This is a genomic window from Microbacterium sp. MYb72, from assembly GCF_002979415.1.
GTDB lineage: Bacteria > Actinomycetota > Actinomycetes > Actinomycetales > Microbacteriaceae > Microbacterium > Microbacterium natoriense.
On sequence record NZ_PCOT01000019.1, the window covers coordinates 1 to 57,671 of the forward strand.

The 57,671-nt window shown below is 69.9% G+C and carries 49 protein-coding genes and 1 pseudogene (1 of these 50 running past the window's edge); 29 read left to right on the forward strand and 21 right to left on the reverse strand.

Features of this window, described 5'->3' with window-relative positions:
* A pseudogene (locus CQ047_RS11630) lies at positions 1-3,762 on the forward strand (DUF11 domain-containing protein); the annotation flags it as partial.
* A 117-nt stretch (positions 3,763-3,879) separates the two neighbouring features.
* On the opposite strand, the gene CQ047_RS11635 reads toward CQ047_RS11630, so the two are convergent.
* Positions 3,880-4,983 carry an acyl-CoA desaturase gene (locus tag CQ047_RS11635; RefSeq protein WP_105675401.1) on the reverse strand — a complete coding sequence of 368 codons (1,104 nt, stop codon included), beginning with the start codon at positions 4,981-4,983 and terminating at the stop codon, positions 3,880-3,882.
* Positions 4,984-5,007: 24 nt separating this feature from the next.
* On the reverse strand, positions 5,008-5,526 hold the full coding sequence (locus tag CQ047_RS11640) for a hypothetical protein (protein WP_105675403.1): 519 nt from the start codon (positions 5,524-5,526) through the stop codon (positions 5,008-5,010).
* Positions 5,527-5,712: 186 nt separating this feature from the next.
* Here CQ047_RS11640 and CQ047_RS11645 point away from each other — a divergent pair, with 186 nt between their 5' ends.
* The gene (locus tag CQ047_RS11645; RefSeq protein ID WP_105675531.1) at positions 5,713-6,597 is read left to right on the forward strand and encodes an aldo/keto reductase; all 885 of its coding nucleotides are present in this window, start codon (positions 5,713-5,715) and stop codon (positions 6,595-6,597) included.
* Between the two features lie 47 nt (positions 6,598-6,644).
* Here CQ047_RS11645 and CQ047_RS11650 read toward each other — a convergent pair whose 3' ends face one another.
* Positions 6,645-7,148: a hypothetical protein gene (locus CQ047_RS11650; RefSeq protein ID WP_219844616.1), complete on the reverse strand. Its 504-nt coding sequence runs from the start codon at positions 7,146-7,148 to the stop codon at positions 6,645-6,647.
* 351 nt (positions 7,149-7,499) lie between these two features.
* On the opposite strand from CQ047_RS11650, the gene CQ047_RS11655 reads away from it, so the two are divergent.
* The 4 genes from CQ047_RS11655 (at position 7,500) to CQ047_RS11670 (ending at position 12,184) form a co-directional block, all read left to right on the forward strand.
* Positions 7,500-8,864 (forward strand): RNA polymerase sigma factor, encoded by a 1,365-nt coding sequence (locus tag CQ047_RS11655; protein ID WP_105675407.1) that lies wholly within the window; start codon positions 7,500-7,502, stop codon positions 8,862-8,864.
* Positions 8,865-9,057: 193 nt separating this feature from the next.
* Positions 9,058-11,067: a putative Ig domain-containing protein gene (locus CQ047_RS11660; protein WP_181155920.1), complete on the forward strand. Its 2,010-nt coding sequence runs from the start codon at positions 9,058-9,060 to the stop codon at positions 11,065-11,067.
* Between the two features lie 241 nt (positions 11,068-11,308).
* Entirely contained in the window at positions 11,309-11,653 is a 345-nt protein-coding gene (locus CQ047_RS11665) for a CHY zinc finger protein (protein WP_223587076.1), read from the forward strand.
* A 39-nt stretch (positions 11,654-11,692) separates the two neighbouring features.
* Complete coding sequence (locus CQ047_RS11670) at positions 11,693-12,184, forward strand: nuclear transport factor 2 family protein (protein WP_181155921.1); 492 nt, start codon at positions 11,693-11,695, stop codon at positions 12,182-12,184.
* Here the strand turns inward: CQ047_RS11670 and CQ047_RS11675 are convergent.
* The 3 genes from CQ047_RS11675 to CQ047_RS11685 all read right to left on the reverse strand — a co-directional run bounded on the left by CQ047_RS11675 (position 12,181) and on the right by CQ047_RS11685 (position 15,019).
* Positions 12,181-13,773, reverse strand: coding sequence for a sigma-70 family RNA polymerase sigma factor (locus CQ047_RS11675; RefSeq protein ID WP_105675414.1), 1,593 nt, complete (start codon positions 13,771-13,773; stop codon positions 12,181-12,183). The genes CQ047_RS11670 and CQ047_RS11675 overlap by 4 nt on opposite strands.
* Positions 13,774-14,033: 260 nt before the next feature.
* Positions 14,034-14,687: a cation transporter gene (locus tag CQ047_RS11680; RefSeq protein ID WP_105675533.1), complete on the reverse strand. Its 654-nt coding sequence runs from the start codon at positions 14,685-14,687 to the stop codon at positions 14,034-14,036.
* Positions 14,687-15,019, reverse strand: coding sequence for an ArsR/SmtB family transcription factor (locus tag CQ047_RS11685; protein ID WP_374954061.1), 333 nt, complete (start codon positions 15,017-15,019; stop codon positions 14,687-14,689). The genes CQ047_RS11680 and CQ047_RS11685 overlap by 1 nt, the downstream gene beginning before the upstream one ends.
* A gap of 105 nt (positions 15,020-15,124) precedes the next feature.
* Between CQ047_RS11685 and CQ047_RS11690 the strand changes: the two genes are divergently transcribed.
* The 9 genes from CQ047_RS11690 (at position 15,125) to CQ047_RS11730 (ending at position 25,598) form a co-directional block, all read left to right on the forward strand.
* Positions 15,125-15,613 (forward strand): GNAT family N-acetyltransferase, encoded by a 489-nt coding sequence (locus CQ047_RS11690; RefSeq protein WP_105675419.1) that lies wholly within the window; start codon positions 15,125-15,127, stop codon positions 15,611-15,613.
* A gap of 9 nt (positions 15,614-15,622) precedes the next feature.
* Positions 15,623-16,117, forward strand: coding sequence for a methylated-DNA--[protein]-cysteine S-methyltransferase (locus tag CQ047_RS11695; protein ID WP_105675421.1), 495 nt, complete (start codon positions 15,623-15,625; stop codon positions 16,115-16,117).
* Positions 16,118-16,196: 79 nt separating this feature from the next.
* Positions 16,197-17,600, forward strand: coding sequence for a threonine synthase (gene thrC, locus CQ047_RS11700; protein ID WP_105675423.1), 1,404 nt, complete (start codon positions 16,197-16,199; stop codon positions 17,598-17,600).
* Between the two features lie 310 nt (positions 17,601-17,910).
* Positions 17,911-19,242: a cytosine permease gene (locus CQ047_RS11705; protein WP_105675425.1), complete on the forward strand. Its 1,332-nt coding sequence runs from the start codon at positions 17,911-17,913 to the stop codon at positions 19,240-19,242.
* 38 nt (positions 19,243-19,280) lie between these two features.
* Complete coding sequence (locus CQ047_RS11710; protein ID WP_105675427.1) at positions 19,281-20,828, forward strand: hydantoinase/oxoprolinase N-terminal domain-containing protein; 1,548 nt, start codon at positions 19,281-19,283, stop codon at positions 20,826-20,828.
* 1 nt (position 20,829) lies between these two features.
* Positions 20,830-21,951, forward strand: coding sequence for a DUF917 domain-containing protein (locus CQ047_RS11715; RefSeq protein WP_105675429.1), 1,122 nt, complete (start codon positions 20,830-20,832; stop codon positions 21,949-21,951).
* Entirely contained in the window at positions 21,948-23,051 is a 1,104-nt protein-coding gene (locus tag CQ047_RS11720; protein WP_105675431.1) for a DUF917 domain-containing protein, read from the forward strand. The genes CQ047_RS11715 and CQ047_RS11720 overlap by 4 nt, the downstream gene beginning before the upstream one ends.
* A gap of 10 nt (positions 23,052-23,061) precedes the next feature.
* Complete coding sequence (locus CQ047_RS11725; RefSeq protein ID WP_105675433.1) at positions 23,062-24,090, forward strand: DUF917 family protein; 1,029 nt, start codon at positions 23,062-23,064, stop codon at positions 24,088-24,090.
* A complete protein-coding gene (locus CQ047_RS11730) occupies positions 24,087-25,598 on the forward strand; it encodes a CdaR family transcriptional regulator (RefSeq protein ID WP_105675435.1) in 1,512 nt (503 codons plus the stop codon). Before CQ047_RS11725 ends, CQ047_RS11730 begins: the two co-directional genes overlap by 4 nt.
* A 57-nt stretch (positions 25,599-25,655) precedes the next feature.
* Here CQ047_RS11730 and CQ047_RS11735 read toward each other — a convergent pair whose 3' ends face one another.
* From CQ047_RS11735 to CQ047_RS11745, 3 genes are all read right to left on the reverse strand, one after another.
* Complete coding sequence (locus CQ047_RS11735; RefSeq protein ID WP_105675437.1) at positions 25,656-26,066, reverse strand: VOC family protein; 411 nt, start codon at positions 26,064-26,066, stop codon at positions 25,656-25,658.
* Positions 26,067-26,157: 91 nt separating this feature from the next.
* Positions 26,158-26,556: a DUF1801 domain-containing protein gene (locus CQ047_RS11740; RefSeq protein WP_105675439.1), complete on the reverse strand. Its 399-nt coding sequence runs from the start codon at positions 26,554-26,556 to the stop codon at positions 26,158-26,160.
* Positions 26,553-26,873 (reverse strand): hypothetical protein, encoded by a 321-nt coding sequence (locus CQ047_RS11745; protein ID WP_223587067.1) that lies wholly within the window; start codon positions 26,871-26,873, stop codon positions 26,553-26,555. The genes CQ047_RS11740 and CQ047_RS11745 overlap by 4 nt, the downstream gene beginning before the upstream one ends.
* Before the next feature lie 148 nt (positions 26,874-27,021).
* On the opposite strand from CQ047_RS11745, the gene CQ047_RS11750 reads away from it, so the two are divergent.
* The gene (locus CQ047_RS11750) at positions 27,022-28,365 is read left to right on the forward strand and encodes a M20/M25/M40 family metallo-hydrolase (RefSeq protein ID WP_105675535.1); all 1,344 of its coding nucleotides are present in this window, start codon (positions 27,022-27,024) and stop codon (positions 28,363-28,365) included.
* Between the two features lie 82 nt (positions 28,366-28,447).
* On the forward strand, positions 28,448-29,902 hold the full coding sequence (locus CQ047_RS11755; RefSeq protein WP_105675443.1) for an MFS transporter: 1,455 nt from the start codon (positions 28,448-28,450) through the stop codon (positions 29,900-29,902).
* Positions 29,903-29,912: 10 nt separating this feature from the next.
* Here CQ047_RS11755 and CQ047_RS11760 read toward each other — a convergent pair whose 3' ends face one another.
* From CQ047_RS11760 to CQ047_RS11785, 6 genes are all read right to left on the reverse strand, one after another.
* Entirely contained in the window at positions 29,913-30,311 is a 399-nt protein-coding gene (locus CQ047_RS11760) for a VOC family protein (protein WP_105675446.1), read from the reverse strand.
* 117 nt (positions 30,312-30,428) lie between these two features.
* Positions 30,429-32,621: a DUF11 domain-containing protein gene (locus CQ047_RS11765; RefSeq protein ID WP_105675448.1), complete on the reverse strand. Its 2,193-nt coding sequence runs from the start codon at positions 32,619-32,621 to the stop codon at positions 30,429-30,431.
* 198 nt (positions 32,622-32,819) lie between these two features.
* Complete coding sequence (locus CQ047_RS11770) at positions 32,820-35,372, reverse strand: LuxR C-terminal-related transcriptional regulator (RefSeq protein WP_105675450.1); 2,553 nt, start codon at positions 35,370-35,372, stop codon at positions 32,820-32,822.
* A gap of 170 nt (positions 35,373-35,542) precedes the next feature.
* Positions 35,543-36,712: an RtcB family protein gene (locus CQ047_RS11775; protein ID WP_105675452.1), complete on the reverse strand. Its 1,170-nt coding sequence runs from the start codon at positions 36,710-36,712 to the stop codon at positions 35,543-35,545.
* A gap of 267 nt (positions 36,713-36,979) precedes the next feature.
* Positions 36,980-37,384 (reverse strand): VOC family protein, encoded by a 405-nt coding sequence (locus CQ047_RS11780; RefSeq protein WP_105675454.1) that lies wholly within the window; start codon positions 37,382-37,384, stop codon positions 36,980-36,982.
* A gap of 154 nt (positions 37,385-37,538) precedes the next feature.
* Positions 37,539-38,300 carry a siderophore-interacting protein gene (locus CQ047_RS11785; protein WP_105675456.1) on the reverse strand — a complete coding sequence of 254 codons (762 nt, stop codon included), beginning with the start codon at positions 38,298-38,300 and terminating at the stop codon, positions 37,539-37,541.
* Between the two features lie 101 nt (positions 38,301-38,401).
* Here CQ047_RS11785 and CQ047_RS11790 point away from each other — a divergent pair, with 101 nt between their 5' ends.
* From CQ047_RS11790 to CQ047_RS11805, 4 genes are all read left to right on the forward strand, one after another.
* Positions 38,402-39,403, forward strand: a complete 1,002-nt coding sequence (locus CQ047_RS11790) for an ABC transporter substrate-binding protein (RefSeq protein ID WP_105675458.1) — start codon at positions 38,402-38,404, stop codon at positions 39,401-39,403.
* An 81-nt stretch (positions 39,404-39,484) separates the two neighbouring features.
* Entirely contained in the window at positions 39,485-40,531 is a 1,047-nt protein-coding gene (locus CQ047_RS11795) for an ABC transporter permease (RefSeq protein WP_105675460.1), read from the forward strand.
* Entirely contained in the window at positions 40,521-41,552 is a 1,032-nt protein-coding gene (locus tag CQ047_RS11800) for an iron chelate uptake ABC transporter family permease subunit (protein WP_219844617.1), read from the forward strand. The genes CQ047_RS11795 and CQ047_RS11800 overlap by 11 nt, the downstream gene beginning before the upstream one ends.
* Positions 41,549-42,304 (forward strand): ABC transporter ATP-binding protein, encoded by a 756-nt coding sequence (locus tag CQ047_RS11805; RefSeq protein WP_105675462.1) that lies wholly within the window; start codon positions 41,549-41,551, stop codon positions 42,302-42,304. The genes CQ047_RS11800 and CQ047_RS11805 overlap by 4 nt, the downstream gene beginning before the upstream one ends.
* Before the next feature lie 128 nt (positions 42,305-42,432).
* Here the strand turns inward: CQ047_RS11805 and CQ047_RS11810 are convergent, their stop codons facing one another.
* The 3 genes from CQ047_RS11810 to CQ047_RS11820 form a co-directional block, all read right to left on the reverse strand.
* The gene (locus CQ047_RS11810; RefSeq protein ID WP_105675463.1) at positions 42,433-42,639 is read right to left on the reverse strand and encodes a hypothetical protein; all 207 of its coding nucleotides are present in this window, start codon (positions 42,637-42,639) and stop codon (positions 42,433-42,435) included.
* Positions 42,640-42,659: 20 nt separating this feature from the next.
* The gene (locus CQ047_RS11815; protein ID WP_105675464.1) at positions 42,660-43,616 is read right to left on the reverse strand and encodes a DNA-3-methyladenine glycosylase; all 957 of its coding nucleotides are present in this window, start codon (positions 43,614-43,616) and stop codon (positions 42,660-42,662) included.
* Between the two features lie 182 nt (positions 43,617-43,798).
* Positions 43,799-44,488 (reverse strand): winged helix-turn-helix domain-containing protein, encoded by a 690-nt coding sequence (locus CQ047_RS11820; protein ID WP_105675466.1) that lies wholly within the window; start codon positions 44,486-44,488, stop codon positions 43,799-43,801.
* Positions 44,489-44,814: 326 nt separating this feature from the next.
* On the opposite strand from CQ047_RS11820, the gene CQ047_RS11825 reads away from it, so the two are divergent.
* The 4 genes from CQ047_RS11825 to CQ047_RS11840 all read left to right on the forward strand — a co-directional run bounded on the left by CQ047_RS11825 (position 44,815) and on the right by CQ047_RS11840 (position 50,104).
* Positions 44,815-45,123 (forward strand): GNAT family N-acetyltransferase, encoded by a 309-nt coding sequence (locus CQ047_RS11825; RefSeq protein ID WP_105675468.1) that lies wholly within the window; start codon positions 44,815-44,817, stop codon positions 45,121-45,123.
* Positions 45,124-45,185: 62 nt separating this feature from the next.
* Entirely contained in the window at positions 45,186-45,650 is a 465-nt protein-coding gene (locus tag CQ047_RS11830) for a DIP1984 family protein (RefSeq protein WP_105675470.1), read from the forward strand.
* 260 nt (positions 45,651-45,910) lie between these two features.
* Positions 45,911-47,065 (forward strand): exonuclease SbcCD subunit D, encoded by a 1,155-nt coding sequence (locus CQ047_RS11835; RefSeq protein WP_105675473.1) that lies wholly within the window; start codon positions 45,911-45,913, stop codon positions 47,063-47,065.
* A gap of 15 nt (positions 47,066-47,080) precedes the next feature.
* Complete coding sequence (locus CQ047_RS11840) at positions 47,081-50,104, forward strand: AAA family ATPase (protein ID WP_105675475.1); 3,024 nt, start codon at positions 47,081-47,083, stop codon at positions 50,102-50,104.
* Positions 50,105-50,170: 66 nt separating this feature from the next.
* On the opposite strand, the gene CQ047_RS11845 is transcribed toward CQ047_RS11840, so the two are convergent.
* Positions 50,171-50,728 (reverse strand): nucleosidase, encoded by a 558-nt coding sequence (locus tag CQ047_RS11845; protein ID WP_105675477.1) that lies wholly within the window; start codon positions 50,726-50,728, stop codon positions 50,171-50,173.
* A 96-nt stretch (positions 50,729-50,824) separates the two neighbouring features.
* Between CQ047_RS11845 and nadE the strand changes: the two genes are divergently transcribed.
* The 3 genes from nadE (at position 50,825) to CQ047_RS11860 (ending at position 55,947) form a co-directional block, all read left to right on the forward strand.
* The gene (gene nadE, locus CQ047_RS11850; protein WP_105675479.1) at positions 50,825-51,643 is read left to right on the forward strand and encodes an ammonia-dependent NAD(+) synthetase; all 819 of its coding nucleotides are present in this window, start codon (positions 50,825-50,827) and stop codon (positions 51,641-51,643) included.
* 62 nt (positions 51,644-51,705) lie between these two features.
* The gene (locus CQ047_RS11855; RefSeq protein ID WP_105675481.1) at positions 51,706-55,176 is read left to right on the forward strand and encodes a bifunctional RecB family nuclease/DEAD/DEAH box helicase; all 3,471 of its coding nucleotides are present in this window, start codon (positions 51,706-51,708) and stop codon (positions 55,174-55,176) included.
* 3 nt (positions 55,177-55,179) lie between these two features.
* Positions 55,180-55,947: a hypothetical protein gene (locus CQ047_RS11860; RefSeq protein ID WP_105675483.1), complete on the forward strand. Its 768-nt coding sequence runs from the start codon at positions 55,180-55,182 to the stop codon at positions 55,945-55,947.
* A 221-nt stretch (positions 55,948-56,168) separates the two neighbouring features.
* On the opposite strand, the gene upp is transcribed toward CQ047_RS11860, so the two are convergent.
* On the reverse strand, positions 56,169-56,801 hold the full coding sequence (gene upp / locus CQ047_RS11865) for a uracil phosphoribosyltransferase (RefSeq protein WP_105675485.1): 633 nt from the start codon (positions 56,799-56,801) through the stop codon (positions 56,169-56,171).
* Between the two features lie 80 nt (positions 56,802-56,881).
* Between upp and tadA the strand changes: the two genes are divergently transcribed.
* Positions 56,882-57,337, forward strand: coding sequence for a tRNA adenosine(34) deaminase TadA (gene tadA, locus CQ047_RS11870; RefSeq protein WP_105675487.1), 456 nt, complete (start codon positions 56,882-56,884; stop codon positions 57,335-57,337).
* A gap of 90 nt (positions 57,338-57,427) precedes the next feature.
* Here the strand turns inward: tadA and CQ047_RS11875 are convergent, their stop codons facing one another.
* Positions 57,428-57,671, reverse strand: the 3' portion of a protein-coding gene (locus CQ047_RS11875) for an alpha/beta hydrolase (RefSeq protein WP_105675489.1). 653 nt of this gene lie beyond the right edge of the window; only the last 244 of its 897 coding nucleotides appear in the window; the start codon falls outside the window, past its right edge — the gene reads right to left on this strand; its stop codon occupies positions 57,428-57,430.

The following is a 57,671-nucleotide window of genomic DNA, read 5'->3' on the forward strand; positions in this document are numbered from 1 at the left end:
GTCGACTGCCCGGTGGATCGGACGCTCTCCCCGAACGAGTTCATGGACTGCACGGCCACGTACGTGGTGCAGCAGGCTGACGTGGATGCCGGCGTGCTCGACAACACGGCCACGTCGACCGGCACCCCGCCCTCGGGCGGCCCCGTGACGTCCGACCCCTCGGCGGCGCACCTCACCGCGGCGCAGACGCCCTCGGTGGCTCTGGTGAAGACCGCGGACCGGACGAACCTCGTCGTCGGTCAGACGATCACGTACACCTTCGCGATCACGAACACGGGCAACGTGACGTTGACCGATACCGCTGTGGTGGAGGGGTCGTTCTCCGGCGCCGGCGCCCTGTCGGCCGTCTCGTGCCCCGCCGATCGGACGCTCGCCCCCGGTGGGGAGCTGGAGTGCACGGCGACGTACGTGGTGCAGCAGGCGGATGTGGATGCCGGTGCGATCGACAACACGGCCACCGCCACGGGCACCCCGCCGTCGCGGACCCCGGTGGTCTCCGCTCCGTCCGAGGCGAAGGTCACGGGTGCGCAGGCTCCCGCGATCACGATCGCGAAGACCGCGAACCGGACGAACCTCGTCGCGGGCGACACGGTGACCTACTCGTTCCGTGTGACGAACACGGGCAACGTGACCCTGACGGACGCCTCCGTGGTGGAGGGGACCTTCACGGGGGCGGGCTCGCTCTCCGCCGTGACGTGCCCGGCCGACCGGACGCTCTCGCCGGATGAGTTCATGGACTGCACGGCCACGTACGTGGTGCAGCAGGCGGATGTGGATGCCGGCTCGGTCGACAACTCCGCGACCGCGACGGGCGCCCCGCCCACCGGCGACCCGGTGACCTCGGCGCCCTCCGCGGCGAACATCACCGGAACGCAGACTCCGGCGATCTCGATCAAGAAGTCCTCCGACACCGCCGTGCTCGTCGTGGGCGAGACCGTCACGTTCTCGTTCGTCGTCACGAACACCGGCAACGTCACGCTGACGGATGCCGCCGTGCAGGATGTCTCCTTCACGGGCGCCGGCACGATCTCGGCCGTGGACTGCCCGGCCGACCGGACGCTGACTCCCGGCGCGCAGATGGTGTGCACGGCGACCTACGTGGTGCAGCAGGCGGATGTCGATGCGGGTTCCATGGAGAACACCGCGACCGCGACGGGCACCCCGCCCTCCGGTACCCCGGTGACCTCCGACCCGTCGACGACGCGTACGCCGTCGGTCCCGGACCCGTCGGTGTCGATCGTCAAGACCGCCGACAAGCGCACGCTGGTGGCCGGCGAGACGGTGACGTACTCGTTCCGTGTGACGAACACGGGCAACGTGACGCTGACGAACGCCTCGGTCGTGGAGGGGACGTTCTCCGGCGCAGGGGCGCTCTCGGCCGTCGACTGCCCGGTGGATCGGACGCTCTCGCCGAACGAGTTCATGGACTGCACGGCCACCTACGTGGTGCAGCAGGCGGACGTGGATGCCGGACGCATCACGAACTCCGCGACGTCGACGGGCACTCCTCCGACGGGTGATCCTGTCGTGTCGGGTCCGTCTGAGGTGAGCATCACCGCGACGCAGTCCCCGGCGATCACGATCGTGAAGTCGGCGGACAAGACGCAGCTGGTCGCAGGCGAGACCGTGACGTATACGTTCCTCGTGACGAACACGGGCAACGTCACTCTGACCGACGCCTCCGTGGTGGAGGGCGAGTTCACGGGCGCGGGTGCGCTGTCGGCGCTGGACTGCCCGACGGATCGGACGCTGGCTCCCGGTGGGGAGCTGGAGTGCACGGCGACCTACGTGGTGCAGCAGGCCGATGTCGATGCCGGCGCGGTGGACAACTCCGCGACCGCGACGGGCAACCCGCCCACCGGCGACCCGGTGGTCTCGGAGCCCTCTGAGGTGAACATCGCGGCGACGCAGTCCCCGGCGATCACGATCGTGAAGTCGGCCGACAAGACGCAGCTCGTGCTCGGCGAGACCGTGACGTACACGTTCCTCGTGACGAACACGGGCAACGTGACCCTGACCGACGCCTCCGTCGTCGAGGGGACGTTCACCGGTGCGGGTGCGCTGTCGGCACTGGACTGCCCGGCGAACCGGACCCTGGCTCCCGGTGGGGAGCTGGAGTGCACGGCGACGTACGTGGTGCAGCAGGCGGATGTCGATGCCGGTGCGGTGGACAACTCCGCGACCGCCACGGGCACCCCGCCCACCGGCGACCCGGTGGTCTCGGAGCCCTCTGAGGTGAGCATCGCGGCGACGCAGTCCCCGGCGATCACGATCGTGAAGTCGGCGGACAAGACGCAGCTGGTCGCGGGGGAGACGGTGACGTACACGTTCCTCGTGACGAACACCGGCAACGTGACCCTGACCGACGCCTCCGTCGTCGAGGGGACGTTCACCGGTGCGGGTGCGCTGTCGGCGCTGGACTGCCCGACGGATCGGACCCTCGCCCCCGGTGGGGAGCTGGAATGCACGGCCACGTACGTGGTGCAGCAGGCGGACGTCGATGCGGGAGCGGTGGACAACTCCGCGACCGCCACGGGCAACCCCCCGACCGGTGGCCCGGTGGTCTCGGCGCCGTCCGCGGTGAACATCGCGGCGACGCAGTCTCCGGCGATCACGATCGTGAAGTCCTCCGACAAGGCGCAGCTCGTGCTCGGAGAGACGATCACGTATTCGTTCGTCGTCACCAACGCCGGCAACGTCACCCTGAGCGACGTGGAGATCGCGGAGGGCGAGTTCACGGGCGCCGGAGACATCTCCGCGGTCGAGTGCCCGGCCGACCGCACGCTCGCACCCGGTGCGCAGCTGATCTGCACGGCGACGTACGTCGTGCAGCAGGCCGATGTGGACGCGGGGCGCGTGGCGAACACCGCCACCGCGACGGGCACGCCTCCTGGCGGCGACCCGATCGAGTCGGACCCGTCGACCACGACGAGCGATGCGACCCCTGCTCCGGCGCTCGCGATCGTGAAGACCGCGGACAAGACCGACCTCGTCGTCGGCGAGACCGTGACCTACACGTTCACCGTGACCAACACCGGCAACGTGACGATGTCTGCGGTGGCCGTCGCCGAGGGCGACTTCAGCGGCGCCGGTGAGCTCTCGGCTCTCGACTGCCCTGACGCACGCACCCTCATCCCCGGTCAGCAGCTCGTCTGCACGGCGACCTACACGGTGCAGCAGGCCGATGTGGATGCCGGTGCGCTCGAGAACAGCGCGACGGCATCCGGCACCCCGCCCACTGGCGAGCCTGTCGTGACGGACCCGTCCCGTGTCGTCATCGAGGGGTCCCAGAACCCCGCGCTGTCGCTCGTGAAGGTCGCCGACAAGCAGGTCGCACGGGAAGGCGACACCGTCACCTACACGTTCACGGTGACCAACACCGGCAACGTGACGGTCGCCGACGTCGCCATCGCCGAGGGAGCCTTCACCGGCACCGGCGCGCTGTCGACGCCCGTGTGCGCCGACGGTGGACGCAGCCTGGCGCCCGGTGAGAAGGTCGTCTGCACGGCGACGTACGTCGTGCAGAAGGCCGACGAGAAGAAGGGCTCCCTGGAGAACACGGCGACGGCGACCGGAACGCCTCCGAGTGGACCGAAGATCGTCTCCGACCCCTCCACAGCGAAGACCGGAGTGCTCGCGGTCGCGCTGCCGCCCACGGGCGGTGAGCTCGCCGTCGGCGCGCTCACGTTCTCGGTGCTGCTGATGCTGGCGGGCGCCGGACTCGTCGCTCGCACCCGTTCGCGTCGGTCGCGCACCGCATGACACCAGGAGACGCCGCAGCACACTCCCCGTGCCGGCGTCTCCTGGCTCCCGCTCCGTGCGGGGCCGAGGAGTGGAGGTCGGCCCCGCACGGACTCCGGAGATCAGGGTGCGCTCTGATCATCCCCTCGCCAAGCCCACGGCGCTCCGCTGCTCCACGAGCGGACAGGTGAACACGTCGCGCTCGCCCAGCCCCACGCGGTTGATGTAGCGGACCACGATCGCGTACGACGCGAGCAGCCCGACGCGTGTGTACCGCACGTCGTGCGCATCGCAGTACGCGGCGACGACCGGTGCGGCCCTGCGCAGATGCGGCCGAGGCATCGACGGGAAGAGGTGGTGCTCGACCTGATAGTTGAGCCCGCCCATGGCGAGGTCCAGGAAGCGGCTGCCCTTGACGTTCCTGCTCATCAGCACCTGACGCCGGAGGAAGTCCAGGGTCATGTCGCGGGGCACCACCGGCATCCCCTTGTGGTTCGGGGCGAACGCGATGCCCATGTAGAACCCGAAGAGCCCCAGCTGCACGGCGAGGAAGACGAAGGCGATCCCCGGGGAGAGCACGATGAAGACCAGCACCAGGTAGCCGATCATCCGGATGCTGAGGAAGGCGATCTCCGCCCATCTCCTCTCGAGGCGCCCTTTCGTGAACACCCGCCGGACGCTCGACGCGTGCAGCGACAGCCCCTCGAAGAGGAGGATCGGGAAGAACAGCAGCCCCTGGTGCGCCCGCATCCACGCCACGGGCGGGCTGTGGTGCCGTGCCGCCGTCTCCGCCGTGACCGCGATGACGGGGAGCTCGATGTCGGGATCGGAGCCGAGCTTGTTCGGATTGGCGTGGTGGCGGGTGTGCTTGTGCTGCCACCAGCCGTAGCTCATCCCCACCAGCAGGTCTCCGAGGACGATGCTGACCCAGTCGTTCCAGCGGCCGGACACGAAGATCTGCCGATGCGCGGCGTCGTGTCCGAGGAACGCGATCTGCGTGAACACGATCGCCAGGACGGCGGCGGTGAACAGCTGCCACCAGGTGTCGCCGATCCAGACGAAGGCGATGAGCGTGACCGCCACGGCGAGAGGAGCGGCCACGAGCTTCGTCCAGTAGTAGCCGTATCGGCGGCGCAGCAGACCGAGTCCGCGGATCTGCTGCGCCAGTTCGGTGAAGGTGCTCGTCGCACGCGGGGCGCTGTCGCGCGGGCGCGTGCGGACGATCGGACGGATGCCGTCCATGATGACCTCTTCTCGGGCGCCGCCCTATGCGCGGACGGCACCGCCCTCTTCGACCCAGTCGTCGATGCGCGCGTCGTCGTCGAGGGCGACCTCCGCAGTGCGACGGGTGAATGCCACCGACTCGGCCAGGGCGGCGACGGATGCCGCGCGCTCCTGCTCGCGATCGGAGGCGTCCTGGAAACGGTGGGCCGCGATCTCATGCTCCGCCTGGAGGGCGGCGCTGATCTCGGCCAGTCGCTCGGCGATCACGGCAGCGAGGCCGTCGCGGAGCTCTTCCAGGTTGGTGTTCGCGATCTCCAGACGACGATCGGCGACATGCAGCTCGACGGTCGGGAATCCGTTCGCGGACAGGTGGGCGCGCGTCTCGCTGCCCTGGATCGCGGCGACCTCGTCGCGATCGGTCTTGCGCGTGAACACCGCTTCCACGGTGTAGTGGTCGGGAGCGTCATTCGTCATCAGCGTCGCGGGGAGCGAGCCGACGAGGACGGATTCCAGACCCAGCAGGTCGGGGCTGTGCCCCGCGATCTTCAATTGTGCGTTCATGTACCGACGTTACGCCCGGTTGCTGTGTGCGCTCACAGCAACCGGGCGTGGATCGGCTCGCGGAGAGGGGTACCGGCAGTACCGGGTTTCCCGGTGACTCCCGTGCGCACGTGAGCGGTGATGGAATGAGCGTCGAGTCGACGCGGAGTGCCGCGCGATGCGAACCGACCGGAAGGACTCGCGATCATGATCGACCTCACACTCAACAACGGTGTCGTGCTCCCCGCGCTCGGGCTCGGCGTGTTCCAGAGCCCGCCGGAGGAGACGGCGGCGGCCGTCGACACCGCCCTGCGCGCGGGATACCGCCACATCGACACGGCGGCCGCGTACCGCAACGAGCGGCAGGTCGGGGAAGGGCTGCGCCGCTCCGGTATCCCTCGGGATGAGGTGTTCCTCGAGACGAAGGTGTGGGTCAGCGACTACGGCTACGAGCAGACGCTGCACGCGTTCGAGAAGGCCGTCGGCAAGCTGCAGGTGGAGACGCTGGATCTGCTCCTGCTGCACCAGCCGGCGCCGACGCGATTCGAGGCCACCGTCGCGGCGTACCGGGCGTTGGAGACTCTGCTCGCGGAGGGGAGGGTCCGCGCGATCGGCGTCAGCAACTTCATGCCGAACCACCTCGACCGCCTGCTCGCAGAGACGGACGTGGTTCCTGCCGTCAACCAGGTCGAGGTGCACCCCTACTTCACCCAGCCCGAGGTCCAGGCTGCGAACGCGGCCCACGGCATCCTCACCCAGGCGTGGTCGCCCATCGGCGGCATCACGTTCTACCCGGGGTGGGGAGACGGCAAGCGCAGCGTGATCGAGGACCCCACGATCGGCGAGATCGCCGCCGCGCACGACAAGAGCCCGGCGCAGATCATGCTCCGCTGGGGCATCGAGCAGGGGCGTTCGGTCATCCCGAAGTCGGTCAACCCCGCCCGGATCGCCGAGAACCTCGACGTCTTCGACTTCGCGCTGACGGGGGAGGAGCTCGCCCGCATCGACGCGCTCGACACGGGCGTGCGCGGCGGCCCCGACCCCGATCAGCCCCGCGATGCGTTCTTCGACGTCGTGATCGACGAAGCCTGACCCCGTGACGCGGGCGCCGCTCAGGGAGCCCCGTCTCTCCGAGCGGCCTACCCGTGCGCGAGGACCTGCAGCCCGATCACGGCCAGGCCCAGTGCTGCCTCCGCGCCCAGCGCGACCAGCCGCTGATACCAGGTGAGCGGGATGCGGCGCACGGCTATCCAGCCGATCACGACGAGCGACGCGACGAGGGCGATCGTGCCCGCGCGCAGCGCAGCCTCTGCGCTCCAGACGCCGAGCCCGGCGAGGCCGAGGAAGACGAACGGCAGGGCGACCGAGCTGAGCGCTCCGAAGCTGGAGCCGAGGGCGTGGCCGAGCTCCTGGCGGGTGAAGAACCTGCCGTGCACGACGATGTGGGAGACGGCATCCGCGGTGAACACGGCGAGCAGCGTGCCGAGAACGGTGACGATCAGGGTGGTGGCGGCCTCGCCGGCGGTGACGTGGCCATGACTCGACAGCGCGAGGACGACGGCGAGTGCGGCGAAGGTGAGGTAGATCCGCTCCTTCAGATGGGCGGCACGAGCGGCGCGTTCGGTCTCGTCGATCTCTTCCACCCTGCGTCTCCCGATCCGTACGCGTGTTGCCCTGAGCGCGGGCGGCGGCGAACCGCTCCGCGCGATTCCGCGATCATCTCATGAGCCGGGTTCTCTTCCCGCACACCGTCAGATTCGCGGTTCGTTCTCGTTGTGTTCAGTGGGGGGCGTCGACGAGTCGGGGCGGTCGCGCAGCGAGGGGGTCTCAGCGGCCGCGCCGACTCGTTCCGAGGGCGCGGACACAATCCGACCAGGATGCGGTGATCAGCGCATCCGCATCGTAGTGTCGGCGTTATCGGGACGGCGTGTCATCGTCCCGTCGCGTGCCGTGCCCGACGGCGCGCGAAACGGGGGTGCAGCAGGGGAGAGGAAATGACGGACGGACCAGCGCCCGCTGATCGGCGTGCCCTCGACGACGCACGCGCCCGCGCGGCGAACGAGGGAGACCGCGGTGCCGCGGGAGAGTACCTCGCCGACAATCTGCCGCACCTGCTGTACATGGCCCGATGGATCGCGAACGGCGTCATCGACCACGAGGATCTGGCGTCCGAGGCGATCACCGCGCTGCTGGGCGTGTGGGCTCAGGGCACGGGCCCGACGACGAACCCGAACACGTACGTCGCCCGCTCGATGCGCAATCGGGTGATCGACGAGTACCGCTCGCCGCGATCCCGTGTGCGCGGAGTCATCGACGCGGATGCCGAGATGACGCCCCATGTCGACTCGACGAGGGATGCCGACCTGCACCGCGAGTACCGCTACGTCACGTCTGCGCTTCGTTCCCTTCCGCCCGACCAGCAGCAGGTGCTCGTCGGGGTCGTCATCGACGGCCGCAAGCCGGCGGAGCTCGAAGCCGAGCTGGGCAGGCCGGCGTCGGCGATCTACTCGCTCGTGCGGCGGGCGAAGGTCGGGCTGCGCAGGGCGACGCTGCGGGAGATCCTGGAGGACGGCGCCCCTGAGGAGTGCAGACGGGCAGCCCGACGGCTCCCCGAGACGGTGACCGAACTCGTCGACGATGCGCCGGACTCACGTGGCATGTCGCACATCCGCACCTGCGCCCGGTGTCGCGCCGCATGGGCGCGGTTCGGTGCGTTGACGACGCTCTTCGGCGTGATCCCGCTCTTCGTCGTGGGGAGCGTGCTGGATGCTCCGAGCCCTGCCCAGGCCGACGAGGGGCGCGGTCCCGACGCTGAGAGAGCGCCCGATGCGCCGAGTGCGCGCCGAACGCCCCGCATGCCGAGCACCGTGTCGGGAGCGGTGGCCCGATGGTGGTCTCGGGTGCCCGCGTCGACCTCCCGTGCCCTCGCCATCCTGTCGATCGTCACCGGAGTGGGGCTTCTCGTGCTCGCCGGAGTGCAGCAGTTCCTTCCGGCCGGGGCTGATCCGAGGGGGAGCTTCAGCGTGACATCGCACGCGGTCGGGGAGGGGCGCGCGGAGATCGACGTCGCGCTGGATCTGGAGGCAGCGGAGGACGTCCGACTGGTTCTGATCCTGCCCGCCGGGATGGCCGTCGTGGAGGTTCCGGAGGGGTGGGACTGCACCACGGGCCCGGCCGGGGCCGTGTGCCAGGCCGACGGCGGCGGTGACGGGCGGTTCGTCCTCTCCGACTCCCGCCCTGATGACGAGGGTCGGTACTCGCTCTCGCTGTCGGGTCGGATGGACGATCGTGACGTGACGGGTCGCGCGCAGGGGGAACTGCGCTCGACCCCGCAGACGGTGCGGGCCTTCGTCGGCTGACGCCGTCAGATTCTCGCCGCTGCCTCGTTAACCCAGGAGAGGGTGCGCTCCGTCAGACGGGCGCGCTCTGTCGGAGGGCGAACGCGCTCCGACATACCGATCCGCGGTATTCGCGTAATGGATCGCCGGAGCGAGCATCTCTCTCCTCGGGCGCATTGCGGGGATGCCGCCGGAAGAACGCTGGGGAGCATTCATGTCTGAACGAAATCGTGCGCCGTTTCGGCGCCTGCTGGGTACGGGAGCGACGGTGGGAGCGGTCCTCGCGATCACCGCATCGGGCATCGGATGGGCGGCGCCGACTCCTGATTCCGGGCCCGTCGCCGGAGGGACGACCGTCCTCATCGACTGCGTCGAGGTGTCGCCGATCGACATGTTCGCCGCCGGCGGCATGAACGCGATGATCGTCACGAAGGACGACAGGGTCCTGACCTGGGGCGCATGGCAGTACGGCGCCAACGGCAACGGAGGCGGTTCGGGTCCTGCGCAGATCTCGCAGGGCGAGATCCCCGCGGGCGCTGACATCGTGGATGCCGACTACGACCAGTACGCCGGGTATGTGCTCGCCGCTGACGGGAGCATCTACGCCTGGGGCATGAACTCGTCGGGTCAACTCGGCATCGGCGCCTTCAACCCGTCGGAGTCGGCGACGCCCGTCAAGGTGCACCAGGGGCAGATCCCCGCCGGTGTCACCCCGGTGTCGCTCGCGATCGGATCCGGACGCGCCTCCGTGCTCGCCGACAACGGCTGGGTCTACAGCTGGGGCGAGCCCTCGAACGGCGAGGGGACGAACAACTGGCGTCCTGAGCCGGTGGCTCTCGCGCAGGGGCAGATCCCCGCGGGTGTCACCATCACGCAGATCGCGAACGGCAACGGCAACGCCTACGCTCTCGGCAGCGACGGCTGGATCTACTCGTGGGGCGGCAGCTTCATGGGCGGCAACGGCGACGGAAACGTCGGCGGTCCTGACCGGCTCTCGCCGGTGAAGCTCGCGCAGGGCGCCGTCCCCGCGGGGGTCACGTTCACCCAGGTCGCGGCAGGGTCGTACGTCGGCTACGCGCTCGGCACCGACGGCAAGATCTATTCGTGGGGCAACAACGGCAACGGTTCGCTCGGTATCGGCGACCCCGCCGCGCCTGCGTCGGGCGTGCCCGTAGCGGTCGCGCAGGGCGAGATGCCCGCAGGAATCGGCATCACGAAGATCGTCGCCAGCGAATTCCACACTCTCGTCCTCGCCGACGACGGCAGCATGTACAGCTGGGGGTCCAATCCCGACGGGCAGCTCGGCAACAACACGATGACCAACGCGGCCGCCCCGATGAAGGTCGACACGAGCGACATCCCCGCCGGAGTCACGATCACGGACATCGAGGTCGGCCTCCAGGCGTCGTTCGGGCTGGGCTCGGACGGGCGGCTCTACAGCTGGGGCGGAATGCGGCCCAGCTGGGGCGGGATTTCGGGTCCGGCGCAGCTGGGCAGCTACGCCTCCGAGGGACGCATGCGGCCGGGACTGGCGCTGAGCTTCGGAGTCACCGAGGTCACCTTCGACGGCATCCCCGGAACCGACCTCGACGCATCGGGCTGCCCGATCAGCGTCGTGACCCCGCCGCACGTGCACGGGCCGGTCGACGTCGCCGTGACCACGGGGCTGATCGCCGGCACGACGCCGACGCCGTACCAGACCTCGACCGTCTATCCCGGCGGCTTCACCTACCTCGAGCCGCCCGTGATCGTCACTCCGACGCTGCCCGGCGGAACCGTCGGCACCGGCTACACGGCCATGGTCGAGGCGACGGGCCCCGGTCCGATCACCTTCGCCGTATCCGCGGGGTCTCTGCCGCCGGGAATCGTGTTCGACGGAGCGACCGGGGCGCTCAGCGGAACCCCGACGGCGGCCGGCACCTACACGTTCACCGTGACCGCGACGAACGAGTACGGCACCGACACCCAGGAGTACACGATCGTGATCGTCGACCGGACGGTGCAGCCGACGCCCAGCCCGACGCCGACCGATCCGTCTGGTGGCGGGTCCGGAGGCACGGGCGGAGGCAGCGGGGCCGGTGGCGGCTCGCACGGCGGAAGCGCCTCGCTGGCGATCACCGGAGGCACCGCGTCCTTCGCGATCGTCGCGGCGGCGGTGGGCAGCATCCTCACGCTCGCGGGCGGGGTGTACCTGATCGGGTCGCGTCGCCGACGCGCATCCTGAGAAATCTGCGCGGGGACCGACAGATTCCCTCCGGACATCCGTTGGTACTCATAGCCCGTCTCCCCGGGCTGACCGTGACCTCCCCGTCACGCGGTGCACAGCACCTCCCCTGAAGGGCGGCACTCCCCACGTGCCCCCTTCAACACCTCCCCGAGGGGCGGCGCTCTCCCCGAGCGCCGCCCCTCTTCTCTTCTCCCAGCGGCGTTCCTCTCCGGAGGGTCGCGGGCGCACAATGGGGAGCATGGATCCGACGTCGACGCCCGGAGCCCCGCCCGTGCGGGGAGCGGTGGTCGACGGGCAGACACGATGCGTCCACTACCGGTCCGAGCTCGACGTCGTCGCGATCCGGTTCGCGTGCTGCGGCGAGTTCTATCCGTGCCACTTCTGCCACGAAGAGGCTGCCGGGCATCCCTCGGCGGTGTGGCCGCTCGACGAACGCGGTGCCGAGGCGGTGCTGTGCGGCGTCTGCGGCTCCGTGCTCACCATCGCCGAGTATCTGGAGTCCTCCTCATGTCCGCGTTGCGCGGCGGGGTTCAACCCCGGGTGCTCCCTTCATGCGCACCTGTACTTCGAGGTGGCCCCGTAGACTCTGGGCACCGCAGGGCAGCCGGCAGGGGGCGACATCGTGGACGTGATCGAGCAGTGGAAGAGCGCGGGCGAGACGGCGGATGCTGCGCTCGCCGCGGAGGTCCTCGCCGACGACGCCGTGCTGATCTCTCCGCTCACGGACGGCTTCGCCTTCCGCGGGCGTGAGCAGATCCGCGAGCTCCTCGTCTCGGCGTTCGAGGTTCTCGACGGCATCCGCTTCGACGGCGAGGTGCGCGGCGACGATGAGGTCGTGCTGTTCGCGACGACCACGGTCCGTGGGCGCACGCTCAACGAGTGCCAGCGGCTTCGCCTCGACGACTCCGGACTGATCCGAGAGCTGACGCTGTACATGCGACCGCTTCCCGCGGTGACCGCCTTCACGCGCGCGCTCGGGCCGGTGATCGCCCGTGCGCAGGGGCATGCGGGAACGGCACGGGTGCTGACCGCCGCTGGCGCGCTGCTCGACGGCGTGGCCTCGTCGGGAGACCGGACGTTCATGCCGATGGCGGCGCCGGGGCGCTCCGGCTAGTAGACCGAGAACACGGATTGGGCGGCGGCCTCGCCGATCCGACCCTCTGCGTCGACGTAGTGCACCGATACGGTGTGCTCGCCCTCGGGCAGCGTCACCACGAACGCGTTGGACCAGCCGAGGGCGTCTGGGGCGATCCCGATCGTCTGCGCGTCCACGACGATGGCGAGGTCGGCGTCACCGGCGCCCCACACCGCGATGCTGGCCGTGTCTTTCTTCGCGTCGGTCGTCACCCGGACGACGACGGTCGACGACCACCAGGATGAGCCCCGCGGCCCGGTCGTGAGGGCGTCGACGCGCTCGTCGTCCTCGTCGGCATCGTTGCGCGCGGGCGTCGCCTCATCCCTGTGATCGTTGCCGAAGGCGTTGCCGCTGCCGGGTTTCGTGACGATCTCCACGGGCTTCTCGGCGGCGGATGGCGCCGTCGTCTCGACGGGATCGAGCAGCGGTGCGGCCGGCGGCACGGCGGGTGGGGGAGTCGGGTCGGGCATCGCCGACGGGGCGGCCGGAGTCGGCTCGGCGGGCTCGGCGACGGCAGGCGATGCCGAGGGGCTCGGAGCGGATGCCGTGGGCACGGAGGCCGGCACCGTGGGTGTGAGCACACCGGTCGCGTCCGGCGCCGCATCTGGGCGCACGAACAGGCTGCCCCCGACGGACAGCGCCACCGCGGTCGCGGCGGCGACGGGCCACAGCAGGGCCGCCGAGTGGCCGGCTGCGTGGAGCACCGGCTGCGCGCCGGCGGATGCTCCCACCCAGCCGGACAGTCCCGTCGTACCCACGACCGCGGCTGCGGCCTGCTCGGTGGGGAAGAGCGCGGGGGCGAGCACGAGACCTGCGCCACCGGCGAGGAGTGGGCCGATGGTCATCGCTCTGGCCAGCTTCCTGGCCTCGCCCGCGGCCGAGCGGCAGGTCGCGCATCCGTCGAGGTGCGCGGTGACGAAGCGCTCGGAGCGCGGAGAGAGATCGTCGTGCGCGTACGCTCCGAGCAGCTCGATCACGCGCGCGTGGTCGGTGCCGTCGGGCGCCGCTCGAAGATGGGCCCGGATCCAGGCCTTGCGAAGGGCATCGCGGGCGCGGTAGGTGAGCGCGGCCGCCGAGTTGGGGCGGATGCCGAGGAGTTCGGCGATCTGACGAGGGGGCAGCTGTTCCACCTCGCTCAGCCACAGCGCGTGCTGCCAGCGTTCGGGGAGCGAGTCGAACGCCTCCGCCAGAGCGGTCGAGTTCACCATCGCCTCGACGTCGATCGCGCCGAGGACGGACGGCGGATGCTCGGTGTCGTCCAGGGAGCTCATCAGCGGCGTGCGGCGTGCGTGGCTCATCCAGGTGTTCTTGACCGTCGTGAGCAGATAGGGGCGGAAGCTGCGCTGCGGACCCTTGCCGGCCCTGAGCTGGCGGAGGATGCTGACGAACGCGTCGGACACCACGTCTTCGGGGTCGGGCGGCGACGAGCCGAGACTCCGCGCGTACGCGACGGCCACGGGTGCGTGTCGGCGCCAGAGCTCGGAGAAGGCGTGGCGATCGCCGTCACGGCTGCGGAGCAGAAGCTGACCGTCTGTCTCCGCGTCTGTCGTGTCGCTGGGGTCGTCCATGGAACCTCGTCTTGCCGATCGGCTTCGGGCGCCGGTCGTGAAGCGAGACTACCTCACGCCGGTGAACGGGCCGGAGGAGGAGAAGGGGCGAGCGGGGCCATGGGAGGCGGCCCCGCTCGCCGGGCCGCGAAGTGAGGGGAGATGCGGCCCAGACGCAGATACGAAGGTTATCCCCAAGATCCGTTCTTCGTCACATGAGCAAGACGGTGCGAGAGGCGGATGATGACGCGAGTTCGGCAAAGTTTCTCCGAGTGCGTGGTTCAGTGCTCCGCGTGATCGTCCTCGAGGAGCATGCCCACCGATGTCGCGCAGGCGTCTCCCTTCCACGCCTCGAGCCCTTCGCGCACCGCGAAGACGGCGATCACGAGGCCGGCGACGGCATCCGCCCACCACCATCCGAACAGGCTGTTCAGAACGAGTCCGAGGAGCACGGCCGCCGAGAGGTACGTGCAGATCAGGGTCTGCATCGAGTCCGCGACGGCGGTGGCCGAACCGATCTCCCGACCGGCCCTCCGCTCAGCGAGAGAGAGGAACGGCATCACCACGACGCTCGCGGCGGTGAGGATGATCCCGACCGTGCTGTGCTCCGGGCGGGTGCCGCCGAGGAGCGTGAGAGCCGATGACACCGTGACGTAGGCCGCCAGGGCGAAGAACGCGATCGCGATGACCCGCAGAGTGGGCTTCTCCCAGCGCTCGGGGTCGCGACGGGTGAACTGCCAGGCGACCGCCGCCGCGGACAGCACCTCGATCGTCGAGTCCAGACCGAAGCCGATCAGGGCCGTCGATGAGACGGCTGAGCCGGCCGCGATCGCGATGACGGCCTCGATCAGGTTGTAGCCGATGGTCACGGCGACGATGATCCGGATGCGCCTCTCCAGGGTCGCGCGCCGCTCCGGCGCGAGTGAGACCGACATCAGCAGGTGCACCTTTCGCCGTCGCAGCAGCCGGGTTCGACGATGAGCGCCACCCGCATCAGGTCGCCGAGGGCCGGGGCGAGATGCTCGTCGGCGAGGCGGTAGCGGCTGCGGCGTCCGTCGGGGACGCTCTCGACCAGGCCGCAGCCGCGGAGGCAGGCGAGATGGTTGGACATCACCTGCCGTGTGACGTCGAGCGTCTCGGCGAGGTCGGACGGATACGCCGGCGCCTCCCGGAGGGCGAGCAGGATGCCGGCCCTGGTGGGGTCGGACAGCGCATGCCCCAGGCGGGACACGGCTGCGGTGTGGGTGAGGGAGGCGGTGGTTGTCACATCTTCAATGTACATGAAAGTCTGAATTCAGATCATGCTGAATTCACGCAACAGAACGGAAATCCGCGGAGGGTAGCGTGACGGCGTATGAGTGGAGGAGCGGCGATGACGGTGTCGATCGAGAGGGTCGAGTGGGAGCATCCGGATGCCGTCCGCCTGCGCGCCGCGCAACGCGCGGAGCTGGACGAGCGCTACGGCAGCGACGACCACGAACCCGGTGTGGTCCCGACGGCGCACGATGGGCCGGTCTTCCTCGTCGCGAGGGATGCGGCGGGGCTCGCGATCGTGTGCGGCGGCCTACGGCCGCTGGATGACGGCGTCCTCGGCCCGGGTATTGCGGAGATCAAGCGCATGTACGCCGCGCCGTCTGCCCGGGGCACGGGCGCGGCGGCGGCGCTTCTGCGGGCCCTGGAGCGCGAGGCGCTGGCGCTCGGCATCCGACGGCTGGTCCTCGAGACGGGCACCGCCCAACCCGATGCCGTGCGGTTCTACGAGCGCGAGGGATACGCGCCGATCCCGCTCTTTGGGCACTACGTCGACAGCGCTCTGTCCCTCTGCTTCGCACGCGATCTCGGTGTCCACGACCCGGCGTAGAGTCGCAGCATGCCCTCTTTCGGAACGCTGCAGACCCCGGTCGGCGTGATCGGCGTCGAGAGCTCCGGCGCGGCGATCACCCGGGTGACCTGGCGGTCGGTCGCACCGGTCGGAGCGGATGCCGGCCCCGACGCCCTCCTCGACGAGGCCCTCGCGCAGTTGGAGTCGTACTTCGCCGGTGAGCGCGCCGACTTCGACCTGCCGATCGACCTCGGCGTGCAGACCGACGCCACTCGCGCAGTGCTGATGGCCCTCTACGAGACCGTCGGGTCGGGGGAGACCGTGACCTACGGCGAACTCGCCGCACGCAGCGGCACGAGCATTCCGGCTCGGGGGATCGGCGCGATCATGGGCGCGAACCCGGTTCCGCTGATCGTGCCGTGTCATCGCGTCGTCGCGGGAGACGGCCTCGGCGGCTACTCCGGCGGTGACCCGGGGCAGGGCCTGCAGACGAAGCGCTGGCTCCTGGAGCACGAGGGCGCGCTGCCGACGTCGCTGTTCTGAGCATCCGCCCCTGTGTCATGGGCTCTCCGCCACCTGCGAGAATGGGAGTCCCGCGCCGATTCCGATCTGAGGAGCCACCGTGCAGTACATCTCGACCCGAGGCGGCATGCAGCCGCTGCCGTACTGCGAGACCCTGCTCGAAGGGCTGGCGACAGACGGAGGTCTGGCTGTGCCCGAGGTCATGCCGACCGTCGACGGGGAGACGCTGGAGCGGTGGCGGGCCCTCACCTACCCGCAGCTCGCGACCGAGGTGCTGGGGCTCTTCGCCACCGACATCCCGCGCGAGGACCTCGCGCGCATGACCGAGGCGGCGTACGCGCCGTTCCCCGGATCCGTCGTCCCGCTGCGCGAGATCGACGGCGGCCTCACGCTCGTCGGGCTCTCCGAGGGGCCGACGCTGGCCTTCAAGGACATGGCGATGCAGTTCCTCGGCCAGGTCGTGGAGTACGCGCTGGAGCGCAAGGGCTCCGTCCTCAACATCCTCGGCGCCACGTCGGGCGACACCGGCTCCGCCGCTGAGCACGCCCTCCGCGGCAAGGATCGCATCTCGGTCTTCATGCTCTCCCCGCAGGGGCGCATGAGCACGTTCCAGCGCGCGCAGATGTTCTCCCTCGACGACGCGAACGTGCACAACATCGCGATCGACGGGGTCTTCGACGACTGCCAGAACCTCGTCAAGGAGCTCGCGGGAGACCTCGACTTCAAGCGCACCCAGCACCTCGGCGCCGTGAACTCCATCAACCTCGCGCGCATCACCGCGCAGGTCGTCTACTACTTCTGGGCCTGGTTGCGGGCGACGGATGCCGGCGGCTGGACCGAGCTGTCGTTCACCGTGCCCTCGGGCAACTTCGGCAACATCCTCTCCGGCTTCTACGCCAAGCAGATGGGGCTGCCGATCCGCCGGCTCGTGCTCGCCGCCAACGAGAACAACGTCCTCGACGAGTTCTTCCGCACGGGCGTCTACCGTCCGCGCAACGCCGAGCAGACGCTCGCCACGTCGAGCCCGTCGATGGACATCTCGAAGGCCTCGAACCTCGAGCGCTTCATCTTCGAGCTGGTCGATCGCGACCCCGCCCGCGTGGTGGCCGCGTGGCGCGACCTCGATCAGCAGGGCTACTTCGATTTCACCGCCGACCTCGCGCGCTTCACCGAGGAGTTCGGCATCGTCAGCGGCACCTCGACCCATGCCGACCGGGTCGACACGATCCGCGCCGTCTACGAGGCGGCGGAGGACATCATCGATCCGCACACGGCCGACGGCGTCTTCGTCGCCCGTCAGCACGTCGAGTCCGGGGTCCCGATGCTCGTGCTGGAGACGGCGAAGCCCGAGAAGTTCGCCGAGACGATCCACGAGGCGATCGGGGTCGAGCTGGACTATTCGTCCGATCTGCGCGCGATGCTCGACGCCCCGCAGCACGTCACCGAGATGGCCGACGCCGCCGCCGTGCTGCGCGCCTTCATCGAGGAGCACGCACTGCGCTGATCCGTCCGCGCCGAGCCCGACAGGCCCCCGCGAGCGTTCGCATGATGCCTGTGCCTGCTTCGTGCCTGCGTCGAGTTCACGTGCAGTCGTCGAGTGCACGGCATCCGTGCGTCGATATCCCGTGCGTTCGGCGACTTCACGCGCAGTCGCCGACCCGGAGCCGGAGCCGGAGTCGGAGTCGGAGAGTAAGAGCCAGGATGTGCGCACTGCACATCGATGAGGCATTCTCGTGCGCAATGCACATGTCGCGAGGTCTTGTCGCGTCGCTACTGTGGCCGACAAAACCCGTCCCTCCTCTCGAAGGATCCTCATGGCACGCACGGCGCACGCAGATGACTTCGCGCTCTCCCGAGTGACTCCCGAGGCCCGCAAGCCCTGGTTCGGAATCGCCGTACAGCGGTTCGGTCAGGTCTCGGCCCTCTCGCAGTTCCTCCTCGGAGCGACCCTCGGCTACGGCATGACCTTCGGCGAGGCCGTCCTCGCCTTCCTCCTCGGCTCCCTCATCCTCGAGGTGATCATGTGCGTGGTCGGCTTCATCGGCCAGCGCGAGGGACTCAACACCGCTCTTCTGGCGCGGTGGACCGGTTTCGGCGAGATCGGCGCCTCCCTCGTCGGCCTCGCCATCGGCATCAGCCTCATCGGCTGGTTCGGCATCCAGTCCGCGATCTCGGCGCAGTCGCTCGACGCCCTCATGCCCGGTGCCCTGCCGGTGTGGGCGTGGAGCCTCATCTTCGGACTCGTCGTCACGGCGATCGTGGCCTTCGGTTTCGTCGGGATGCAGTGGCTGGCGAACATCACCGTGCCGCTGTTCCTGATCCTCGTCGGCTGGTCGGTCATCTCCGAACTGAGCCGTCACGACATCGGCGAGCTGCTCACCGGACCCGCGCCCGGCCCCGCCATGAGCGTGTGGGCGGGCACCGGGATCGTGGCCGGCGGTCTGATCGTCGGGGCGATCATCACCGGAGACATGACCCGCTTCAACCGCTCCCGCGCAGACGTCGTGAAGCAGACCGTGCTCGGCGTCTCCCTCGGCGAGTTCGTGATCGGCCTCGCCGGCGTGCTGCTCGCCCACGCGGCGGGCACCGGAGACATCGTGGCGATCGTGACCTCCTCGGTCGGCTTCATCGGCCTGTTCATCGTCCTCACCGGCACCCTGAAGATCAACGACTGGAACCTGTACTCCTCGACCCTGGGCCTGGTGAACTTCATCTCCACCGCGTTCGGGCGCAACCTGCACCGCGTGACCACGACGATCGTCCTCGGCGTCGTCGGCTCGGTGCTGGCCGCGGTCGGCATCCTCGGGCAGTTCACCGAGTTCCTCATCGTGCTGAGCGTCGCCTTCCCGCCCATCGCCGGGATCATGGTCGCCGAGTACTACATCGTGCGGCGCTGGCGACCCGACCTCGACGCCACCCGCGACGAGGGAACGCTCCCCGCCACCGCTCCCCGGATCGTCCCCGCGACCATCGTGGTGTGGCTGGTGTCGGCGCTCGTCGGCTACTTCGTCACCTGGGGCATCCCGTCGCTCATCAGCCTGTTCCTGTCGATGGCGCTCTACGTGATCGCGGGCAAGCTCGGCTGGGTGCGCGGCGTGGGCGTGGCGACGACACGCCAGTCCTCTCCGGTCGAGGCCACGGCCTGACCCGTCCACTCGACACCCACCACACGGAAGCGAGAATCATGCACATCGGCATCGACGTCGGCGGCACCAACACCGACGCAGTCCTCATGGACCGGACCCGCACGCTCGCGGGGGTGAAGCACTCCACGACCCCCGACGTCACGAGCGGCATCGTCCAGGCGATCGAGGACCTGCGGGCAGGGCACGCCTTCGAGGGCTCCGACATCGAGGCCGTGATGATCGGCACCACGCACTTCATCAACGCGCTCGTGCAGGCGAGCAGGCTGGCGCCGGTCGCCGCCCTCCGGCTCGGACTGCCGGCGACGCGGGCGCTGCCTCCGCTGATCGACTGGCCGGAGGCGCTGGTCGCGGCGACGCAGGCGCGCAGCTACCTCGCGCACGGCGGCTACGAGTTCGACGGCCGCCCGATCTCGCCGCTCGATCCCGACGAGATCCGCGCGCACGCGGAGGACATGAAGACCCACGGCATCCGCTCTGTGGCGATCTCGTCGGTCTTCAGCCCGGTCAACCACGACCTCGAAGCGCAGGCTGCGGAGATCGTGTCGTCGGTGCTCGGGCCGGATGCCGCCATCTCGCTGTCCCACGAGATCGGCCGCATCGGCCTGCTCGAGCGCGAGAACGCGACCATCATCAACGCCGCGCTCCGCGAGCTCGCGTCGGAGATCGTCGACGGGCTCACCTCCGCCGTGCGCGCTCAGGGCATCGAGGCGCCGATCTTCCTCAGCCAGAACGACGGCACGCTGATGGACGAGGAGTACGTGCGTCGCTACCCCGTCGCGACCTTCGCGTCGGGTCCGACGAACTCGATGCGCGGAGCGGCGGCGACGAGCGGGCTCGACGACTGCGCCGTGATCGACGTGGGCGGCACCACCGCCGACATCGGACTCCTCATCAACGGCTTCCCGCGAGAGACCGCCAACGAAGTCAAGGTCGCCGGCATCCGCACCAACTTCCGGATGCCGGATGTGCTGTCGCTCGGCATCGGCGGCGGCAGCATCGTCGACGAGGAGACCGCGGAGGTCGGTCCGGCCTCGGTCGGCTATCGGCTCACGACGGAAGCGCTCGTGTTCGGGGGATCGACGCTCACCGCGACCGACATCGCCGTGGCGGCCGGACGCGCATCCGTCGGCGACCCGTCGAAGGTCGCCCACCTCGACCCCGCCTTCGTCGCGCGGGTGCTCGATCGCATCGCCGAGCGCGTCTCCGAGGCGGTCGACCGCATGCGCACCTCACCGGAGCCGATCGCCGTGGTCGCGGTGGGCGGCGGATCGATCCTCCTGCCGGATGAGCTGCCGCTGTTCGGCACGGTGCATCGCCCGGAGAACTACGCTGTCGCGAACGCCATCGGCGCCTCGATCGCCCAGGTGGGCGGCGAGATCGACAAGGTCTACGCGATCGAACCCGGCCGTAGGGACGAGACGCTCGCCGAGGTGCGCGCGGAGGCCGTGGACAAGGCGATCGCCGCGGGCGCGAAGCCCTCGACGGTCGCGATCATCGACTTCGACGAGGTGCCGATCCCGTACCTCCCCGGCAACGCCACACGCATCCGCGTGAAGGCGGTCGGCGATCTCGACATGGGGGCCTGACATGAGCTGGTCGATCACCCCCGCCCACATCGAGGGTCTCGCCCGTGGCGCCGCCGTGCTCGGCACCGGCGGTGGCGGCGACCCGTACATCGGCGCGCTGCTCGCCCGTCAGGCGCTCGCCGCCGGCGGCGAGGTCACCGTCGTCGGTCTCGACGAGGTGCCCGACGACGCACTCGTCCTGTTCGTCGCCATGATGGGCGCGCCGACCGTGATGGTCGAGAAGCTCCCCAGCCTCGACGAGGTCATCGAGCCCGTGAAGGCCCTCGGCATCCACCTCGGCCGACCGGTCACGCACATCGCGTGCGCCGAGGTCGGGGGAGTGAACTCCACCATCCCGATCGCGGCGGCCGCCGCCCTCGGCCTCCCCCTCGTGGACGCCGACGGCATGGGGCGCGCCTTCCCCGAACTCCAGATGGTGCTGCCGACCCTCTACGGGGTGACCGCCTCGCCCCTCGCGTTCAGCGACGAAAAGGGCAACACCGGCGTGCTGCAGACGGTGGACAACTCCTGGACGGAGCGCATCGCCCGCGTCGCGTGCGTCGAGATGGGCTGCTCCGTCATGATCTCCGGATTCTCGATGACGGGCGCAGCGGCCAGGGAGTCGCTCGTCGGCGGCTCGCTCTCCCGCTGCATCGCCATCGGAGAGCGGATCGCCCGCGCCCGCGACGAGAAGTCCGACCCGGTGTCGGCGGTGGTCGACCTGCTCGGGGGTCGCGAGCTCTTCGACGGCAAGGTCGTCGACGTGCAGCGTGCGACCACCACCGGCTTCGCTCGTGGCAGCGCGCGCATCGACGCCGAGGGCGGATCGTCCCTGACGCTGCGGTTCCAGAACGAGCACCTGGTCGCCGAGAGCGACGGCGCCGTGCTCGCCACCACACCCGACCTCATCATGATTCTCGACGGCGAGTCGGGTGAGCCCATCACCACCGAAGGGCTGCGCTACGGACAGCGCGTCCGTGTGATCGCGGCGCCGGCAGACGAGCGCTGGCATTCGGCGGAGGCGCTCGCGATGGTCGGCCCGGGGTACTTCGGCTACGACATCGCCGCCCACCGATTCGACGGCGCCGTGTCGACGGGCGCGGTCGCAGGCGATGCGCCCGGCGTGAGGAGCGAGGCCAGATGAGCTGGCAGCTCACGGCGGCCGATCTTCCCGACCTCGCGCGCGGCGCGACGCTGCTGGGCACGGGAGGCGGAGGCGATCCGTACATCGGCAAGATGCTCGTGGAACGCGTCCTCGGCGACGGCAGCATCACGATCCTCGATCCGGACGAGCTCGCCGACGACCTGTTCGTGATCCCCACGGCGCAGATGGGCGCGCCCACCGTGATGGTCGAGAAGATCCCCGCCGGCACCGAGCCGACCCTCGCGCTGCGCACCCTCGAAGAGCACCTCGGACGCACGGCCGATGCCACGATGCCGATCGAGTGCGGAGGGATCAACTCGATGATCCCTCTGGTCGTCGCGGCGGAGACCGGACTCCCCGTCGTGGACGCCGACGGCATGGGGCGCGCGTTCCCCGAGCTGTCGATGGAGACCTTCGCGGTCTACGGCGTGCACGGCTCGCCGCTCGCCCTCGCGGGGGAGCGCGGGGAGCGGGTCGTCATCGACACCGGCGCCGACGACCGGCAGATGGAGTGGCTGGCACGCGGCATCACGATCCGCCTCGGCGGCGTCGGGCACATCGCCGAGTACGCGATGACCGGCGCCGACGTGCGGCGCACCGCCGTGCCGCGCACGATCTCGATGGCGCTCGCGCTCGGCCGCGCGATCCGTCTGGCACGGGAGGAGCACCGTTCTCCGTTCGAGGCGATCGCCGACACACTCGCACCCACCCTCTATCCGCATGTGCGCGAGCTCTGCGTGGGCAAGGTCGTCGACGTCGAGCGGCGCACCACAGAGGGCTTCGCGAAGGGCAGAGCGATCATCGCCCCGCTCGGCGACGCGGATGAGCCGCCCTTCGAGATCTCCTTCCAGAACGAGAACCTCATCGCGCGCAGGGGCGGGGCCGTCGTCGCGATCGTGCCCGATCTCATCTGCGTCGTCGATCACGAGACCGCGGAGCCGATCACCACCGAAGGGCTCCGCTACGGGCAGCGCGTGCGAGTGCTCGGGATATCGACGCCCGACATGATGCGCACTCCGGAGGCGCTCGCCGCGTTCGGGCCGCCCGCCTTCGGCTTGACCGAGGGCTTCGTCCCGGTCGAGACTCTCGCGGCGTCCTAGGCTGGAGCGCATGGAGCTGGCGCGCGACGACCTCACCGCGCTCGCCCGCGGCTATGCGCTCCTCGGATCCGGCGGCGGCGGGTCCACCACGATGCTCGAACTCATGCTCGGCAGCTCTCCGGAGTGGCCGATGCGCATCGCGGCGGCATCCGACCTGGACCCGGCCACCCCGTGCCTCGGCGTCGCCTTCGTCGGATCGACCATGCTGCTGGGGGAGCGGATGCCGGGAGCCGATCCCTTCCTCCCGCTCCTCTCGGCGGTCGAGCGGTGGCTCGGCCATCCCGTGCCCGCAGTCTGCTCGCTCGAGGGCGGCGGTATGAACGGGCTCGCCCCGCTCACTCTCGCCGGGACCCACGTCGTCGTCGACGCCGATTGCACGGGGCGTGCCGTGCCAGGGCTCGATCAGATGTCGCTGTTCGTCGATCACGTGCCGGGGCTGGTCTTCGCGTGCGAGACAGGGGCCGACGGTGTGGCCCTGGTCGAGGCGAGGCGCCCGATCGACGCGGAGAGGGTGGTGCGCTCGGCGATCATCCAGGCCGGCGGCGTGGGCTGCGCCGTGCTCGGCGGTTTCACGGTCGGCGATCTCCGCGAGCACGCGATCGGGGGGCACCTCGCATACGCGCTCGGTCTCGGGCGCGCATTCCTGGAGTTCGGGCGCGCACCGCTGCCCATCCTCGCGGAGGCGCTCGGCGGCGAGCTGCTCGCGGAGGGCCGGATCGTCTCCGCGGCGCCGTCTCCGATGGATCCTCACGCGAACGCGGTGGAGATCTCCGGGCTCGGCGGCGTCGTGCACAGGGTCGTCACGCACTCCGAGACCCTCGCCGTTCTCGCCGACGGGCGGCTGATCGCCTCGGCGCCGACGATCATCGTGATCCTCGATGCGGTGTCGCGGGAGATCCTCGAGGTGACCGATCTCGGCCTCGCCCGCACCGTCGCGGTGCTCGGCATCCCCGCGCCGGGCTGGTGGCGGGAACGCCCGGAACGACTCGCGCGTGTGCTCCCCTCGGCATACGGTCTCCTCGGGCTGGATGCCGCATGAACGAGCTGCTGCTGAGCGCCCTCCTGGCGCACGCCGAGAACGGCGGCCTTCGCCTGGTCGCGGGCCCCTCCGATGCATCGTGGTCAGCGGTCTCCGTCGAGGCGGGAGAGGCCGACCTGCGGGAGCACGGCGACGGACGTCTCGCCGTGCTGACCTCTGCGGCGCCCGCCACGACCTGGCAGCAGGACGCGTTGCTGCGCCGCGTGCGCGACCGCGGCTTCACCGGGCTCGCTCTTCCCGGAGCGTCCGGGATGGATGCCGGCGCCCTGCGTCTCGCCGATCGGCTCGGACTCACCCTGCTCGACGTCGTGCGTCCGGTGCAGCTCGCGAAGGCGTGCTGGATGCTCATCGAGGCTCGCGACGCGCTCACGCTGAGCCAGGTGCGCAAGGTGGCGCAGTCCTTCGAGTACTCGGCCGACGATCTGGCCGACCTCCTGCGGCACATCTCGGCGAACCTCGGACTCGGTGTCGCGCTCGTCGAGGCGGGCACCGTGATCCACGAGGCCGGAGATCACCTCGATGAGGGGCTCCTCGCCGCCATCGGCTACGACTCCTGGATCGATCGCACGCGCACGACGGCGTTCGCGGCGGCGTCGGTGCGCGTCGACAGCCCGGGGCGCAGCGGTCTTCGTCTGGTCCTGTTCGGTCACGGGCTCAGCGACGCGCAGCTGCTCGCGCTGTCCGTCGCCGCCGAGGTGGCCATGCCGGCCGTCGCGGCGCGACTCCTCATCGACGAGGTCGCGGCCGTCAACGACGTCGCCGTGTCCTCCGGGCTCCTGCGCGACTTCGTCGACATCCGCGGGGCGGCCGACATCGAGGTCGCCCGTCGCATGGCGGAGCGGGGATGGCGAACGTCCGGACACCATCTCGGATTCCGCATGGTCGCCAGAGGCAGGCTCGATCCGTTCTCCCTGTTGCGATCGATCAGCTCCGACCTGGCCGCGGTCGATGCCGAAGCCCACGCCACCACGACGGGCCGCGGCATCGGCGGGTGGCTGACCTTCGCCGACGCGCCGAGCCCCGAGCGGGTCGAGCGCGCCGTCGCGGCCCTGCGCGAGCTGCATGCCGCGGCCCTCCGCGACTTCACGATCGCGACCGGGGTGGGCTCATTGCAGAGCGGCCCGGAAGGTCTCGCGGCGACGTTGGACGAGGCAGCCGATGCGGCGCGCATCGCCGCGGCGCGGTCGGCGACCGGATGGTTCGTGCGCGTCGACAGTCTCGGCCTGGACCAGCTCCTTCTCGCCTGGACGGGCACGGACACCTTCGTGCCGGCCGCTCAGTCCCTGCTCGCTCCGCTGCAGGAAGGCGGCGGCGAACTCCTCTCGACGCTGTCGGCGTACCTGGACAACGAATCGGGCATCGCCGCGACGGCCGCGGCGCTCGGGCTGCATCGCAACACCGTCGCCGTGCGCATCCGCCGTGTCCAGGAGCTCCTCGGGATCGACATGGCTGATCCCGAGGCGCGCCTGGCACTGCATCTCGCATGTCGTGCGGTGCAGCCGCGCTGAACTGCGCGGATCGCAGGGGATGCGGATCGTCGGAAAGGCACGGCCGACCGGACCGCTCTACGCGGGGTCGCCGTTGAGCATCCAGTTGACGCCGAAGCGGTCGACCAGCATTCCGAACAGGCCGCCCCACGGTGCGACGTCGAGCGGCATCGTGATCGTGGCGCCGTCGGCGAGTCCGTCCCAGACCGCCCGCGTCGCGTCGGCCGACGTTCCGCTCAGCGAGACGGAGAAGCCCTGCGGGGTGACGTAGGGCATTGCGCTCGGCGTGTCCGACGCCATGAGCACGAGACCGTCTGGCGTGGTCAGCTGCGCGTGCATCACGAGGTCCTTCTCGCTCGGATCCTGAAGCATGTCGGGGAACTCCGCGAAGACGTTGACGTCGAGATCACCGCCCAGCACGACCTGGTAGAACTCCATCGCCTCGCGCGCGTTGTCGCGGAAGGAGAGATAGGGGTTGAGATTCGCCATTGTTTCTCCCAGAGTGAGGTGTTCGACTCGGCCGGCCCCGATGTGCACGCTCAGTCTGCGCCCGTCTCCGGGCGTCTCGCAAGAGGATCAGTCAGAACGAGGTGCGCTTGACGAGACCGCGGTTCGTGCGGATGTGCTCGTAGTCCCACTGGACCTCGCGAGACGCCGCCAGCCAGCCCGCGAGCGCCGCCGTGTCGATCTCGGTGACGTCGGTGAAGCGCACCTCGGCAGCCTGGAAGGTGCCGGACGGAGCGAGGCCGTCGACGTCGAACGACTGACCCGACCAGAACATCAGCCGAACGGCATCCTTCAGGCGGCTGTACCCGACGATCGGGTTGCCGTCGAGGAACCAGACGGGATGCGCGTGCCACACCTTGCTCACGGCCTCGGGGAGCCCCTGTTCGATCTCGCGCGCGAGCAGCTCGCAGATCTCCCGGTCGCTCGGGGCCTGCCGCGCGTGGTAGGCGTCGATTTCCGCCGCGCGGGTCATTCGCGATCCAGCCCGAAGGTGCGCTTCACGAGCGCCTGTACGTCACGGTCGAGAGCGTCGATGCGGGTGTTCATGGAGTCGATGCGGTTGTTCACCGAGTCGAGGCGGGCGTCGACGGCATCGAACTTCGCCTCGAACTTCGCGTCCATCGCCTCGAACCGCCGATCCACCGACTCGAACCGCACGACCATCTCGGTGCGCAGTCCGCCGACCTCTGCGCGCAGGACGCGCACGAACAGCGTCGACACGACCGTCAGCATGCCGAACATCAGGGCGATGAACGCCCCGATCATCGTCCACGTCTGCGGTTCGGTCATGCTGATCACGCTCCCATTCTGGTCGGTGGTCTTCAACCTGCCAATGCTCGGCGGGTGAACACGCGGACGGTGGAGAACTTTTCCCTCACAAGCGGGTGTGGAGGATGAGTGCGCATCGGCCGTGACCGACATCCACCCCGGGGATACGATGGCCCTCGTGACAGACGCACGCCCCGGCATCGCCGAACGCCTCTCGCAGATGATCCAGCTGCCGACGGTGTCGGCCGAGCTCGACCAGCGGGGGAGGGAGCCGTTCGAGGCGTTCGTCTCCCTCATCGCCACGCAGTATCCGCTCGTCCACGAGCGGCTGACTCTCGAGCGGCACACCGACTTCGGACTCCTGTTCCACTGGAAGGGGAGGGGCGAGACCTCCGACGGACCTCTCGTGCTGATGGCGCACTACGACGTCGTCCCCGTCGACGAGAGCGATGCCTGGACCCATCCGCCCTTCGCCGGTGTGATCGACGGCGGCATCGTGTACGGGCGAGGGGCGCTCGACGACAAGGGGCCGCTGATCGTGGTGCTCGAGGCCGTCGAGAACCTGCTCGCCTCGGATTTCACGCCCGCGCGCGACGTCTACCTCAGCTTCGGCGGCAACGAGGAGACCTACGGGCACGCGGCCGAGGAGATCGCGCGGGTGCTCCGTGAACGAGGGATCGTGCCCTGGCTCGTCGTAGACGAAGGCGGTGCGGTCGTGGCGGCTCCGCTGCCCTTCGTCCCTGGGCGGGCCGCGATGATCGGCGTCGGCGAGAAGGGCGTGATGACCCTGACCCTCACGGCGCGCGGCGAGGGCGGGCACGCCTCCGCGCCCCCGGCGCTCACCGCCGTCCGCCGCATCGCGAGGGCCGTCGACCGGCTCGGCCCGCGGACCTTCCGTCCTCGCGCATCCCGGGCGATCGGACGGATGCTGTCCCAGCTCGCCGACCAGACCCCCGGCCCCGCCCGGCATCTGCTTCGGCTCCTCGGGGGAGCACCGGTGCTCACGGCCCAGCTCTTCGCCGCCCTGGGTGGAGAACCCGCCGCACTCGTCCGCACCACGGTCGCTCCGACGATGCAGTCCGGCGGCACCGCGGCGAACGTGCTGCCGTCGCAGGCGTCCGCGACGATCAACCTGCGCATCGCGCTGGGCGAGACGACGCAGCAGGCGGTGCTGCGTGTGCGTCGCCGCATCGCCGACCCTCTCGTGAAGGTCGCCGTCGTCGAGGCCAGCGAGCCCTCGCCCGAATCGCCGACCGACAACGAGCAGTTCGCCCTCCTCTCCGATGCCCTGGCCGCGTCGTATCCGGGCGTCGCCGCGGTGCCGTACGTGATGATGGCGGCGACCGATTCGCGTCATTTCCACCGCTTCTCCCCGGCCGTGTACCGCTTCGCGCCGCTCGACATGTCGAACGCGCAGCGGGCGTCGATCCACGGCGTCGACGAGAACGTCGAGATCGCCGCGCTCGAACGCGGGGAGCGGTTCCACCGTGCCCTCATCGAACGGCTAGGGTGATCTCACCCGCCCTTCTGCTCGCGTCCGTGTTCCGCTCGGGAACCGGCAGGAGCGGAGATCAGACGCCTGAACAGGAGCCGCGATGACGCGCACCCGGACCCTCGGCACCCTCGCGACGGTCGTCGGCTTCCTCGCCTTCGTCGAGTTCACCAGCGGTGTGCTGCAGGGGTACTACACGCCCATGCTCAGCGACATCGCACGCCACCTCGGCATCCACGACGCCGACGTCAACTGGCTCGAGGGCACGCAACTCATGCTCTCGGCACTCGTCGTCCCGGCCTTCGCGAAGCTCGGCGACATGGTCGGGCACAAGCGGATGCTGCTCATCTCGACGGCTCTCACCGGTGCGGCCGCGCTCGTGCTCCCGTTCACGGACTCGTTCGCGGTGTTCCTCGTCGGGTGGGCGCTCATGGGGTTCTACGTCGTCTGGCTGCCCCTGGAGATCGCGCTGATCTGGTCTCGTTCCCGCCGCATGGAGGGACGCTCGTCCATCACCGCGAAGGCCGCGGGACTCCTCGTCGCCGCACTCGAGGGCGGGGCCATCATCGGTGCGCTCGTCGGCGGTGCGCTCATCGACGTGCTGCCGCTGACCGTCGTGCTGCTGATCCCCGCGCTCCTCATCATCGTCTGCTTCTTCGTCGTCCTGTTCGGGGTGAAGGAGTCGCCCGAGCCCACCGGGGGCGTCTTCGACACGGTCGGCCTCGTGCTGATCTCCCTCGCGCTGATCTGCTTCACGGGCGGGCTCAGCCTCCTGCGTCTCGACGGTGGACTCGCGAACCCCTGGTCATGGGCGGTCGTCGCGCTCGGCATCCTGCTCGTGATCCCGTTCGCACTGTGGGAGCTGCGCTGCGGCGACCCGCTGATCGACGTGCGGATGTTCCGCTCCCCGGCGCTCGGCCCGGTGTTCCTCACCGCGGGGCTGTTCGGCGTCAGCGTGCTGGGTGCGCAGGCGCCGCTGTCGACCTTCGCCCGCACCGACCCTTCGGTGTACGGATACGGACTCGGGACGACCGGGTTCGCGACGTCGCTCATCATCGGGGTCTACCTGGTCGCGATGATCGGCGGAGCGCTCCTCTTCCCGGTGATCGCTCGCCTCGTGACGCCGCGACTCACCCTGATGGGGGCCTCGGTGCTGGTCGGCATCGGATTCCTGCTGTTCCTGCCCTTCCACGACTCCTATGCGCAGGTCATCACCAACATGGTCGTCGTCGGGCTGGGGTCGGGAGCGCTCGTCGCGGCCCTTCCCGCCGCGGCGGCGTCGGCCGCGCCGGCCTCGCAGACGGGCGTCGCCACCGGGCTCACCAACTCGGTGAAGACGGTCGGCGGGGCGATCGCGTCGTGCGTGTTCGGCATCGCCCTGCTGCACGGCGCCGTCGGCGCCGCGTCGGAGGGGACGGCCGGATCCTTCGCGGGCTACGTCACGGTCTGGGTGGTGTGCGGCGTGACGGCCCTCGCCGCCGCCGTGCTCCTGGTCTTCGTGCCGAAGGAGGCGTTCACCGACCGGGCGGTCGAGGCCGAGGCCGCGCCCGCGGTGTGAGCGCCCCGTTTCAGTCGCGCGGGTTGTACATGAACTCCAGGCGGATGCCGTTGGCATCCTCCACGAACGACGCGTAGTAGCGCGAGCTGAAGCGCGGATACTCCTTGGGCCCGCGCACGGGGGTCCAGCCCGCGGCCAGCGCGATGTCGTGCAGACGGTCGACCTCTTCGCGGGAGTCGACGGCGTAGGCGAGGTGCTGCCAGCCGATGCGGCCGTGCTCGTGCGGACCCGTGGCGTTGTCGCGCGCCGGGTACAGCAGGATCTCGGGCTCGTCGGTCTTGCGCCAGTACGCCAGGTCGTCGGCGTCGTGCGCCCTCGTGTAGCCGAGGGCCTCGAAGACCGGATGGAACTGGGCGGATGCGGCGGGCACGTCGTCGACGGTGATGCCGAGGTGATCGAAGGAGGCCATGAGGACAGTCTGTCGGATGCCCCCGACATCCGGTCGTCGTGCGGGATCGCGAGAACCCCGGGGCTCGACGAGGGGAGAGGTGGGGTGTCGAGCCCCGGGGCGGTCTCTGTTCGCGGCTCAGCCGTCGTGGCTGCCGGCGTGACGACGGGCGCGGACCAGAGCGATCCCGAGAGCCAGCAGCGCGAGAGCCGCGCCTCCGGCCACGAGCGGCCCGACCAGGTCCAGTCCGGTGTCGGCGAGGCCGCCGGGGCCGGAGTTCTCACCCTTCTCGGCAGGGGGCGTCGGCTGCCCGGTCTTGCCCGAGTCCCCGTCACCGCGCGGTGTGGTCGCGCTCGACGGCGCCGACTCGACCGGCTCGCCGCCCGGCGCGGTCCCCGCAGAGACCGCCGTGTTGTCGATCGTGTCGAGTGCGAGATCTGCGTCCTGCGTCGTGTAGCTCGCGGTGCAGGTGATCGACTGCCCTGGCCGGAGGGATGCCGCTTCGGGCGGGCACTCCACCGCGGACACCGATCCGGTGCCGCTGAACTCCGTCTCGTCGACCCGGACGTCCGTGAGCGTCACGGTTCCGGTGTTGGTGACGAGGAAGGTGTAGTCGATCGTGCTGCCGCTCCAGAACCACGCGGCATCCGTCGACTTCACGATGGCGAGCCCGGGGGCCTGCTCCGAGGTGATCACCGCCGAAGACGGGAGCGAGGTCACCGGGGTTCCGGTGAGCGTCATGCCCGATGCGGTCGCGGTGTTCTCGACGGAGCCCCTGTCGACGTCATCCTGCTGCAGCACGTAGGTCGCGGTGCATGTCACGGTCTCGTCGGGGTCGAGAGCGAGCGGTCGCGAGGGACACTCCACCGGCGAGAGCGTGCCGGCGCCGGTGAACGCGGTCTCGTCGACGGTCACATCGCTCAGCGGGCTGGTGCCGGAGTTGGTGACCTCGAACGAGTACGTGACACGGTCGCCGACCTGGGCCTGCGAGACGTCCGCCGACTTCGTCAGGAGGATCTCCGCCTCGACGCGCGGCGTGTTCGTGAACGTGCAGCGCACGCCCACGCCGTCGGGACGGCCCTCGGGAATCGTGACGTCGGCACGAGTGCCTCGGCCGCCCGCGATCCGATCGCCGCTGGCGCCATCCAGGCAGATCCACGACGATCGGTAGCGCTCCGGATCGGTGCCGGTGCCGCTCTCCTCGATCGTGACGACGGAGCCGGGGAGCACCGGGACGAGCACTCGCTCGCGCTGCACGCCCCGCGCAGTGCCGGTCGTCTGCGTGGCGATGTCGCCGAGACCGCTGCCGGATGCCGCGAGGCGCACCTGGTCGGTGTCATCGTCGGATTCCCGGCCCTCGGGGAAGTCCTTCTCGAGCGTGAGGTGGCTCGGGGCGGTGCAGGATGCCAGGTCGACGACGCCGGGCTCCGAGAAGGTCACCGTGCTCGTGACCTCTCCCGACATCGGGTCGATCCGCAGCAGCTCGAGCTCAGTGCTCACGACGAGGAAGCCGTCGCGGTCGAAGGCGGCCCCGTTGATGCCGAGATTCCCCGGGTCTGCGACGGTGAAGCGCTGGATCAGCTTGGAGCGCACTGCCGGGGCGGGGTTCCCCTGCCCGAGGATGATGTCTCGGGCGTCCACCACGTAGATCGCCGCTTCCTTCGCGTCACTCATGACGACGTAGAGGTTTCCCCCGTGATCGAAGGCCATGTCGCCGTTCGTTCCTGGAATGGTGGACGGAAACGTGATCCGGACTCGGCCTTCGCGGGCACCGGAGTCGAGCGCGCGTGCATCCAGGTTCAGGGAGCCGCCGTTCGTCGAGCCATGGAAGTACCGTGAGGTCTTCGGGTCCGTTGCGCCGTGCGTCTGGGTGCTCGTCCAGCCGGTGGGCAGATCGACGACATCGACACTCGTGGTCGTTCCGGTCGCGAAATCGTAGGTCTCCATCGCGCCCTTGTTCGTCGTCCAGTGGTCGGAACGCATCACATAGGCGAGTCCGCCCGGATGCTCGGGGGTGACGTGCACGCCGAGGGCGTTGAACGTCGAGCGGGCATCGGCCCCCGCGGCGATCTCGCCCACTTCGGTCTGCGCTCCCGTGGCCGTGTCGATGCTCCACAGCGTGCTGCCGCTGCCGTTGGTCGAGTTCATGGCGTAGATGGCGGAGCAGTCGATCGCATCCGCGGCGAAAGCCGGCGCGGGCGAGGCGACTCCGCCGGGAATCGCCACGGCGCCGATGGCGAGGGCGGCCGCCGCGAGACCGGCGGTCCTTCCTCGTCGTGAACGGAGGCCGGGTGGGGCCGCGTGTGTCGATCTGCGGGCTGAACGTGCCATGAGGCAGTCCTCTCTGAGAGTGGGTCGGAGTGCCTCCGGTGCGCGGGGCAACCTCTCAAGGGTGCGGACGCGCGGTGCCGCGTGCGGGTCGAGATCCGTAGTGGGGGAGCGGAACTCAGTAGGCGTGATGCGCGACCGGGTACGTCACACGTCGAACCCGGTGATGCGCAGCGGGAGCGCGGCGTCTGTCGCCGTGGCTCAGAGCCAGGAGAACGCGGAGAGCTCCGCGCGACCGGAGATGCGCAGCTTGCGGAACGCCTTGAGCAGGTGGCTCTCCACGGTGCGGGTGCTGATGTGCAGGTGCTCTGCGATCTCGTGATTGGACTGGCCGTGCGCGGCGAGACGGGCGACTTCGCGCTCGCGGTTCGACAGCTGCGCCTGCGTGCTCGAACGCCCCGCCGTCGACACGGAATCGAGGGGATCGCGTCGACCCCGCAGGTCGGCGAGCGCATCGGACAGCTGTGCCGCCGCCACGTCGTCACCGTGCCGCATCGCGATGTCGCGACCCAGCTCGTACGACGTCGCCGCGTGTTCGAGGCGCTTCTGCTCCTCGAACCACGCGCCCAGGCGCGCGAGCTCCGTATGGTCCTCGCGTGCGACGGCCGCGCGCACATCGAGGATCGGAGCGACGAGGGCGCCCTCGACGCGGATGGCGTCGTCGTCGGCGCTCGCCGCGGGCGGCGCCTGCACGCCGAGGCCCCAGGTCAGCACGCGCAGCATCCCGGCCGCGAGGAGGTAGCCGCGCCTCTCGAGCGCGCTCATCTGCGCGCGGATCTCCCGTTCCGCACCCTCGGCATCGCCCGCGAGGAGCTGGAAGGTGATGTCGGGCAGCGCCGCCACCATGCCGGGCCAGGGGCCGATCGTCACCCCGGTGGCAGTGGCCTGCGCAGCGAGCGATGTCGCCGTGCTGATCCGCCCCGACCTGGCCGCGAGCATCGCCGCCAGCGCGAGCGCTCCCATCTGGCTGCCCTCCTGGCCCAGGCCCGGCTCTCCCAGGGCGAGGAACCTGCCGAGATGGATCTCGGCGGCGCGGAACCGCCCGAGGGTGATCCCCGAGACCGCGGCGAGATAGGTGTGCCCTCGCAGATTCTCGAGGTCGAGCTCGACCCGGCTCTGCTCGATGTGGGTGACCGCCCAGTCGTGCGCCTCGGCCACATCGCCCCGACCCAGCAGGGACCATCCGTGCAGCAGGGTGAGCACGCGTCCGAGCTTCGTGGAGGTGTCGTCCGCGTCCGTGAGGAGCTCGTGCGCCGATTCGGCGCGACCTCGAAGAAGCAGCGCCGTCGAGAGGACGGACCTGATCGAGTCGTCGGTGGTGGCATCCCGTCCTGACAACGTCGCGAGGCGGTCGATCTGCGCGCGCGTCGCGCCGTCGCCGACGATCTTCAGGTGGGTCGCCCAGACCTCCAGCATCGTCTCGTAGCGGGGCTGGTCGGCGGCGGCGGCCTCGAGGATGTCGAGTGCGGATGCCGTCTCGCCCGCAGCGAGCGCATGCCACCGCGCCTGGAGGATGCGGAACATCGCCCGCGCTCCGCCGTCCCCGATGCTGGTGGGCGTGCGTTCGAACACCTGGAGCGCCACCGAGGAGTCGTGCTTCCCGTCGAAGAGCGTGAACAGGTAGTTCGTGGCCGTCTCCACGCTCGGGTCGCGCTCCCACGCGCGCCGTCGTGCCGAGAGCTGCGCCGCGTGCCGATCGCGGATGAGCCGCACCAGGGCCATCTCCGCGGCATCCGGTTCGAGCGAGGCGTCCGCGGCGCTTCCGGGGAGGAGCTCGATGCGCGCGGCGGCGTCCTCTGCGGGGCCGAAGCGCTCCTGGATCCTTCGCAGGATGCGGGTGCGCCGCACCGAGGTCGGGCGGTTCTGGAAGTAGTCGGCGACGAGCGGGGGAGTCACGGCGACCGACAGACGTCCGAACGGCTCGATGCTCAGCAGCAGGCTCGCCGATTCGAGCGACTCGATGGCGTGACGGCCGACGAGCTCCTCTGCGGTGTCGATGTCCAGGACGCCCGCGAGCGCGAGCGTCTCGATCGCTTCGAGGTCGTCGGCGTCCAGGTGGGCGAGGAGGTGCTCGACCGCTCCGGACATCGAATCGTGCCAGAGCTCGCCGATCGTGGTCCAGGTGCCGTCCTCGAGCGCGATGTGGCCGAACGCGCGCGCCGCCGTGATCATCGCCACGGCCAGGCTGGGGATGCCGGCGGATCGGGTGTACACGCGTCCGACCAGGCCGGTGTCGACGGCGTTCCCGAGCTGCTCGTGGACGAGATCGGAGACGGCCTCGAAGGTCAGCGGACGCAGGCGGAGCTCCGCGGCCTGGCTCACGATCGCATGCAGTCTCTTCGCGGCTCCGTCTCGGGGCGCCGCCGATGTCGTGACGATCGTGGCGCCCGTGCGTGCGTGCACGGCGGCGATGACTCCCCACGATTCCTCGTCGACGAACGGGGCGTCGTCGACGAGGAGCACTGCGCGCGTCCCCGCCGCGCGTTCGGCCAACGCGGCGACCAGCTGTCTGGCCTGGAGCGGTGACGATCCCGTCGGCGTCTCGCCGGCGAGATCCAGTGCGTCGAAGGGGCGTCCGCGAAGCGACTCGATGCCGAGGATCCGGATGGTCGGATAGCCGCGCTGCTCCAGGTGTCCGGCGATCTCGCGCAGCAGCATCGAGCGTCCGCTGCCATCCGGCCCCACGATGCTGACGCAGGAACCCGCGGTGATCAGCCTCAGCGCCGAGGCGAGATCGTCAGTCCTGACGAACATCGCTGCTCCGTTCGGCGCCGATGAGCGGCGGGCGGAGTTCGGGTCGTGGCATGAGGGCATCTCCTGGTTCGGACGTCAGTGTAATCACCGCTCCCGTGACCGCGCAGTATGCTGCTCGGCCCCGAAGACGCAGAGGTGCGCGATGGCATCGCCACCGCCCACCTCTGTGCTCAGTCGCCCTTCACGTTGACGAGCTGCCTGAGCGTGTGCCGGATCGTCACCAGATCGGCGGCATCCGCCATCACCGTGTCGATCGGCTTGTACGCCTGCGGGATCTCATCGATGAAGGCATCCGTGTCCCGGAACTCGATCCCGACCATGGCCTCCCGCAGCTGGTCGTGGGTGAACGTCCGCCGCGCGGCCGACCGGGAGTACTCCCGCCCTGCACCGTGCGGAGACGAGTTCAACGACAGCGGGTTGCCGAGGCCCTCGACCACGTAGGACGCGGTCCCCATCGAGCCGGGGATGAGCCCCGGCCGTCCGGCATCCGCCTGGATCGCTCCCTTCCGGGAGACCCACACCTGCTTTCCGAAGTGCTTCTCCGACTCGGTGAAGTTGTGGTGGCAGTTGATCCGCTCCTGCTCGTCCACCGTCGTCCCGAGGAACTCCGACACCTGCCGGACCACCCTGTCCATCATCTCCTCCCGGTTGAGCAGAGCGAAGTGCTGCGCCCACCGGAGCTCCCTGATGTACCGCGTGAACTCGGGCGTGCCCTCGACCAGGTAGGCGAGGTCGGGGTCGGGAAGGTCGATCCACCACTGCTTCGCCAGCCGCTGCGCGACGGCGATGTGGTGGCCGGCGATCCGGTTGCCGACTCCCCGCGAACCCGAGTGCAGGAACAGCCACACCCGGTCGAGCTCGTCGACCGACACCTCGATGAAGTGGTTGCCCGAGCCGAGCGTGCCCAATTGCAGCCGCCAGTTCCCTGCGTAGGACTCCGGATCGAATCCGCTCTTCTCCGCCAGCGCCTCGAGCTCGTCGATCCTCGGCTGCGCCGTGGCGACGACCTTGTTGTTGTAGCGCCCGGCGGAGAGCGGGATGGCCCGCTCGATCTGCTCCCGCAGCTCGGCGAGGTCGCGACCGTCGAGGTCGCTCCTCGTGAACTGCGTGCGGACGGCGATCATCCCGCAGCCGATGTCGACGCCGACGGCGGCCGGGATGATCGCGCCGAGGGTCGGGATGACCGACCCGACGGTCGCCCCCTTGCCGAGGTGCGCATCCGGCATGAGCGCCAGGTGCGGGTGGATGAACGGCATGCGCGCCGTGGTCTTCGCCTGATCGAGTGTCTTCTCGTCGATCAGCGACGCCCACGACAGCAGCCGTGCGGAGAGCCTCTCCATGATTCCTTTCCTTCGTGATGGTCAGCCACAGGTCGGGAGGCACAGAAAAAATGCCCCGGACCTGACGGTGCGGGGCATGAGAGCAGCGGATGCTGCTACACGGCGCGCGCCGGAGGGTACGACTCGTGGCGGTCGTTGCGCTTCTGCTGAAGGGCATCGACCGCGGTGAAGGGGAGTTTCCGCAGGGCGGTCATCCGTCGTCTCCTCGGCTGAGTGCTGCGCCGGTCGGCACAGCTTTGCAACATTAGGGGAGATCCGCTGCGTGCGTCAAGCGTCCCGCGGCGGATTGTGCATGAACTCGATGCGGATGCCATTGTCCTCCTCGACGAACGAGGCGTAGTACGTGTCGCTGAAGCGCTCGTAGATCTTCGGCTCGCGCACGACCGTCCACCCGGCATCCACCGCGACGGCATGCAGTCGATCGACGTCCTCACGGGAGTCGACGGCGAAGGCGAGGTGCTGCCATCCGACGCGGCCGTGCACGTGAGGACCGGAGTCCGCCTCGCGCGGGGCGAACACGATGATCTCGGTGTCGTCGCCGTGGTGCCACGAGAACCCGCCCTCGGCCTCGACTCCGAGCTCGTAGCCCAGCGCCGTCAGCACAGGATGGAACTGCTCACGTCCGCGCGCGATGTCGTTGACGGTGATACCCAGGTGATCGACGAGTGCCATACGTCCATCGTCGCGCATCGTCGGGCTCTGCCGGAGAACCCGGAGCATCCGCTCGCATCGCGGCGTGTCGCCGGGAGGCGCGCCGCACCGGCATCCGATGCTCCGGGCTCTCCCACGAGAGCGGGTGAGAGTCTTCCCGCGAGAGCGGGTGAGCTCAGTGCGGGGCGTGGTACTCGGCCTCGCCGCGCTTCCAGTAGCCCTTGACCACGGCGTGCGCGGTGTCGACGCCCCAGCGCTCGAGGAGCGCGCGACCGGGCTTCACGATGGACTGCTCGGCGGCGATGAAGACGAACGGGTCGGCGCCGACGGCATCCGTCAGCCCGTCGATGAGGGTCGTGAGCGCGGAGCCGGAGGGGGCGTCGCCGCGGTGCACCCACTCGACGTCGACCGGGGCCTCGATCTCGACCTCGCGGCTCGCCGACACCGTCTCGATGACGATGCGCGCGGGCACATCGGCGGGGAGCAACGCGGCGAAGCGGCGGATGGCGGGGATGGCGGTCTCATCGCCGGCGAGGAACCAGGAGCCGGGCTGTCCCGAGATGACCGCGGAGCCGCGGGGACCGCCGACGCCGATCGAGGATCCGAGCGGTGCGGTGGCCGCCCACGGCGCAGCCACGCCCTCGTCGCCGTGCACGGCGAACTCGACGTCGAGCCAGTCCTCACCCCATGCGAGCGGCGTGTACTCGCGGCTCGGGGAGGCACGCAGCTCCTCGACGGTGTCGACGGGACCCGCCGGGAAGAACAGGCGCATGTGGTCGTCGGAGCCGAGGGAGTCGAAGCCGGCGAGGTCGCTGCCGGAGAGGCGGACGCGCACGAAATCGGGGGCCAGCCACTCCCGAGCGGTCAGCGTGACGGTGCGGAAGCGCAGCTCGAGGCCGCGACGCTCGATGGAGAAGCCGGATTTCGTATCGCTCATGAAGTAAGGCTAACCTACATTCGAGGCGAGGATAGGCAACCCTAACTTCGTCCGATCCGGCGCCCTTCGCGCGAAAACCCCCGCAGAACAGGAGTCTCTCCATGTCCATGCCCAGAATCCTCACCGCCACGAGCCTCGGGCTCGTCACTCTGCTCGCCCTCGCCGGCTGCGCCTCCCCGTCGGCGGAGGCCCCGAACACCGAGAAGCCCGCGGCTGCGGAGGACTACTATCCGGTGACCGTCACCGACCTCGCGGGCAACGAGGTGACCATCGAGAGCGCCGACAGCGTCGCGATCACCGACAACCGCTTCTTCCAGCTCGCCGCCGACTGGGATCTCCCCGTCTCCGTCGCCCCGCTCGACCTGTTCAGCCCGAAGAACCCGCTCAAGGACTCGACCGAGATCCTCAACATCGGCCTTCACACCGAGCCCGACTTCGAGCAGATCGTCGCGGCCGACCCCGACGTCGTGGTCAACGGCTACCGCTTCGGCGGCGAGGAGAACGCCCAGGGCGTGAAGGATGCCGCCCCCGACGCGGCGTTCATCGACATGACGGGTCCGGAGGGGCAGACGGCCGACGAGTTCGTCGTCGAGAGCGTCACCCTGATGGGGGAGGTCTTCAACAAGAAGGCCGAGGCCGAGGCGCTCGTCGAGGAGCTCCACACCGCCATCGAGAAGGCGAAGGACGCGTACGACCCCGAGAAGACGGTCATGGGCCTGGTCACCTCCGGCGGCGAGATCAACTACTCCAACCCCACCGACGGCCGCGGCGCGAGCATCTTCTTCAGCCTGCTCGGGCTCACTCCCGCCCTCGACGCCGCGGGGTCGTCGGACCACACCGGCGACAACGTCTCGCTCGAGGCGCTCGCCCAGGCGAACGCCGACTATCTCCTGGTCCTCGACCGCGACGCCGCGGTGTCGGAGGAAGGTCAGACCGTCGTCCCCGCGCTCGAGCTGATCACCGGTTCCGCCGCCCTCTCCAACGTCCCGGCCGTGAAGAACGAGGCCATCACGGTGATGCCGGCGGACTACTACCTCACCGAGGACGTCTTCGCCTACATCGCGGTCCTGAACGGGCTCACGGAGATGTTCGACGCGAGCTGACGCGCCGACGCCGACCCGCGCGCCGCTGCCCGTCCGCATTCCGGACGCGGCGGCGGCGCGCCCCACTGCCCCGGAGACCCCATGACCTCGACGCCCTCCGCGCCGGCGCCGCGACGGATCACGAACACCGACGCCGTCGCCGCCACCGCGTCACCCCGACGGGACCGCTCCCGCTGGTCCCGGACGTGGCCGCTGCTCCTCGCCGTCCTCCTGACGCTCGCCCTCGTGACGGTGTCGATCTTCACCGGCGTCGCCGACATCACCGCGGCGCAGGGCGATGGCCGGGAGTTCCTCTGGATCACCCGCATACCGCGCACCGCCTCCCTCGTCCTCGCCGGGGCGAGCATGGCGATGGCGGGTCTCGTGATGCAGCTGATGACGCAGAACCGCTTCGTCGAGCCGACGACGGTCGGCACCACGGAGTGGGCGGGGTTGGGGCTGCTCGTCACCTACATCGTGCTGCCGGCATCCGGAGTCTTCACGAAGATGGTGATCGCGATCGTCTTCGCCTTCGCCGGGACGCTCGTGTTCTTCGCGTTCCTCCGGCGGGTGACGCTGAAGTCGTCGCTCATCGTGCCGATCGTCGGCATCATGTTCGGCTCCGTCATCAGCGCCGTGTCGACGTTCCTCGCGCTGCGCTTCAATCTGCTGCAGGTGATCGGCGGGTGGTTCATGGGCCGGTTCACCGGGATCGAGATCGGTCGCTACGAGCCGCTCTGGATCGTGCTCTTCGTCGCGATCGTGGTCGTGATCGCCGCCGACCGCTTCACGGTCGCCGGCCTGGGGAAGGACATCGCCACGAACGTCGGCCTGCACTACGAGCGGGTCGTGCTCCTGGGCGTCGGTCTCGTCGCGATGACCACGGGAGTGGTCACGGTCATCATCGGCGCTCTGCCCTTCCTGGGACTGATCGTGCCGAACCTCGTGTCGATGGTGCGCGGCGACGACCTGCGCTCGAACCTGCCGTGGGTGTTCCTCACCGGAATCTGGATCGTGACCATCTGCGACCTCATCGGACGCACGATCATCATGCCCTTCGAGGTGCCGATCTCGCTGGTGCTGGGAGTCGTCGGATCGATCGTGTTCATCCTCATGCTCCTTCGGACGAGGAGGACCGGTGTCCGCTGACCTCGTGAACCGTCCGTCCGTGCGGCGCTCCGGGTCCTTCGCCGACCCCGCGCACCGCCTCCGCTACCGGCTCGTGCTGATCGGCCTGATCGTCGGCGCGATCGTCATCACCGCCCTGCTGCTGTGCTGGAACAACCCGTACGCGCTGTTCAGCGAAAGGTGGCTGCGCATCTCGGGCATGCGCGTCTCGGCCGTCGTCGTCATCGCGGTCGTCACCTTCTGCCAGGCATGCGCGACGATCGCCTTCCAGACCGCGACGAACAACCGCATCATCACGCCGTCGATCATGGGCTTCGAGTCCCTCTACGTGCTCATCCAGACGGTGATCGTGTTCTTCTTCGGCGTCGCGGGATTCAGTGGCGTCACGCCGTTCGCCCGGTTCCTGCTGCAGTCGGCGCTGATGGTGCTCTTCGCCGTGCTGCTCTACTCGTGGCTGCTCTCCGGGCGGTTCGGCAACCTGCACGTCATGCTGCTGATCGGCATCATCCTCGGCACGGGGATGGGAGCCCTCTCCACGTTCCTGCAGCAGATGCTCGAGCCGAACGAGTTCGACGTTCTCGCCGCCCGCCTCTTCGGCAGCATCACCAACGCCAACACCGATTTCCTGTGGTTCGTCATCCCGGTGTGCGCGATCGCCGGAGGGGCGATCTGGATGCTGTCGCGGCGACTGGACCTGCTGTCACTGGGCAAGGACATCAGCACGAACCTCGGGCTGAACCACAAGCGCCAGGTGATGCTGATGCTCACGCTGGTCTCGGTGCTGATGGCGATGAGCACGTCGCTCTTCGGGCCGATGACCTTCCTCGGCTTCCTCGTCGCCACGCTGGCCTACGCGATCGCCGACACCTACGACCACCGTCTCCTGCTGCCGATGGCGTGGCTGCTCGGCTACGTCGCGCTCGGGCTCGCCTACTTCCTGCTCAAGCATGTGTTCACTCTCGTCAACGCGGTCACGATCATCGTCGAGCTGCTCGGCGGTCTCCTCTTCCTCCTCGTCATCCTCCGAAAGGGGCGGCTGTGATCCGCATCAGAGACCTCGTCCAGCGCTACAGCAGCGACACCGAGATCGGCCCCGTCTCGATCGATCTCCCTGCTGGCGGCATCGTCGCCCTCATCGGCCCGAACGGCGCGGGCAAGTCCACCCTGCTCACCATGATGGGGCGGCTGCTCTCCCCGGACGAGGGGACCGTCGAGATCGACGGTCTCGACGTGCACCGGGCGCCGTCGAAGCAGGTGGCGAGGATCGTGTCGATCCTGCGACAGGAGAACCACTTCGTCACCAGGCTCACGGTGCGCCAGCTCGTGGGCTTCGGCCGCTACCCGCACTCCGGCGGGCGGCTCACCCAGCTCGACGAGGACAAGATCACCGAGGCGATCGACTTCCTCGGTCTCACGGAGCTCGAACAGCGGTTCATCGACGAGCTCTCCGGCGGTCAGCGACAGCGCGCCTACGTCGCCATGGTCCTCGCGCAGGACACCGAGTTCGTGCTGCTCGACGAGCCGCTGAACAACCTCGACATGAAGCACGCCGTGCAGATGATGAAGCACCTGCGCCGCGCCGCCGAGGAGCTGGGCCGAACGATCGTGATCGTGCTGCACGACATCAACTTCGCCGGCCACTACGCCGACCACATCTGCGCCATGAAGGACGGCGCGGTGGTCGAGTTCGGGACCCCGGAGGAGATCATGACCGACGAGGTGCTCACCCGCGTGTTCGACACCCCCGTGCGGGTGGTCGAGGGCCCCTCCGGCCCTCTTGCGGTCTACTACTGACGGCCGACGTCGATCTCCCGTGACCTCGCCGGGTGCACGGGATGCCGTCGTCGAGGAGCCGTGCGCGTGGCGGGCTTCCCGTGCGCTCGGCGCGGGACGGCGCCGCGGGGAGCGGGATCGGCGGCGGGTCAGAGCTCGATGCCGTGGTCCTCGTCGTTCACGCCCTCGTTGTGCCCGCGGCGGGACTCGAAGCCGAGGAACCAGCCGAACCACACGATGACCGCGAGCAGCACTCCGAGCCACACGTTCTCGAAGATGAGTCCGACGACGACGCCGATCACCAGGAGTCCGGCGGAGATGAGCAGGCGGAAGCCGGTGCGCGGGGGCGTCTTCATGCCCTCAGCCTAGGGGGCGATCAGCGACCGCGGTGGTCCTCCGGCGCGAGCCGCGGGCCCCGCCGCGGCTCGCGCACGCCGCTCGCGGAGATCAGCCGGATCACACGCTGGCGGTGACCAGCCCAGGGGGCGAGCAGCTCCAGCATCCCGTCGTCGTCGGTCCGAGAGCCGGTCAGCGCGTAGCCGATCTCGTGGGCCAGGTGATAGTCGCCCACGCTCACGGCATCCGGGTCGCCGAGGGCGCGGATGCGGGTCTCGGCCGAGGTCCAGAGGCCGATTCCGGGGAGGCTGGTGAGCACGCGATCACGGTCGGCCCCGGTCGCTGCGGCGATCAGTGCGCGACGGATGCTGTCGCCGCGCTCCGCCACGCGGACGATCGTCTTCGACTGCGGCGGCTGCACGCCCGCGCTGTGCCAGGCCCACGACGGGATGCGGCGCCAGCCCTCCGCCGAGGGGGCGGCGTGCATCGGCCGAGGCGTCGGACCAGGAGCGGGTTCGCCGAAGCGCGTCACCAGCACGCGCCACGCGCGGAACGCCTGCAGCCCCGTCACCTTCTGCTCGAGGATCGCGCAGGCCAGTGCGTCGAAGACCTGGTCCGTCCTGGCGAGGCGCAGCGACGGACGGCGGCGGGCGGCCTCGGCGACGAGGGGATGATGCGACGCGTCGAAGCCGGAGTCGTCGTCCTGGGCTCCGCACAGCGCGGGCACGGTGTCGAGGGCGGCGGCGGCGCCAGGGCCCCAGGCGGTCGCCCTGATCTCGCCGGAGGATGAGCGCAGTGCGAGAGTGGCTGTGCCCGTCGCCGTACGCAGGGCGCGCCAGATCACCGTGCCGTCGTGCACCATGGTCGGGTCGCCAGGCCCGCGGCGGAGCACGCCGACGGTGGAGCGGAGGTCGACGGGGCGCGCGGGGCGATAGACGGTCTCGAGCGGTGCGCCGGATGCCGCGGCATCCGATTCGGGAGCTGCCGTCACGGTCATGCGATCACCCTACGCGGCGGTTCCGACGTCGTGAGACTCGACGTCGTGAGCCTCGAGTTCGTGCGCAGAACTCCGGAGAATCCCGGGAATGCGACGCGTGAACCGAACGGGCCCCGGTGATGAGCGCGGATCTCCGGAGTTCTGTCGCCGGAGTGCTGCGCCCGGAAGGCCTGCGCCCCGACTCAGAAGCGGTCGGGCGAGGGGGTGCCGTGGCCGTAGCGGATGACGACGTCGGCGTGCCGGTCGAAGCGGTAGCCGATGCCGCGCACGGTGCGGACGATGTCCTCGTAGCGACCGAGCTTGGCGCGGAGGCGACGCACGTGCACGTCGATCGTGCGCTCGCCGGGGGTCTCGTCGTCCTGCGCCTGCCAGAGCGCGGAGACCAGCTCGCTGCGCTCGATCGTGCGGCCCTCGCGGAGCACGAGGTACTGCAGGAGCTCGAACTCCTTGTAGGTGAAGGACGCGGACTCTCCGTCGATGAGGACGCGCTTGCGGGAGATGTCGACGACGACTCCGCCCTCTTCGTCGGTCACGTCCTCCTCGGCGGCGGCCTTGGTGCGGGCGATCGCGCCGGGCTCCTGCAGGGCGAGGCGCACGACGTCGAGGTCGCGGCCGCCGGAGCCGTGCGGGGCGAGCGCCACGGTGGCGTGCGTCTCGGCACCGGGAGCGAGCTCGGCGAGGGTGCGACGGAGGGCGTCGACCAGGAGCGGAAGGCTGACCCCGGCCTCGGCGGCCTTGATCTCGTCGAGGCCGACGTACAGGGCGAAGCCACGGGGCGAGCGGACGGCGGGGAGGTCGGCGGCCAGCGGCGCGGTGGCGGCCTGCGGGCGGACGGATGCGGCGGGACGCTCGAGAAGGGCGGTGTTCGACATGATGATGAGTCCTCAGGACGTGAGCCGATGCGGCTCTGATGCGTTGCATGAATGACCGGCGGCGCCGGGAGAGCGAGCAAGGGTGGATGCTCGGAGACACCGACCTCGCAGATCGCGAAGGGTCAGGTCAGGCGGGGTGGCTGTTCGTTCAGCGACACATTCGGCAACACATGCCAACGCGACCGGGCATCATCATCCCGGCAGTCCTGTTCGCCTCCTGGGCGGACAAAGGGCGTGCGTTGGTGGTCATGGGGGGATTATGTCGGAAGAAGTCTGCGCGTGTCAAAACGACCACCGGCCGCCGGGGCGGGCGTAACGTTGCTCAGATGGTGCTCCCGCATGCGATAAAAGGCTTCAGCTTCACCGATGAGAAGGACGCGTCGCGCTACACGCTCCTGCACGACGGCGAGCTCGTGAGCGTGCTCGACTACCGCGACGACGGACGCACGGTCGCGCTCACCAGAGCCTTCACGATCCCGACTTTCCGCGGAAAAGGCTACGCCGCGAAGGTCGTGGAGGGCGCTGTCGCCGACCTCGAGTCCCGGGGGGATCGCAAGGTCGATCCGGTCTGCTGGTACGTCGCAGACTGGTTCGCCGCGCACCCCGAGCACGCGGATCTGCTCCGTACACGATGATCCGGCTTCTGTGACACTGTGTTACGACGCCGTCCGCACGTGCACCCCGAGGAGATGACCGGATGAAACTCGCCGAAGCGCTCACCGCGAGAGCCGATCTGCAGCGCAGGATCGAGCAGCTCCGATCCCGCATCACCGCAAACGCGCGCTATCAGGAGGGCGAGGAGCCGGCGGAGGACGCCGCGGCGCTCATCGTCGAGGCGGATGCCGCGCTGGAGCGCCTCCAGGAGCTGATCCGCCGCATCAACGCCACCAACTCCCGGCTCGATCTCGACGCGGACGGCACGATGACAGACGCGCTCGCGGCTCGCGACGTGCTGCGCCTGCGGCATTCGCTGCTCGCGGACGCGGCGTCGGCGGCCTCCGGGTCCGCCGGGATGTTCCGGCAGATGCGCTCCGAGCTGCGGCAGGTGGCGGCTCTTCCCGTCGCGACGCTGCGCGAGAGGGCGGATGCCGTCGCCGTCGAGCTGCGGGAGCTGGACAACCGCATCCAGCAGGCGAACTGGACGAGCGACCTGGAGGAGTAGAGCGGAAGTCGGTAGCCACGACGAAGCGGGCACAACCCCTGCCGGTGGGGCAAGACCGGCCCTTGTCGGGCGGAGGGCAGCCCAGATCCCGTATCACGCAGCCCCGCACCCCGCACAGGTGACAGCGCACAGCGCATCTCGCATCACCGCGTGCCGATCGTCATGGCGAGGGTGGGTCAGGGGACCTTCCGCTCTCTCATTCAGGATCGCGTCCGGCACGCCTCGGACGTGATGTCGGAGGCCCTCCGTACCGTGAGGGTATGCGAATCCTGCACACCTCCGACTGGCACATCGGCCGCACCTTCCATGGCAACTCGACCATGGATGCGCTGGCCGAGGTCTTCGGGGCGCTCACGGAGCAGGTTCGCGAGAACGACGTCGACGTCGTGGTGGTCGCCGGCGACGTGTTCGACTCGGCGACACCGGCTGCGGCCGCGTACACGCTCCTCGGCGATGCGCTCGTCGCGCTGCACGAGACGGGAGCCCGCGTCATCGTGACGAGCGGCAACCACGACTCCGCCGCGCGGCTCGGGTTCCAGGCCAGGCTCCTGCGCGACGGCATCGACGTGCTCACCGATCCGCGTGCGATCGGCGACCCCGTCACGGTGCACGACGCCGACGGCCCCGTGCGCTTCTTCGGCATCCCGTACCTCGAGCCGGCGATCGTCCGCCAGCACTGGCCGGAGGCGCAGCTGCGCACTCAGGCCCAGACGATGGCGTACGCCATGGGGCTGGTGCGCGAGGGCATCGACCGGCACGAAGGGCGCTCGGTCGCGATCGCGCACTGCTTCGCGGCGGGCGTCGACGTCACCGCCGGCCTCGAGCGCGAGGTCCGCCAGGGCGGTCTCGACGTGGTCCCGCTCGAGGTCTTCGACGGTCCCGACTACGTGGCGCTCGGGCACATCCACGGTCGTCAGCAGGTGAGCGAACGCGTGCGCTACTCGGGGGCGCCGCTGCACTACAGCTTCGGCGAGCAGCACAAGCCGCGAGGCTCCTGGCTGGTCGAGCTCGACGCCGACGGCCTGGCGTCTGTCGAGTGGCTCGATCTGCCCGTGCCCCGCGCACTCGTGACGCTCACCGGCACTCTCGACGAGATCCTGTCGGTCGAGAACGTCGCCGCGCACGCCGAAGACTGGGTGTGCGCGATCTACACCGACGCCGTCGCACAGGCAGAGCCGATGCGCCGTCTGCGTGAGCAGTATCCCTTCTGCGCGATGGTGCAGCATCAGCCCTCGGTGAGCGCCGAGGTCGATGAGCGCTCCTATTCCGAGCGCCTGCGGATGGCCGTCACCGACACCGACCGGATCGAGGCCTTCCTGCAGCACGTCCGCGCAGGGCAGGGGGCGTCCGAGCGAGAGAGCGAGCTGATCCGCGAGATCCTCGACGATCGTGCGCGGACCGAGGCACTGGTCTGAGCGGGTACTGATCCGATGCAGCTGCACCGCCTGGAGGTCGAGGGCTTCGGCCCGTTCCGTTCGCGTCAGATCGTGGATTTCGACGCGTTCGCCGACGACGGCATCTTCCTCATCGCCGGGCGGACGGGCGCAGGCAAGTCCAGCATCCTCGATGCGGTGTGCTTCGGCCTCTACGGAGGTGTTCCCCGCTACGACGGGAGCGAGAAGAGGCTGAGGAGCGATCACAGCGAGCCCGATGAGGTGTCCGAGGTCGTCGTGGAGTTCAGCACGCCCTCCGGGCGGTTCCGGGTCACCCGCTCGCCGGAGTATCTGCGGCCGGCGAAGCGAGGCGGCGGTCTCACGAAGCAGGCGGCCGCGGTCGCTCTCGACGAGTGGACGGACGTCGGCTGGATTGGTCGCGCCGCCCGAGCGGTCGATGTCGCCGGTGAGCTCGACGAGATCCTGCAGCTCAGCAGGGAGCAGTTCCTGCAGGTGATCCTGCTGGCACAGAACCGGTTCTCGGAGTTCCTGCTCGCGAACAGCAGAGACCGCCAGTCGCTCCTGCGCCGCCTCTTCGGCACGGAGCGGTTCGAGGATGTGCAGTCGCGGTTCGACGAGCGTCGGCGGGAGGCGGAGCTCCGGCTCGGAACGAGGCTCGCCGCCGTGACAGCGCGACTCGACGAGGCCGATCGTCTGGTCGCGAGCGCGGAGCTCGGGGCCGACGGAGCAGAGGGCTCGTCGCGCGCTGAGCGCGAAGACGTGAGCGTTGCCGGACTGACGTCGACGGCCCCCACGGACGAGCGGCTCGACGACCTGCGCCGCGCCAAGGCCAGGGCGGACTACCGCGTCGAGCGGCGTGCGGCCGAGCGCGACGACGCCGAGACGCGCCTCACCGCGGCCGATGCGGCGCTGGCCGAGCTGCGAGAGGATCAGCGCGCGCAGTGCGAGCGTGATCGCGCCCGTGCGGCCCTCGATCGGCTCGATGCCGAACTCCCGCAGATCGCCGACGCCCGGGCAGAGCTCGATGCTGCCCGCGCTGCCGAGGCGCTGCGTGCGACGATCGCCGCGGCGACGCGTGCGCAGGTCGCGCTCACCGTCTCGACCGATGCCGAGCAGGAGGCCCGGAGGCGCTGGACCCGATTCGGCATCGACCTTCCCGCCGAGAGCACGGAGGAGCTCGATGCCTGGGCCTCGGAGCAGACGAAGGAGACAGGCGCCTGGGAGCACGCGCGCGAGCTCGAGCGCCGGGCGCCGCAGCTGGCTGTCGATCTCCAGGCCGCCGAAGATCGTGTGGCGGCCGTGTCCGCACGGATCGACGCAGGGGAGACGGAGCGGTCGACGATTCCTGAGCGGATCGCGGCGGCCACCCGACGACGTGACGACGCGAGACGACGGGCCGATCGGGCCGCAGATCTCCTCGCCGCGCGCGAGGCTGCGGCAGCCCGGAAGGCGGCGGCTGCCGAGCGTGAGCTGGTGGAAGCGCAGGAGGTCATCGACAACGCTGCCGTCGACGATGCGGCGGCAGCGTTCGCATCGGCGCAGGCGCGGTTCGCGCAGCTGCGCAAGCGCCGTTCCGACGGGATGGCGGGGGAACTCGCCTCCGCCCTGGTCGACGGAGAGGCCTGCCCGGTCTGCGGCGCGTACGAGCATCCCGCCCCCGCCGAGCATGTCGACCCGGTGTCGGCTGACGACGTGGCCGAGGCCGAGGCCGCGCGCGACGCCGCGGCCCAGCGCGAGCGCATGGCATCGGAGAAGCTCGCGGCCACGCGCGCCGCACTCGCTGCGGCGACGGCCCGCGCCGATGGGCGCACGGTGGAGCAGGCGACCGCAGACCTCACCGCGGCCGAAGAGGAGTACGACACGAGTGTCGCATCGGCGTCGGCCGTCGCGGAGCTCGAGCAGGAACTCGCCGCTCTGACGGCAAGAGCAGAGGCTCTCGAGAACGGTCGCGCGGACGACACTGCCGCCCTCTCCGCCGCTCGGGAAGAGCTCGCCGTGCTTCTTCAGCGCCGTGCAGACGCCGAGGCGCAGATCCTCTCGGCTCGGGGGGAACACGAGACGGTCGCGGCGCGCCTGGAGGAGGCCGAGGAGCGGATCGCCTCTGCCCGTGCTCTGTCCGAAGCGATCGCGGAGCGCGAGCGTCACTCGAACACGACTGCCGACGCTGTCGCGGAGCGGGATGCCGCGCTCGCCGCGTCGGCCTTCGACGATGTCGCAGCTGCCGAGGCGGCGCTGCGCTCGCCCGCGGCGCAGGCGGCGCTGACAGCTCGAATCGACGAGCACACGGCGCAGCGGGGCAAGGAGAAGGCGATCCTGCTCGACCTGGAGCTGCGCACTCTCCCCGAGGAGCCGATCGATCTCCTGCCTCAGGAGCAGGCATCCGTCGAGGCCAGGGCGCGCTGGACCGCGGCGGTGGATGCCGCTTCCCGCGCGGAGGGCACAGCCGAGAGGCTGGGGGGTCTGATCGAATCCGCGGCATCCGAGCAGGCGCGCGTCGGCGACGACGCCGCCGAGTTCGAGGTCCTGCGGGAGCTGGCAGACACCATCGCCGGCCGCGGGGCGAACAGCCGCAAGATGACCCTCGAGACCTTCGTGCTCGCCGCCGAGCTCGAGGAGATCGTCAGGGCGGCGAACCGACGGCTGAGCGACATGTCGGCCGGACGCTATCAGCTGCAGCACTCCGACGCGCTGGCCGCCAGGGGCGCGGCCTCAGGCCTCGGCATCGTGGTGTTCGACGCCTTCACCGGCCAGAGCCGCCCTGCGCAGTCGCTCTCCGGGGGCGAGACCTTCCTCAGCTCTCTCGCTCTCGCGCTCGGGCTCGCCGAGGTCGTCACGGCGCGCGCGGGCGGCATCCGACTCGACACCCTGTTCATCGACGAGGGGTTCGGATCGCTCGACGGCGACACCCTGGAGGTCGCCATGCGCACGCTCGACGAGCTGCGTCAGGGCGGCCGCACGGTCGGCGTGATCAGTCACGTCGAGGCGATGCAGGAGCAGATCCCTGCTCAGCTCACCGTCAGGGCCACGGCCGAGGGGCCGAGCGTCATCGAGGCCCGCTGACCACGCACGTCCACAGGACCGCCTCCGGCATCCGTTTCCGGACGCTGCTCGGCGGAACGGAGCCGGTCAGACCCCGTATTCCTCGCGGATGAAGGTCCGCAGCTGGGCGCTGCAGCGTGCGACGGCCTCACGCCAGTCGGTGAGCGCACCGTCTTCTGCGCTGTCGGAGACCGCACGGAAGACGCGGATCGGCACGCCGAACTGCGCGGCGACCCAGATGTAGGCGTAGGTCTCCATGTCGACCAGAGCGGCGCCGGTCGGACGGATCACGGCGGTGACCTCCGCGTCGTCGACGAAGTGATCGCCGGTCGCGATCAGGACCCCGTCACGGCCGGTCGAGACCCGCGCGGGCAGCGAGACGTGCTGTCCGGAGATCCCGTCGAGATCGGTGACGTCGTGCTGGAAGGCCTCGCCGACCTCGTGCACGCCGTCGGCGAGGTCGGGGTCGATCGCGCCGGCGGTGCCCACGACGACGATCTCGTCATAGCTGTTCGCGTCGAGCGCGCGGGTGAGGGCGTACGTCGCCTGCAGCTTTCCGGGGCCCGTCACGAGACGGTCGAAACCGGGGAGGGTATCGGGGAATGCGGCGAGTTCGGAGCTCAGGGCGGCGACGAGAAGTTTCACTGCCTCATCTTTTCAGGTCGCACCTGGTAGAAGCATGTGTCATCCCCTCGTAACACGCAGGGGGGATACTGGGTCGAGAACGAGTGAGGAGTCCCCGTGTCCCTGCAGCAGCAGATCTCTGAAGCCCTCGGCGTCAAGGCCGAGATCGATCCCGAGGCCGAGGTGGAGCGGCGGGTGCAGTTCCTCGTCGACTACCTGCGCACCACCGGAGCCCGCGGTTTCGTGCTGGGCATCTCGGGCGGCCAGGACTCGACGCTCGCCGGAAGGCTGGCGCAGCTCGCCGTGGAACGCGTGCGGTCCGAGGGCGGTGACGCGAAGTTCCTCGCGGTGCGTCTGCCCTATCGCGTGCAGCAGGATGCGGCGGATGCCGAGGCCGCGCTGGAGTTCATCTCCGCGGACTCCTCGGTCGAGGTCAACATCCAGAACGGCGTCGACGGCGTCGAGGAGGACATCGAGTTCGCCGTCACCAGCGACATCAGCGACTTCAACCGCGGCAACATCAAGGCCCGCGTCCGGATGGTGACGCAGTACGCGCTCGCCGGACACGACGGACTGCTCGTGATCGGCACCGACCACGCGGCGGAGGCGGTGACGGGCTTCTACACGAAGTTCGGCGACGGTGCGGCCGACATCCTACCGCTCTCAGGCCTCACGAAGCGTCAGGGACGCTCGCTGCTGCAGGTGCTCGGAGCCCCCGACCGCCTCGCATTCAAGGTGCCGACGGCCGACCTGCTCGACGGGCAGCCCGGCCGTGCGGACGAGGACGAACTGGGCCTCACCTACGAGCAGATCGACGACTTCCTGGAAGGGCGAGAGGTCGCTCCCGACGTCGCGGGTCGCATCGAGGCGAAGTACCTCGGCACCCAGCACAAGCGGCACCTTCCGGTGACCCCCGACGACACCTGGTGGCGCTGAGCGCGTCCTGTGATGTCGGATGCCGCGGCTAGTGTCGAAGCATCCGACAGAACGGGAGCATCGTGCGGATCGACACTCAGGCGCAGCGCGTCATCTGGAGCGCGAGCGACCTCAAGGCCGCGGCCGAGTGCGAGTTCGCGTGGTGCAGAGCGATCGACGCGAAGCTCGGCCGCGTTCCCGCGGTCGAGGAGCCAGAGGACGCGACGCTGGCCCGTGCCGCCCGTCTCGGAGACGTCCACGAGCAGAAGGTCCTCGCCGACTACGTGGCCGAGTTCGGGCAGGGCGTGCACGAGGTCGCGAAGGTGTCGTCGGTGGATGCCGACGCGCTCGCCGGCGTGGTCGCCGAGACGATCGCCGCGCTGTCCTCCGACGCCCGGGTGATCTTCCAGGCGGCGTTCGCGACCGAGGAGTTCGTCGGTTTCGCCGACTTCCTGCGGCGCGATCCCGACGGCCGCTGGCGGGTGGAGGACTCCAAGCTCGCCCGCAAGGCGCGGGTCACGGCGCTCATGCAGCTCGCGGCATACGTCGACCAGCTTGACCGCCTCGGCATCCCCCGATCCGACGAGGTCGATCTGATCCTCGGCGACGGCACGCGGAGCACGCACCGGGTCGATGACCTCCTCCCGCTGTTCCGCGTGCGGCGTGGGCGGCTGCGAGCCTTGATCGCCGATCGTCGGATCGCGGAGGGTTCGGCCGGGGCTCCGCTCGCGTGGGGAGACGACCGCGGCGATCTCGATGTCGTCGCGTGCGGCCGCTGCGCCACGTGCGAGGAACAGGTGCTGGCGCACAGGGATCTGCTCATGGTGGCGCGCATGCGGCCGGTGCAGCGCGCTCGTCTGCGCTCAGCGGGCATCGAGACGATCGATCAGCTCGCCGCGGCGTCCGATGCGCCGGAGGGCATGAATCCAGACACGTTCGCGACGCTCCGTGCGCAGGCCGAACTCCAGCTGCGGGCAGATGCGGCGGGGACTCCCACGTTCGACGTGCACTACGCGGCGGCGATCCACACGCTCCCTGTTCCGAGCCACGGCGACATCTTCTTCGACTTCGAGGGCGACCCGCTCTACACCGAGCCGGCGCCGGCGGGGGAGTCGGAGTGGGGGATCGACTACCTCTTCGGCTGGGTCGACAACCTCGATCAGTACACCGCGCTGTGGGCGCACGACTTCGCCGCGGAGAAGAGGGCTCTGGAGGACTTCCTCGATTTCGTGAAGGTGCGCAGAGCCGCCCACCCTGGCATGCACATCTACCACTACGCCCCGTACGAGACCTCGCACCTCGTCGCGATGGCGGCCAGGCACGGCGTGCGGGAGGGCGAGGTCGATCGGCTCCTCAGAGAGGGCGTGTTCGTCGACCTCTACCCGCTCGTGCTGCGCACGGTGCGCGTCGGGTCGCGCTCGTACTCGATCAAGAAGCTCGAACCGCTCTACATGGGCGCCGATGTGCGCACGAGCGATGTGCAGAAGGGCGACGACTCGATCGTCCAGTACGTCGCAGCGCGCGAGTTCGCGGCCGCGGGGGAGCAGGCCGAGGCGGATGCTGTGTTCGCCGACCTCGCCGACTACAACCGCTACGACTGCGTGTCGACGCGGCGTCTGCGCAACTGGCTGATCAACATCGCTCGGGAGAAGGGTGTGCACCCGGCGCCGCCCGACCAGGCCGACGAGGCCATGTACGAGCCGTCTCCGCGGTCAGTCGCCCTGCTCGGCGACGCGGAGCATGACGTCGAGGCGGGCGGCGACGGTCAGGTGCACCGGATCGCCGCCGCGGCCATCGACTACTTCCCCCGGGAGGCGAAGAGCTTCTGGGTCTCGCACTTCCAGAGACTCCGTGAGCCGGTCACGATGTGGGACGGCACGAGAGACGTCATCCGCGTCGATCGGTTCTCGTCGACCGTGAGCCGTGACTGGAGCGTGGGCGAGGGCCGTCGGGTGATGTCGCGCGACATCGAGATCCGCGGCGAGGTGTCCCCGGGTACGACGCTCGGCGTCGGGTCGCAGCCGTTCGCGCTGTACGAGGTCCCCGCGCCCTTTGACACCGAAGTGCCCTCACGTGTCGTGCACGTGCCGCACACGGTGACGATCGCCGAGGTGCTCGACGACGGATATCTCGTGACCGAGACCGCTGTTCAGGGGCAGACGTGGGACGAGCTCCCGATCGCGCTGACTCCGGCCGCGCCGCCGAGAGTGGTCTCCCTGCAGGGGGCGATCGACGAGTGGGCGGATGCCGTGCACCTGGCCGCGCCGGGCTTCCCCGACGACGCGGCGACCGACATCCTCCGGCGGATCCCTCCGCGCACGGTGTCGGGAGCGCCGCTTCCGGAAGCGGGTGGCGACACGATCGATGCGATCGTACGCGGCATCCTCGATCTCGACCACAGCTACCTCGCGGTGCAGGGGCCTCCCGGTACCGGCAAGACGTACACCGGGTCCCAGGTCATCGCGCGGCTGGTGAACGAGCACGGCTTCAAGGTCGGAGTCGTCGCCCAATCCCATGCGATCATCGAGACCCTGCTCGAGCGGGTGGTCGCCGACGGCGTGTCTCCTTCGCAGGTGGGCAAGGCGCCGAAGTCCGATGACGGCGATCCGTCGTACACGGTGATCCCGAAGAGCGGGATGGCGTCGTTCCTCGCCGAGCACAGCGGTGAGGGCGTCGTGGTCGGCGGCACGGCCTGGGACTTCAGCAACACTCAGCGGGTCGGCCGCCGGGGTCTCGACCTGCTGGTGATCGATGAGGCCGGACAGTTCTCGCTCGCGTCGACGATCGCGGTGGCCGCGGGGGCGAAGCGACTGCTGCTGCTCGGAGACCCCCAGCAGCTGCCCCAGGTGAGCCAGGGCGCTCATCCCGAACCGGTCGACACCTCCGCGCTCGGATGGGTCATGGACGGTGACGCGGTCGTGAAGCCCGAGTACGGGTACTTCCTCGCGAGGTCGTGGAGAATGCACCCGTTGGTCGCCGCCCCGGTCTCCACGCTCGCCTACGCAGGCAAGCTGGCTTCCGCTCCTGGCACCGAGAAGAGATCGCTCGCCGGCATCGATCCCGGCCTTCACGTCCTGCCCCTGCGCCACCGTGGCAACGCGACGCAGTCCGCTGAAGAGGCGGAGGCGGTCGTCGCACTCGTGGCCGATCTCCTCGGCCGCACGTTCACCGACAACGACGCGGACGCCACGGCGCGCCCTCTCGTACAGTCCGACATCATCGTCGTCACGCCCTACAACGCGCAACGTCAGCTCGTGCACGACGCGCTCTCCACCGCAGGCTTCCCCGATGTCCCTGTAGGCACGGTCGACAACTTCCAGGGCAAGGAGGCCGTCGTGTCGATCACCTCGCTCGCCGCATCCAGCGGGCGAGACGCTCCCCGCGGTCCGGAGTTCCTGCTCCTGCAGAACCGGCTGAACGTGGCGATCTCGCGCGCCCAGGTCGTCGCCTATCTGATCCACTCGCCCGCGCTTCTCGACGATCTGCCGTACACGCCGGAGGGCGTTGCACGGCTCAGCGCGTTCGCCCGACTGGTCGGCGCCGGAGAGGACTGAACGATGCACACGACGGACGACATCCTTCGCGCGGCCGCCGCCTGGGCCTGGCTGCCGCGCGACAGCGAGCACGTGCGGGAAGACCTGCTGCTGGTGAGGTACCCCGAACGGTTCGGAGGCGGTGTGCGCGGCTCCCAGGTCAGCTCGCCGTCGAGCGCCGCCGCGGTTCTCGATCGTGCTGTCGAGAAGACCCGAGCATGGGGCGAGTCGCAGTTGACCTTCTGGACGAATCCGTCCGACGACCCTGATCTCGAGGAGGAGCTGCGCCGCCGCGGCGCCCTGCACGAGGATACGGTCGCCGTGTTCGCCCTCGCGATCGATCAGCTCGCGATCGACGTTCCGAGCGGAGTCACCGCCGAGGTGGTCCGCACGCTGGAGCAGGTGCGCGAAGTGGACGCGATCAACGTGCCGGTGTGGGAGCAGTCGCCGCTCGATGAGGAGGGACTGCGCACCGAGCTGGCGGAGGTGACTGCCGGGCTTGAAGCCGCAGAAGGCGTGCGCGTGCTCGGCCGACTCGACGGCGAGGCTGTGAGCACCGGCGGCTGCACGATCGTCGAAGGCTTCACCCGCCTGTGGGGTGCCGCGACCCTGGAGCGGGCTCGAGGCCGCGGCGCGTATCGGGCGGTCCTGGCGGAGCGGCTCCGAGCGAGCGCCGAGCTCGGCGCGACGACCGCGCTCGTGAAGGGCAGGATCTCGACATCCGCGCCGATCCTCGAACGAGCGGGGTTCCGGCACTACGGAGACGAGCGCGCGTACCGGCTGAGCGTCTGACTCCGGCCCCGCCCGAGCGCAGCTCTGCTGCGACGCTTCCGCCCGCTCTCGGTGCCCAGCTCTGTGGGCGTGCCCGAGCAACTGAACCGGGCGCCGCTCTGCAGCCCTGATCGAGCGTCTGACTCAGGCCCGGGCCCATGCGCAGAGCTCCGCCGCGGCGCCTCCGCCCGCTACCCAACGCAGCTCTGCTGCGCCGGGGAAGCCGCAATTGGGCCCGAGGGTCAGACGGTGCCGTACAGGCGGTCTCCGGCGTCGCCGAGACCGGGGACGATGTAGCCCTTCTCGTTGAGCCGCTCGTCGAGTGCGCCCAGCACCAGGGTGACGTCGCGGTCGCCGACGAGCGCCTCGATCGCGGCGACTCCCTCGGGGGTGCCGAGCAGGCAGATCGCGGTGACATCCTTGGCTCCGCGGTCGAAGAGGAACTGGATCGCCGCGGCGAGCGAGCCGCCGGTGGCGAGCATCGGGTCGATCGCGAAGCACTGGCGGTCACTGAGGTCGTCGGGAAGACGCTCGGCGTAGGTCGTCGGCTCGAAGGTCTCCTCATCGCGGACCATGCCGAGGAACCCGACCTCGGCGGTCGGCAGCAGCTTGACGAGACCCTCCAGCATGCCGAGGCCGGCGCGCAGGATCGGCACCACGATGGGCCGGGGCTCGGAGATCTTGACGCCCATCGTCTTCGTCACCGGGGTGGTGATCTCGATGGGGCTGACCCGCACGTTGCGCGTCGCCTCGTAGGCGAGCAGCGTCACGAGCTCCTCCGTGAGCTGGCGGAACACCGGCGACGGGGTGCGCTCGTCGCGCAGCACCGAGAGCTTGTGGGTGATGAGAGGGTGGTCGGCAACGTGAACGCGCATGGATACAGGCTAATGCGCCGCACAGCCCCGCACGACATCGGATGCCGCGGCACCCGCGCCGCGCGCCGTAGGCTCGTCCCATGACCTCCGCTGACGACCGTGCGATGACGCGTGCTCTGGAGCTCGCCGCCGAGGCCGCCGCAGCCGATGAGATCCCCGTCGGAGCCGTGGTCCTCGATGCGGAAGGACGCGTGCTCGCCGAGGGACGCAACGATCGAGAGGCCACGCACGACCCCACCGGCCACGCGGAGGTGAACGCGCTCCGCGGAGCGGCGGCATCCCTCGGCTCCTGGAATCTCGACGGATGCACCCTCGTCGTCACCCTCGAACCCTGTGTCATGTGCGCAGGGGCGATCCTGCAGTCGCGCATCTCGCGCGTCGTGTTCGGGGCCTGGGACGACAAGGCCGGAGCCGCCGGCTCCATGTACGACGTGCTGCGCGACCGCCGGCTGCCCTACCGGGCCGAGGTCGTCGGGGGCGTCGAAGCGGATGCCGCGACAGGTCTTCTCCGCGCCTTCTTCGAACAGCGGCGCTGAGCGCAGTACCCGCGATCACGCCCAGCGATCTGATCCCCGGGCTCTGCCCCGGCACCCGCCCGTGCTCTGCCCCGGCACCCCGCGCCGGCGTCAGAGAGCGGTCGTGACGGCGTCCGCCAGGCGAGCGACCAGCGTCAGGTACGACTGCGCGCGCTCGTCGAAGTAGCCGGGGTGTCGGATGCCTCGTTCGTCGACCGCGGTCTGGGAGGCGTGGCCCTCGACGGGGACCCCCGCGACCACGCCGCCGTCGATGCCCGGTGCCTCGCCGCCGTCGGAGTCGTACACGATGACGCCGCGGATGTCGCGCGGATCGATCGGGTGGTTGCCGAGCCGT

Coding starts and splice junctions, on each gene's coding strand:
- CQ047_RS11635 (WP_105675401.1), bottom strand. CDS start 4,983: ATGGACGGCATCCGTCCGATCGTCCGCACGCGCCCGCGCGACAGCGCC.
- CQ047_RS11640 (WP_105675403.1), bottom strand. CDS start 5,526: ATGAACGCACAATTGAAGATCGCGGGGCACAGCCCCGACCTGCTGGGT.
- CQ047_RS11645 (WP_105675531.1), top strand. CDS start 5,713: ATGATCGACCTCACACTCAACAACGGTGTCGTGCTCCCCGCGCTCGGG.
- CQ047_RS11655 (WP_105675407.1), top strand. CDS start 7,500: ATGACGGACGGACCAGCGCCCGCTGATCGGCGTGCCCTCGACGACGCA.
- CQ047_RS11660 (WP_181155920.1), top strand. CDS start 9,058: ATGTCTGAACGAAATCGTGCGCCGTTTCGGCGCCTGCTGGGTACGGGA.
- CQ047_RS11665 (WP_223587076.1), top strand. CDS start 11,309: ATGGATCCGACGTCGACGCCCGGAGCCCCGCCCGTGCGGGGAGCGGTG.
- CQ047_RS11675 (WP_105675414.1), bottom strand. CDS start 13,773: ATGGACGACCCCAGCGACACGACAGACGCGGAGACAGACGGTCAGCTT.
- CQ047_RS11680 (WP_105675533.1), bottom strand. CDS start 14,687: ATGTCGGTCTCACTCGCGCCGGAGCGGCGCGCGACCCTGGAGAGGCGC.
- CQ047_RS11690 (WP_105675419.1), top strand. CDS start 15,125: ATGACGGTGTCGATCGAGAGGGTCGAGTGGGAGCATCCGGATGCCGTC.
- CQ047_RS11695 (WP_105675421.1), top strand. CDS start 15,623: ATGCCCTCTTTCGGAACGCTGCAGACCCCGGTCGGCGTGATCGGCGTC.
- CQ047_RS11705 (WP_105675425.1), top strand. CDS start 17,911: ATGGCACGCACGGCGCACGCAGATGACTTCGCGCTCTCCCGAGTGACT.
- CQ047_RS11710 (WP_105675427.1), top strand. CDS start 19,281: ATGCACATCGGCATCGACGTCGGCGGCACCAACACCGACGCAGTCCTC.
- CQ047_RS11715 (WP_105675429.1), top strand. CDS start 20,830: ATGAGCTGGTCGATCACCCCCGCCCACATCGAGGGTCTCGCCCGTGGC.
- CQ047_RS11720 (WP_105675431.1), top strand. CDS start 21,948: ATGAGCTGGCAGCTCACGGCGGCCGATCTTCCCGACCTCGCGCGCGGC.
- CQ047_RS11725 (WP_105675433.1), top strand. CDS start 23,062: ATGGAGCTGGCGCGCGACGACCTCACCGCGCTCGCCCGCGGCTATGCG.
- CQ047_RS11730 (WP_105675435.1), top strand. CDS start 24,087: ATGAACGAGCTGCTGCTGAGCGCCCTCCTGGCGCACGCCGAGAACGGC.
- CQ047_RS11735 (WP_105675437.1), bottom strand. CDS start 26,066: ATGGCGAATCTCAACCCCTATCTCTCCTTCCGCGACAACGCGCGCGAG.
- CQ047_RS11740 (WP_105675439.1), bottom strand. CDS start 26,556: ATGACCCGCGCGGCGGAAATCGACGCCTACCACGCGCGGCAGGCCCCG.
- CQ047_RS11745 (WP_223587067.1), bottom strand. CDS start 26,873: ATGACCGAACCGCAGACGTGGACGATGATCGGGGCGTTCATCGCCCTG.
- CQ047_RS11750 (WP_105675535.1), top strand. CDS start 27,022: ATGGCCCTCGTGACAGACGCACGCCCCGGCATCGCCGAACGCCTCTCG.
- CQ047_RS11755 (WP_105675443.1), top strand. CDS start 28,448: ATGACGCGCACCCGGACCCTCGGCACCCTCGCGACGGTCGTCGGCTTC.
- CQ047_RS11760 (WP_105675446.1), bottom strand. CDS start 30,311: ATGGCCTCCTTCGATCACCTCGGCATCACCGTCGACGACGTGCCCGCC.
- CQ047_RS11765 (WP_105675448.1), bottom strand. CDS start 32,621: ATGGCACGTTCAGCCCGCAGATCGACACACGCGGCCCCACCCGGCCTC.
- CQ047_RS11770 (WP_105675450.1), bottom strand. CDS start 35,372: ATGTTCGTCAGGACTGACGATCTCGCCTCGGCGCTGAGGCTGATCACC.
- CQ047_RS11775 (WP_105675452.1), bottom strand. CDS start 36,712: ATGGAGAGGCTCTCCGCACGGCTGCTGTCGTGGGCGTCGCTGATCGAC.
- CQ047_RS11780 (WP_105675454.1), bottom strand. CDS start 37,384: ATGGCACTCGTCGATCACCTGGGTATCACCGTCAACGACATCGCGCGC.
- CQ047_RS11785 (WP_105675456.1), bottom strand. CDS start 38,300: ATGAGCGATACGAAATCCGGCTTCTCCATCGAGCGTCGCGGCCTCGAG.
- CQ047_RS11790 (WP_105675458.1), top strand. CDS start 38,402: ATGTCCATGCCCAGAATCCTCACCGCCACGAGCCTCGGGCTCGTCACT.
- CQ047_RS11795 (WP_105675460.1), top strand. CDS start 39,485: ATGACCTCGACGCCCTCCGCGCCGGCGCCGCGACGGATCACGAACACC.
- CQ047_RS11810 (WP_105675463.1), bottom strand. CDS start 42,639: ATGAAGACGCCCCCGCGCACCGGCTTCCGCCTGCTCATCTCCGCCGGA.
- CQ047_RS11815 (WP_105675464.1), bottom strand. CDS start 43,616: ATGACCGTGACGGCAGCTCCCGAATCGGATGCCGCGGCATCCGGCGCA.
- CQ047_RS11820 (WP_105675466.1), bottom strand. CDS start 44,488: ATGTCGAACACCGCCCTTCTCGAGCGTCCCGCCGCATCCGTCCGCCCG.
- CQ047_RS11825 (WP_105675468.1), top strand. CDS start 44,815: ATGGTGCTCCCGCATGCGATAAAAGGCTTCAGCTTCACCGATGAGAAG.
- CQ047_RS11830 (WP_105675470.1), top strand. CDS start 45,186: ATGAAACTCGCCGAAGCGCTCACCGCGAGAGCCGATCTGCAGCGCAGG.
- CQ047_RS11835 (WP_105675473.1), top strand. CDS start 45,911: ATGCGAATCCTGCACACCTCCGACTGGCACATCGGCCGCACCTTCCAT.
- CQ047_RS11840 (WP_105675475.1), top strand. CDS start 47,081: ATGCAGCTGCACCGCCTGGAGGTCGAGGGCTTCGGCCCGTTCCGTTCG.
- CQ047_RS11860 (WP_105675483.1), top strand. CDS start 55,180: ATGCACACGACGGACGACATCCTTCGCGCGGCCGCCGCCTGGGCCTGG.
- upp (WP_105675485.1), bottom strand. CDS start 56,801: ATGCGCGTTCACGTTGCCGACCACCCTCTCATCACCCACAAGCTCTCG.
- tadA (WP_105675487.1), top strand. CDS start 56,882: ATGACCTCCGCTGACGACCGTGCGATGACGCGTGCTCTGGAGCTCGCC.